This is a genomic window from Erwinia sp. BNK-24-b (assembly GCF_047456155.1).
Classification (GTDB): Bacteria; Pseudomonadota; Gammaproteobacteria; order Enterobacterales; family Enterobacteriaceae; genus Erwinia; species Erwinia phyllosphaerae.
Genome location: NZ_CP179901.1, coordinates 1,146,237 through 1,203,907 on the forward strand (window position 1 = coordinate 1,146,237; position 57,671 = coordinate 1,203,907).

General features: G+C 54.6%; 44 protein-coding genes, 1 tRNA gene and 3 pseudogenes (2 of these 48 cut by a window edge). 35 read left to right on the top strand and 13 right to left on the bottom strand.

The window, feature by feature from the left end; translation table 11 throughout:
* Together ACMGGR_RS05355 and ACMGGR_RS05360 are read right to left on the bottom strand one after the other, a co-directional pair.
* A protein-coding gene (locus ACMGGR_RS05355) for an MFS transporter (protein WP_246762101.1) crosses the window boundary here: on the bottom strand, positions 1-1,099 show its 5' portion. The gene continues 122 nt to the left of window position 1, outside the view; only the first 1,099 of its 1,221 coding nucleotides appear in the window; it begins with the start codon at positions 1,097-1,099; the stop codon falls past the left edge of the window.
* A 160-nt stretch (positions 1,100-1,259) separates the two neighbouring features.
* Positions 1,260-2,504, bottom strand: coding sequence for a mechanosensitive ion channel family protein (locus ACMGGR_RS05360; protein WP_246762100.1), 1,245 nt, complete (start codon positions 2,502-2,504; stop codon positions 1,260-1,262).
* Between the two features lie 289 nt (positions 2,505-2,793).
* On the opposite strand from ACMGGR_RS05360, the gene ACMGGR_RS05365 reads away from it, so the two are divergent.
* Positions 2,794-4,713: a methyl-accepting chemotaxis protein gene (locus tag ACMGGR_RS05365; protein WP_246762098.1), complete on the top strand. Its 1,920-nt coding sequence runs from the start codon at positions 2,794-2,796 to the stop codon at positions 4,711-4,713.
* Positions 4,714-4,764: 51 nt separating this feature from the next.
* Here ACMGGR_RS05365 and ACMGGR_RS05370 read toward each other — a convergent pair whose 3' ends face one another.
* The 3 genes from ACMGGR_RS05370 to ACMGGR_RS05380 form a co-directional block, all read right to left on the bottom strand.
* A complete protein-coding gene (locus ACMGGR_RS05370) occupies positions 4,765-6,372 on the bottom strand; it encodes an NAD-dependent malic enzyme (RefSeq protein WP_414148334.1) in 1,608 nt (535 codons plus the stop codon).
* A 288-nt stretch (positions 6,373-6,660) separates the two neighbouring features.
* Entirely contained in the window at positions 6,661-6,873 is a 213-nt protein-coding gene (locus ACMGGR_RS05375; RefSeq protein WP_246762094.1) for a hypothetical protein, read from the bottom strand.
* A 155-nt stretch (positions 6,874-7,028) separates the two neighbouring features.
* Entirely contained in the window at positions 7,029-7,352 is a 324-nt protein-coding gene (locus ACMGGR_RS05380) for a hypothetical protein (protein WP_246762093.1), read from the bottom strand.
* A 201-nt stretch (positions 7,353-7,553) separates the two neighbouring features.
* Here ACMGGR_RS05380 and ACMGGR_RS05385 point away from each other — a divergent pair, with 201 nt between their 5' ends.
* Entirely contained in the window at positions 7,554-7,781 is a 228-nt protein-coding gene (locus ACMGGR_RS05385; RefSeq protein ID WP_414148335.1) for a DUF333 domain-containing protein, read from the top strand.
* Between the two features lie 49 nt (positions 7,782-7,830).
* Here ACMGGR_RS05385 and ACMGGR_RS05390 read toward each other — a convergent pair whose 3' ends face one another.
* On the bottom strand, positions 7,831-7,968 hold the full coding sequence (locus ACMGGR_RS05390; protein ID WP_246762089.1) for a hypothetical protein: 138 nt from the start codon (positions 7,966-7,968) through the stop codon (positions 7,831-7,833).
* Between the two features lie 752 nt (positions 7,969-8,720).
* On the opposite strand from ACMGGR_RS05390, the gene ACMGGR_RS05395 reads away from it, so the two are divergent.
* The 3 genes from ACMGGR_RS05395 to ACMGGR_RS05405 are packed head-to-tail and all read left to right on the top strand — an operon-like array spanning position 8,721 to position 22,082.
* Positions 8,721-10,382 carry a ShlB/FhaC/HecB family hemolysin secretion/activation protein gene (locus ACMGGR_RS05395; RefSeq protein WP_414148336.1) on the top strand — a complete coding sequence of 554 codons (1,662 nt, stop codon included), beginning with the start codon at positions 8,721-8,723 and terminating at the stop codon, positions 10,380-10,382.
* 12 nt (positions 10,383-10,394) lie between these two features.
* Positions 10,395-21,683: a hemagglutinin repeat-containing protein gene (locus ACMGGR_RS05400; RefSeq protein WP_414148337.1), complete on the top strand. Its 11,289-nt coding sequence runs from the start codon at positions 10,395-10,397 to the stop codon at positions 21,681-21,683.
* On the top strand, positions 21,684-22,082 hold the full coding sequence (locus ACMGGR_RS05405; protein WP_414148338.1) for an SMI1/KNR4 family protein: 399 nt from the start codon (positions 21,684-21,686) through the stop codon (positions 22,080-22,082).
* Here the strand turns inward: ACMGGR_RS05405 and ACMGGR_RS05410 are convergent, their stop codons facing one another.
* Entirely contained in the window at positions 22,083-22,625 is a 543-nt protein-coding gene (locus ACMGGR_RS05410) for an RNA 2'-phosphotransferase (protein WP_414148339.1), read from the bottom strand.
* 158 nt (positions 22,626-22,783) lie between these two features.
* On the opposite strand from ACMGGR_RS05410, the pseudogene ACMGGR_RS05415 reads away from it, so the two are divergent.
* From ACMGGR_RS05415 to ACMGGR_RS05430, 4 genes and pseudogenes are all read left to right on the top strand, one after another.
* Positions 22,784-23,000, top strand: a pseudogene (locus ACMGGR_RS05415) (hemagglutination protein); the annotation flags it as partial.
* Between the two features lie 169 nt (positions 23,001-23,169).
* Positions 23,170-23,613 (top strand): hypothetical protein, encoded by a 444-nt coding sequence (locus tag ACMGGR_RS05420; protein ID WP_414148340.1) that lies wholly within the window; start codon positions 23,170-23,172, stop codon positions 23,611-23,613.
* A gap of 203 nt (positions 23,614-23,816) precedes the next feature.
* Complete coding sequence (locus tag ACMGGR_RS05425) at positions 23,817-23,996, top strand: hypothetical protein (RefSeq protein WP_414148341.1); 180 nt, start codon at positions 23,817-23,819, stop codon at positions 23,994-23,996.
* A gap of 220 nt (positions 23,997-24,216) precedes the next feature.
* Positions 24,217-25,082: pseudogene (locus tag ACMGGR_RS05430) on the top strand (IS630 family transposase); the annotation flags it as partial.
* Here ACMGGR_RS05430 and ACMGGR_RS05435 read toward each other — a convergent pair.
* The 3 genes and pseudogenes from ACMGGR_RS05435 to ACMGGR_RS05445 all read right to left on the bottom strand — a co-directional run.
* Positions 25,005-25,626, bottom strand: a pseudogene (locus tag ACMGGR_RS05435) (tyrosine-type recombinase/integrase); the annotation flags it as partial. The pseudogenes ACMGGR_RS05430 and ACMGGR_RS05435 sit on opposite strands and share 78 nt — an antisense overlap.
* 150 nt (positions 25,627-25,776) lie before the next feature.
* Positions 25,777-25,851: transfer RNA gene (locus ACMGGR_RS05440), tRNA-Arg, on the bottom strand.
* Between the two features lie 1,012 nt (positions 25,852-26,863).
* Positions 26,864-27,769, bottom strand: a complete 906-nt coding sequence (locus ACMGGR_RS05445) for a formate/nitrite transporter family protein (RefSeq protein WP_246758038.1) — start codon at positions 27,767-27,769, stop codon at positions 26,864-26,866.
* 247 nt (positions 27,770-28,016) lie between these two features.
* On the opposite strand from ACMGGR_RS05445, the gene ccmA reads away from it, so the two are divergent.
* From ccmA to mlaA, 10 genes are all read left to right on the top strand, one after another.
* On the top strand, positions 28,017-28,634 hold the full coding sequence (gene ccmA, locus ACMGGR_RS05450) for a cytochrome c biogenesis heme-transporting ATPase CcmA (RefSeq protein ID WP_246758037.1): 618 nt from the start codon (positions 28,017-28,019) through the stop codon (positions 28,632-28,634).
* On the top strand, positions 28,634-29,293 hold the full coding sequence (ccmB, locus tag ACMGGR_RS05455; RefSeq protein WP_414148342.1) for a heme exporter protein CcmB: 660 nt from the start codon (positions 28,634-28,636) through the stop codon (positions 29,291-29,293). Before ccmA ends, ccmB begins: the two co-directional genes overlap by 1 nt.
* A gap of 164 nt (positions 29,294-29,457) precedes the next feature.
* Entirely contained in the window at positions 29,458-30,198 is a 741-nt protein-coding gene (locus tag ACMGGR_RS05460) for a heme ABC transporter permease (RefSeq protein ID WP_246758035.1), read from the top strand.
* The gene (gene ccmD, locus ACMGGR_RS05465) at positions 30,195-30,410 is read left to right on the top strand and encodes a heme exporter protein CcmD (protein ID WP_246758034.1); all 216 of its coding nucleotides are present in this window, start codon (positions 30,195-30,197) and stop codon (positions 30,408-30,410) included. Before ACMGGR_RS05460 ends, ccmD begins: the two co-directional genes overlap by 4 nt.
* A complete protein-coding gene (gene ccmE / locus ACMGGR_RS05470) occupies positions 30,407-30,874 on the top strand; it encodes a cytochrome c maturation protein CcmE (RefSeq protein ID WP_246758033.1) in 468 nt (155 codons plus the stop codon). The genes ccmD and ccmE overlap by 4 nt, the downstream gene beginning before the upstream one ends.
* Positions 30,871-32,826, top strand: coding sequence for a heme lyase CcmF/NrfE family subunit (locus ACMGGR_RS05475; protein ID WP_414148343.1), 1,956 nt, complete (start codon positions 30,871-30,873; stop codon positions 32,824-32,826). Before ccmE ends, ACMGGR_RS05475 begins: the two co-directional genes overlap by 4 nt.
* Entirely contained in the window at positions 32,823-33,377 is a 555-nt protein-coding gene (locus tag ACMGGR_RS05480; protein ID WP_246758031.1) for a DsbE family thiol:disulfide interchange protein, read from the top strand. Before ACMGGR_RS05475 ends, ACMGGR_RS05480 begins: the two co-directional genes overlap by 4 nt.
* On the top strand, positions 33,374-33,826 hold the full coding sequence (locus tag ACMGGR_RS05485) for a cytochrome c-type biogenesis protein CcmH (protein ID WP_246758030.1): 453 nt from the start codon (positions 33,374-33,376) through the stop codon (positions 33,824-33,826). Before ACMGGR_RS05480 ends, ACMGGR_RS05485 begins: the two co-directional genes overlap by 4 nt.
* Complete coding sequence (gene ccmI / locus ACMGGR_RS05490) at positions 33,823-35,034, top strand: c-type cytochrome biogenesis protein CcmI (protein ID WP_414148344.1); 1,212 nt, start codon at positions 33,823-33,825, stop codon at positions 35,032-35,034. The genes ACMGGR_RS05485 and ccmI overlap by 4 nt, the downstream gene beginning before the upstream one ends.
* A gap of 28 nt (positions 35,035-35,062) precedes the next feature.
* The gene (gene mlaA, locus ACMGGR_RS05495) at positions 35,063-35,824 is read left to right on the top strand and encodes a phospholipid-binding lipoprotein MlaA (protein WP_246758028.1); all 762 of its coding nucleotides are present in this window, start codon (positions 35,063-35,065) and stop codon (positions 35,822-35,824) included.
* Between the two features lie 60 nt (positions 35,825-35,884).
* Here mlaA and fadL read toward each other — a convergent pair whose 3' ends face one another.
* Complete coding sequence (gene fadL, locus ACMGGR_RS05500) at positions 35,885-37,168, bottom strand: long-chain fatty acid transporter FadL (protein WP_246758027.1); 1,284 nt, start codon at positions 37,166-37,168, stop codon at positions 35,885-35,887.
* A gap of 363 nt (positions 37,169-37,531) precedes the next feature.
* Here fadL and ACMGGR_RS05505 point away from each other — a divergent pair, with 363 nt between their 5' ends.
* From ACMGGR_RS05505 to sixA, 4 genes are all read left to right on the top strand, one after another.
* Positions 37,532-37,828 carry a YfcZ/YiiS family protein gene (locus tag ACMGGR_RS05505; RefSeq protein WP_246758026.1) on the top strand — a complete coding sequence of 99 codons (297 nt, stop codon included), beginning with the start codon at positions 37,532-37,534 and terminating at the stop codon, positions 37,826-37,828.
* A 166-nt stretch (positions 37,829-37,994) separates the two neighbouring features.
* Positions 37,995-39,305, top strand: coding sequence for an acetyl-CoA C-acyltransferase FadI (gene fadI, locus ACMGGR_RS05510; protein ID WP_414148345.1), 1,311 nt, complete (start codon positions 37,995-37,997; stop codon positions 39,303-39,305).
* Positions 39,302-41,449 (top strand): fatty acid oxidation complex subunit alpha FadJ, encoded by a 2,148-nt coding sequence (gene fadJ / locus ACMGGR_RS05515; RefSeq protein ID WP_414148346.1) that lies wholly within the window; start codon positions 39,302-39,304, stop codon positions 41,447-41,449. Before fadI ends, fadJ begins: the two co-directional genes overlap by 4 nt.
* A 171-nt stretch (positions 41,450-41,620) precedes the next feature.
* Positions 41,621-42,103, top strand: a complete 483-nt coding sequence (sixA, locus tag ACMGGR_RS05520; RefSeq protein ID WP_246758023.1) for a phosphohistidine phosphatase SixA — start codon at positions 41,621-41,623, stop codon at positions 42,101-42,103.
* A gap of 29 nt (positions 42,104-42,132) precedes the next feature.
* Here sixA and smrB read toward each other — a convergent pair whose 3' ends face one another.
* Positions 42,133-42,684 carry an endonuclease SmrB gene (gene smrB, locus ACMGGR_RS05525; protein WP_246758022.1) on the bottom strand — a complete coding sequence of 184 codons (552 nt, stop codon included), beginning with the start codon at positions 42,682-42,684 and terminating at the stop codon, positions 42,133-42,135.
* Positions 42,685-42,857: 173 nt separating this feature from the next.
* On the opposite strand from smrB, the gene prmB reads away from it, so the two are divergent.
* The 6 genes from prmB to ACMGGR_RS05555 all read left to right on the top strand — a co-directional run bounded on the left by prmB (position 42,858) and on the right by ACMGGR_RS05555 (position 47,442).
* A complete protein-coding gene (gene prmB / locus ACMGGR_RS05530; protein ID WP_246758021.1) occupies positions 42,858-43,790 on the top strand; it encodes a 50S ribosomal protein L3 N(5)-glutamine methyltransferase in 933 nt (310 codons plus the stop codon).
* Between the two features lie 12 nt (positions 43,791-43,802).
* Positions 43,803-44,888: a chorismate synthase gene (aroC, locus tag ACMGGR_RS05535; RefSeq protein WP_246758020.1), complete on the top strand. Its 1,086-nt coding sequence runs from the start codon at positions 43,803-43,805 to the stop codon at positions 44,886-44,888.
* Between the two features lie 4 nt (positions 44,889-44,892).
* Positions 44,893-45,714 carry a penicillin-insensitive murein endopeptidase gene (gene mepA / locus ACMGGR_RS05540; protein WP_414148347.1) on the top strand — a complete coding sequence of 274 codons (822 nt, stop codon included), beginning with the start codon at positions 44,893-44,895 and terminating at the stop codon, positions 45,712-45,714.
* 8 nt (positions 45,715-45,722) lie between these two features.
* Positions 45,723-46,529, top strand: a complete 807-nt coding sequence (locus ACMGGR_RS05545; RefSeq protein WP_246758018.1) for a sulfite exporter TauE/SafE family protein — start codon at positions 45,723-45,725, stop codon at positions 46,527-46,529.
* Positions 46,530-46,599: 70 nt separating this feature from the next.
* Complete coding sequence (locus tag ACMGGR_RS05550) at positions 46,600-47,142, top strand: elongation factor P hydroxylase (RefSeq protein WP_414148348.1); 543 nt, start codon at positions 46,600-46,602, stop codon at positions 47,140-47,142.
* A gap of 18 nt (positions 47,143-47,160) precedes the next feature.
* Positions 47,161-47,442: a YfcL family protein gene (locus ACMGGR_RS05555; protein ID WP_246758016.1), complete on the top strand. Its 282-nt coding sequence runs from the start codon at positions 47,161-47,163 to the stop codon at positions 47,440-47,442.
* Positions 47,443-47,692: 250 nt separating this feature from the next.
* On the opposite strand, the gene mnmC is transcribed toward ACMGGR_RS05555, so the two are convergent.
* Entirely contained in the window at positions 47,693-49,702 is a 2,010-nt protein-coding gene (gene mnmC / locus ACMGGR_RS05560) for a bifunctional tRNA (5-methylaminomethyl-2-thiouridine)(34)-methyltransferase MnmD/FAD-dependent 5-carboxymethylaminomethyl-2-thiouridine(34) oxidoreductase MnmC (RefSeq protein WP_414148349.1), read from the bottom strand.
* Positions 49,703-49,859: 157 nt separating this feature from the next.
* On the opposite strand from mnmC, the gene fabB reads away from it, so the two are divergent.
* The 6 genes from fabB to ACMGGR_RS05590 all read left to right on the top strand — a co-directional run.
* On the top strand, positions 49,860-51,080 hold the full coding sequence (gene fabB, locus ACMGGR_RS05565) for a beta-ketoacyl-ACP synthase I (protein WP_246758014.1): 1,221 nt from the start codon (positions 49,860-49,862) through the stop codon (positions 51,078-51,080).
* A 327-nt stretch (positions 51,081-51,407) separates the two neighbouring features.
* Positions 51,408-52,583 carry an MFS transporter gene (locus tag ACMGGR_RS05570; RefSeq protein WP_414148350.1) on the top strand — a complete coding sequence of 392 codons (1,176 nt, stop codon included), beginning with the start codon at positions 51,408-51,410 and terminating at the stop codon, positions 52,581-52,583.
* A 115-nt stretch (positions 52,584-52,698) separates the two neighbouring features.
* Positions 52,699-53,646: a trehalose operon repressor TreR gene (gene treR / locus ACMGGR_RS05575; protein ID WP_246758012.1), complete on the top strand. Its 948-nt coding sequence runs from the start codon at positions 52,699-52,701 to the stop codon at positions 53,644-53,646.
* Positions 53,647-53,896: 250 nt separating this feature from the next.
* Entirely contained in the window at positions 53,897-55,312 is a 1,416-nt protein-coding gene (gene treB / locus ACMGGR_RS05580) for a PTS trehalose transporter subunit IIBC (protein ID WP_414148351.1), read from the top strand.
* A gap of 14 nt (positions 55,313-55,326) precedes the next feature.
* A complete protein-coding gene (gene treC / locus ACMGGR_RS05585; RefSeq protein WP_414148352.1) occupies positions 55,327-56,985 on the top strand; it encodes an alpha,alpha-phosphotrehalase in 1,659 nt (552 codons plus the stop codon).
* A gap of 26 nt (positions 56,986-57,011) precedes the next feature.
* Positions 57,012-57,671: the 5' portion of a maltoporin gene (locus ACMGGR_RS05590; RefSeq protein WP_414148353.1), read on the top strand. 639 nt of this gene lie beyond the right edge of the window; the window shows 660 of its 1,299 coding nt (coding positions 1-660); its start codon is at positions 57,012-57,014; the stop codon falls past the right edge of the window.

The window sequence follows — 57,671 nt, forward strand, 5'->3', positions numbered from 1 at the left end:
CGAAGCCGCCAAACAGCGAGGCGAACAGCGATCCCAGCACGCTGCCAATCCCAAAGCCCAGATAAATCAGCCCGTAGTTTTTGGTTAAATTGTTTAAGCCAAAGAAGTCGCTGACCAGCGAGGGGTAAACGGTGATGGTGCCGCCAAAGCTAAACGCCACGCAGGCCAGAGAAATAAAGAAGGTGTTCTCATTCATCTGCGTAAACAGCAGAATACTCATTCCCACCAGCGATACGACCTGCGCCAGCGTAATCACCCGGATACGCGCCAGCTTGTCGGAAAGTACGCCAAGCACCAGGCGTCCGCTCAGGTTAGCAATGGCGATGACCGTAACCGCGCTGGCCGCCGTCTGCGTTGACAGATGCACCAGGCCTTCACCAATATCTTTCGCCACGCCGATAACGTATAAACCGCTCATGCAGGCCGTTAAAAACATCACTGCCAGCATCCAGTACTGCGGCAGACGGACGGCTTCAGCCAGCGAAAAGTCACGCGCGCTGTGAGAACTGGCAGACATTTGCTGTTTTGGTGCGTCTTTCATCAGCAGGCCACCACAGATAATCATGGCCATCGCCAGACAGCCCCAGATTAAAAACGTGTTTTCCAGGCTGTTAACGCTCAGTAAATAGCTACAGATAAACTTAAAGCCCAGGCTACCCAGCCCATAAGCGCCGATAGCACAGGCTGAAATGACGCCTTTACGTTCCGGAAACCACTTCACACAGTTCGACAGCGTCATCAGATAACCCGCGCCGTCGGCCAGGCCTACCAGCAAGCCCGCGCTGAGATAAAGCATAAACAGATTATTGGCATGCGAGGTCAGGAAAAAACCGAACGCCAGCAGCACGCCAGCGCCGATAGTCACGTTGCGCACGCCAAAACGCTCCTGAAGCTTTCCGGCAAGGGAGGAAGCCACCGCCAGACCCAGGCTCAACAAACCGAAAGAGAAAGCGACCTGGCTTACCGGCGCGTCCAGCTTATGGGAAAGCTGACCGTTAAACAGGCTCCAGGTATAGACCGAACCCAGCGCGAACTGGGTAATAACGGTGCCGATTAGCGTTAACCAGCGAACGCGATGACTGACGGCTTGTGTGCTCATGGGAAACTCCCGCGGAGTAAGAGAAATTAAGCACATAGTAATGCGGGGTTTAACGCTGCGGGGATTCCCGGCATGAACTGCCGCCAGCGCGGAATGAAATGCCGCCAGAAGGGAATGAATCGCCGCCGCCTGTCGTTGTCGGCAGACGGCGGCAGGGAAATTAGCTTGCCGAATGAATGCGCAAATTGCGCAGATCGTTTCCGGTTGGCGTTTGATGAACACGTAAGCCAAACTCCGGCAGCACGGCAAAAATATGATCGAAAATATCGGACTGGATCCTTTCATACTCCAGCCAGACCGTGGTGTTGGTAAACACGTAAATCTCAATCGGCAAGCCTTCTGAACCCGGTGCCAGCTGGCGTACCATCAGCGTCATACCTTTATGGATATGGGGATGCGCCTTCAGCCACGCTTCCAGCCAGGCACGGAACGTCCCGATATTGGTCATCCGGCGGCCATTCAGCGGCGTACTGGTATCCAGCCCGGCGTTGTAAGCAGAAACTTCCTGGCTTTTGCTTTCCAGATAAGGCGTCAGTAGCTGGGCGCGTTTCAGACCTGCCATTTCCTCCCCGGAAAGAAAATGAATGCTGGTGGCATCAATATTAATGCTGCGTTTAATGCGGCGGCCGCCGGACTCCGACATGGCGCGCCAGTTCTTAAAAGAGTCAGAAATCAGGGCATAGGTAGGGATAGTCGTAATGGTGTTATCCCAGTTACGCACCTTAACCGTGGTCAGCGCGATATCCACGACCGAACCGTCCGCGCCATATTTTGGCATATCCAGCCAGTCGCCAAGCTTGAGCATATTGTTGGCGGAGAGCTGAATACCGGCCACCAGCCCTAAAATAGGATCTTTAAATACCAGCATCAGGACGGCGGTCATCGCGCCTAAACCGGTCAGCAGCACCAGCGGTGATTTACCAATCAGCACCGAAATAATCATCAGCGATACCAGCAGCGCGGCGATCAGCTTCAGGCTTTGAAAAATGCCTCGCAGCGGCATCTGGCGGGCGATGGCGCTCTCTTCGGACAAATCGAGGAAAATATCCAGCAGCGAGAAAAACATCAACAGCCCAAAGGCCATGACCCACACCTGGCTTAAGATCATCAGCACGCTGTAAATCGGCTCAATACCGGACAAAAACAGTTCCAGCTGGATCTGCAAAAAAACGCCCTGCATCAGTAAAGCAAAGCGGCTAAAGAGCTTGTTGTCGATCAGCGATTTAGGCCACTGACGGCTTGATTTTTCGGCCATGCGCCGTAATAGCGGCAGCAGCACGCGATGCAGCATACCGTGCGCCATCAGCGAAATAAGCAGGATAACGCCAAGCACAGCGGCCAGCGCAATCAGCGAAGCATAGGGCAGATCAAGCGCGTTGAGCTGCGTAAGAATTAAATGATACATAGGTTGAGTTCCCTTTAGTCAGGCTTCCAGAATTCTCCGGCAAAACGTGAAAATAAGGCGGAATGACTGAAAAACAGACGTTTCGCGGCGCGTCAGGGTAGCCCGACCGCAGCGGCAAAATCAAATCGGATTTTCCTTAGTCTTTTATGCTGGCGGCAGCGGCTCGCCGGTTCGCTGAGCGGCTCAGATTTTGCTGGCCGATGCCGATAAGCAAACTAAGCGATGATTAAATATCGTTCATAACCACTCAGGCTTAGTTCTGCCGCAGCGTCAACGTAAGGAATTTATTATGCCGGGGATACCAGTTCGTGTTGCAGGGAAACTGATTTTTGGCGGCGTTTCGATGCTGCTGTTAACCATGTTATTGGTCTATTTTGCTATTTCCCTGCGCGGGCAGCCGCGCGTGGTGGAGGCCAGTAACAGTTTGATCCAGCAAACCGGCGAAAATATCGTCGGCCAGCTTAACCAGCAGCTGCTGCGTATCGAAGGGGAAGTCGTTAGCATGGCGCGGCTGGCGGAAGTTCTGCCGCATCAGGAAGCGCTGTTTAAAAGCATTCTGCCGCAGGTTATCGACAGCAAAGGTGACAAAAGTATTGCAGGCGGCGGCGTCTGGCCGGAGCCTGGCGCTTTTACTGAAGGCACCGCGCGGCGCAGCTTTTTCTGGTCTCGCGGCGCAGACGGCACGTTGGCTTATTCCGACGGCTACAACGCGGCTGACAGCACGGGTTACCACAATGAAAGCTGGTATACCTCTGCCAGAGAAGCCCCGCGCAACAAATGCGACTGGTCAGAAGTTTACCAGGATCCCGTTTCGCTGGTGAACATGGTGACCTGTAGCGTGCCTTACGATCAGGGCGCAAAGTTTGGCGGCGTGGCGACGTTTGACGTGCTGCTGGATAACCTTTCCGGTTTTATGCAGAGCCACGGCAACCTGACCGGCGGCTACGCTTTTGCGCTGGATAGCGCAGGTAACGTGCTTTATTTTCCTGGAAATAAGGATAAAGCGCTGAAAAAATTCAGCGCGCTGGCAAGCGAACAGCCCTGGCTAACGCCCGTAGTACAAGGCATCACCTCCAGCCAGGCCAGCACGACGCTCAATAATATTCAGGATGGCGTCCTGCACACGCCGAGCCAGGTAACGCTGTTTAAAATGCCAGCTACCGGCTGGATAATTGGGCTGGTAACGCCGGAAGCGAAAGTTACCGCGCTGGCGGACAATATTGTGCAGGATATTTTTATGGTGCTGATCCCGGTACTGCTGGTGCTTATCGTTATGGTTTGGCTGTTTGCGCGCAGTATGGCCTCCCGACTGGAGTCTACCCGCGCCGCGCTGGACGAAATTGCCAACGGTGACGGCGATTTAACCCGCCGCTTAACCACCACAGGCAAAGACGAAATAGCCGATATCGCCGTCTCTTTTAACCAGTTCGTGGATAAGATTGCTGGCGTCATCACCAGCGTGCAGGCCAGCGGCGTTAACGTAGCCGCCAACGCCAGCTCGCTGGCGGAAAGCAACCAGGCATTCTCGGCGAAAATCAGCGATCAGGCTTCAGCGCTGGAACAAAGCGCGGCCGCGATGGAGCAGCTTAACGCCACCGTCCAGCTCAATGCAGAAAACACGCGTCTGGCCGACTCTTTCACCGAGCAAACGGCGCAGATCGCCCGCAGCAGCAGCGAGGTGATGAACCAGGTTATCGTGACGATGGCCTCGATCAAAGCCTCCTCCAGCCGCGTGGGTGAAATCCTTAGCGTGATCGACGGCATCGCTTTCCAGACCAATATCCTGGCGCTGAACGCGGCGGTTGAAGCGGCCAGAGCGGGCGAGCAGGGGCGTGGCTTTGCCGTGGTAGCGGCGGAAGTTCGCGCGCTGGCGCAGCGTAGCGCCGCAGCAGCTCACGAAATTAAAGAGTTGATTGGGCAGTCTGACAGTACGGTACTGGCCGGTAGCCGTCTGGTGGAAGGCGCAGGTGAAAAGCTGGAAGGCCTGGTCAATGACGTGCTGAAGGTGAAAGAAGTGGTCGGCGAAATTCGCGTCGCGGGTGATGAGCAAAGCAAAGGCATCAGCGAAGTCACACTGGCGGTGTCGCAGATGGAGCGCAGCATTCAGCAAAACCTGCTGCTGATCACCCAAACCGCGGAAAACACCGAGGCGCTGCGTGCAGAAGCTTCCCAGCTGGCACAGGATATTTCGGCGTTTAAAGTTTCGTAAGCAGCGGGCAGCAGGGATGCTGCCCGTCTTGCAACCGCTAAGCGTGTTTTTTCAGGATGAATAGCTCGGCTGATAAATCAGCCCCTGCATCCAGCTCTCAATATCTTTAGGTTGCTCTACACCAGCCAGATCGTGCTTAAACAAATAGCGCACAAGGCCGGTAGCAATGGCGACTTCTGTTTTAACAATATCGGCCTGGGAAGGGTACAGCTTGCCTTTCTCGCGGTCCGCTTTACTGACCTGCTGCGCGCAAAGGCGAGCCGCTTCTATAAAGAGTTTGTCATCAACCCGCGCGGGTCTGGCCGCGTAAATCGCCAGGCTGACCGCCGGGAAAATATAAAAGTTATTTGCCTGGCCGGGATAGCGCGTTTGGTCTTTGCTTTTAACTTCATCAAACTGTACGCCAGCGGCAAACAGCGCTTTGCCGTCGCTCCATTCGTAGGCCTGGCTGGCGGTACATTCCGCATTTTTGGTCGGATTAGACAGCGCAAAGATGATCGGCCGATCGTTAAGCTTGCTCATAGCCTTAACCACGCCCTCATCGAACAGGCCGCCCTGCGTGCTGACGCCAATCAGCATGGTAGGTTTTACACGCTCGACCACTTTTTGCAGATCGCTTTCTGGCTGCATGTCATGCGCATAGGCCCGTTGCGAATCATTCAGAACGTCACGATCTGCAACAATCAGGCCGTTTTTATCAAACAGGGTAATGGCACTTTGCGCCTTATGGCGATCTGCGCCTTCCTGCACCATTGCCTCTACCAGCATATTAGCGATGCCGGTACCTGCGGAACCTGCTCCGGCAAACACGACGCGCTGGTCGGAAAGCTTGCCGCCGGTGGTTTGCAGCGCGGTAATTAAACCGGCAAGCACCACGCTGGCCGTTCCCTGAATATCATCGTTATAAACCAGCGCCTGCTGCTGATAGCGTTGCAGATAACGAATCGCGTCATTACCTTCCCAGTCTTCAAAGTGGATGCAGCAGCCGGGGAAAACCTCCTGAACGGCGGCCACAAACTCATCCAGCAGCTCATCCAGCGCCTGCTGTTCCAGCTTCGCCTCCCGCAGACCGGTATAGAGCGGATCGTCTTTTAGCTTTTTGTTGCCGGTGCCAATATCCAGATGAATCGGCAGTAGTCCCTGCGGCGGCACTGCGGCACAGGCCGTATAAAGCTGGAGTTTACCTACGGGGATGGGCGCGCCGTTAGCGCCAATATCGCCCAGGCCCAGAATACGCCCACCCGAAGAGACGCAGATAAACTGCACCTCTTTTTGCGGCCAGTTACGCAAAACGTCTTTCAGGCGGCCTTTCATTTCGCGCGTTAAATACATGCCTTTTGGACGACGATAGATATGGCCATATTTCATGCAGGCATCGGCGATGGTCGGATCGTAAACCAGCGGAATAAAGGTGACAGGGTCGGACATCAGGGTAGCGAAAAATAGCGTTTCGTTGCGGTCCGCCAGCTCCTGCAGATAGATATATTTTTCGATGTCGTCCGGCTTATTATGCAGATGCTCCAGAACACGCTGCATTTGCGTTTCCAGTGAATCAATCACCGGCGGCAGTAAACCTTCCAGCTGCGCTTCTTCTCTTTCCTTTTTACTAAAGGCGGTATCTTTGTTGCGCGTGGCGGAATTTAATATCTCTGTGGTCATTACCTTCCCTTACTGGTCAAAATATAAATGGCAAAACCTGCTTAATAATGTCTAAGCCTGGTAGAAAGCGCGTGGGATTGCCGGGAAGGAAATGTAACAAAATCAAAGGAAAGGATCGGGAAAGCGACAGGGAAAGGGCTGGCGAAGGTAAGATGTATGGTTACAGCACGAGAAACAGGTCAGAGAGAAGCAGGCTATACAGGCGATGCGGCTCAGGTGCTGAGCCGCGATCGGTACTCTATCCCGAGCCTTGTATTGACAAGATAGCGGGCTGGCTTGCGTAGTGGACTATTTAATGTAGCTGCGGATAGCGTCCGCAATGGCTTTATTAGGGCCACGGTGGTCTTCGCGTTGTTCAGTATCATCCGCAACTTTCTGCAGATATTTGTTCAGCTTGCCGCCGGTCGGCACGTTACCGTAAGCAATCAGCATTTGAACAATCTGCCTTAACGCCAGCAGTTCTACGGTAAGTCTTTCAACAACAGGATCTTTTTCTGACATGGGAAACTCCGGTACGATTTTTCAGTCAATGCGCCAGGTTACGCAGGCGATGCAATAAGATTACGCGGGTAATGCGATAAGTTTACGCAGGCTGGCTGAATTTCAATCACTGGAATACCGTAAGAAAACGCCCTCAAATCCTTGCGGCGGGCAAATTACGAAAGATAAAGAACGGCGTCTGGCGCTCTGAGTAGTGCGTAGAGCTCCGCCGAGGCGTAACCGGAAACATCCAGCTGTTGTGAAGGTGAGCTGTAGCGCATCACGCTGATTCTTTTTAGCTGATGCCAGATCAGTATCGCAGAAACCGCCAGCGAACAGCTGGTCTCGCTTTGCATACAGAGCAGCGTGTAGTGCCACTCTTCGTCCAGCTCATTGGAAAAAAACTGCACGCTTTCCGGCGGCAGTAAGGCACGAAGATCGGGCAGCAAAAACTGACTAACGTTACGGGTAAGCCGTAAGGTAAAGGTTGCTGGTCGCATGGAGCATTCCTTGTCGTAATAGCCGGGCGAGTAATGGCCAGCCGGGACGGCAGTTGCCAGTATATTCCCAATCCTGGAAAATTCGTTTCTATTTTAGAGAACCGTTGTTGAAGTTCAATGCGTTAAGCTTTTGCGAGAGCGCTTTTAGTTTTCTTTACGGGACGGCCTGATGCAATCGGAGCCCTCTGAACCGGAGACCTTATGAACAAAATGACACTGGCTATTTGCATCTTAATGGCCACAGGCTGTGCGGTTAAAACGGATAAGCCTGCGAAGCTGGCAATGAAAAATCCGGCGTCGGTTTATTGTGTAGAGCAGGGCGGTAAAGTGGATATTATTGATACGGAAAAAGGGAAAAGCGGCTTTTGTACGCTTCCTTCCGGCGAGAGAGTAGAGGAGTGGACGTTATATCACAGGGATCATAAATAAGGCGGCCCTTGCGGTTTTGTTTCGGGCATCCATGCCCGTACGGCCTGATTTAATCAAAAGAACAGTAGCCTCCTTTATGATGAGAGCCGGTTCCGCCATGCGGATGCTGGCCTTTTGGACATGCAAAAACTGAAGCTGACATAATGCCTAAAGCTGATACCAAAAGGATTGCTATGACTTTTTTCATTTTTATTCCTGCGTGTAGTCTTGCCCGTGGGGAGAACCCCATGGTCAATATACACTTAAGTATGACAATGGGAATCCTGATAAAAGATCAGTGCTCCTGGTGACGATAAATACCGATCGGAACCAGCGGACGCGCATGCCTGTTGATTGTTTCCTCCGGGTATCACTATCCTCTTCAGAGCAGGTAATTATCTGCTTTTAAGAGCTTTAATCTGAAATGTATCGCAGAAATTTTATTGCGCTGGCACTTTCTGGCTATCAGCATATGTTCGGTATGGCCGTGACGTTTATTCATTGCCTGAGTATTGCGGAGTTATTTAATATTTATTGATTAATAGTTAACCTCTGAAATTAGCATGGCTCTTCATGGAAGGAGATATCGCAAATTAAAAGCCGGGATCTTTTTTAATATTTTTAAGGTGGAAGTACAAAACAGGAGAGAAGCCAGTGCTATCACAGAGAAAAAAACTGGCTCATAAGAGAGCATGGCGGGTGCCCCGGCTTAAAAAACGTAACGCTACTAATTTTCTTATTGAAATTTTCCGTTCTAACTTTTTCTTTAGCCTGAATAAAACCTTCTTAACTATGCGTTACCTTTAATTTGGCTTAAGGTTTTATTATATATCTGACTAACTCATTTTTCTGGAAAATCATCGTTTTTCGCTTCCACCAGGAACTTTCCGATTGTTAAGGTGGTATTCTGCTTTCCGAAATTTACACAATCCTTACAATCAATTTTATTTAAGTCTTAAAATGGCAAATTCATGGAAGCTGCTGGCGCTCTGCGTCGGAATAATAGCGGGCAACGCCGTCGCGGCACCCTTATCACCGGGCGACCGCGACTTTATTCAGAATCAACAGCAGGAGCGTCTGCAGCAGGACCAACAGCAACGTGACGCGTTATGGCATGCCGCCACGCCACAGAGCGCACCTGCTAAAGATTACGGACAATCTGCACAGTGCTTTCAGATAAACCGGATTACGGTTCGCCATGCCTCGCTGATGTCGGCGGAACAGCAGCGTGCTGTATCCGCACCCTATATTCATCGCTGCCTTAACTTAACGGAAATTAACGCGCTGGTACACAGCATTTCCGACTGGTATATGCAGCGCGGCTATATTACCAGCCGGGCATTTTTAACGGAGCAGGACCTGTCGCAGGGCGAACTGATCATTCCGGTGCTGGAAGGGAAATTAGAGGCAATTCGCCTGGAGGGAAAGCAGCCGCGTATATTGCACATGGTCTTTCCCGGACTGGAAGGAAAAATTCTCAACCTGCGCGATATTGAGCAGGGCATGGAGCAAATTAACCGCGTGCGCAGCACGCCGGTGCAGATTGATATTCAACCTTCAGTAAAGCCGGGTTATTCGGTAATAAACCTGACCGCGAAACCGGAATTCCCCCTTAGCGTCTCGCTGGGAATGGATAACAGCGGACAAAAAAGTACGGGCACCGGACAGGTCAACGGTTCACTGACCGGGAATAATCTGCTGGGTCTGGCCGACCGCTGGTTTGTCAGCGGCGGGCGCAGCAGCGCGTTCGACACGTGGCGCGATGCGAAAAATGTGCAGGCGGGCGTCAGCGTTCCCTGGGGCTATGGCCTGCTGGATTACAGCTATAGCCGCAGCACCTACCACAGCAGCTTCGTTAACAACGGCTTCACCTGGCTCAGCAACGGCGACAACGTCGCGCACCGTCTCAATGGCTCGTGGGTACTGTTTCGCAACGGCAACGTCAAAACCGGCGTGCAGCTTGGCCTGAACCATTATTCCAGCCACAACTACCTTAACAGCACGCTGTTACAGAGCAGCAGCCGCAAAATGACCAGCCTGCAGGCCGGCATTAACCATACGCAGAAAATCGCGGGCGGCGTGGCCACCTTAAGCCCAACGTTCAGTCGCGGCATGCCGTGGCTCGATGCAGAAAGCGACGCCGGCAAAAGTGGCGACCTGCCCAAAGCACAGTTTCGCAAATGGAGCGTCAGCGGCAGCTTTCAGCGCCCGCTGACCCGCTCGCTGTGGTGGCTGAGCAGCGTTTACGGCCAGTGGTCCCCGGACCGCCTGTACGGCAGCGAGCGCCTGACGCTGGGTGGCGAAAGTTCCGTACGCGGCTTTAAGGAGCAGTATCTGTCCGGCGACACCGGCGGCTATCTGCGCAACGAGCTTGATTACAGCCTGTTCACGCTCCCGGTAATGGGCGAGGTCAGCGCGGTGGCCGCTGTCGATGGCGGCTGGCTGAAAAGCGACGCGCTTAACCGTGATGCCACCGGCACCCTCTGGGGCAGCGCGGTCGGGCTGAATACCCGTAACCGTCATTTTTATACCTCCTATACCCTGGGTATTCCGCTTAGCTATCCCGGCCATTTCCAGCCGGATCACGTCAGCATTTACGCCCGCATCGGGCTGGTTTTCTAAAAGAGCAAAATTATGGACGATCGTCAGCCTGTTTCCTTTATCCGCCGCGCCCTGAGCTATGTCATCTGCTGCCTGGTGGCCGTACAGCCGATACTGCCAGCGGTTGCCGCTGAGATTACGCCGGTTACGCCCGGCACGAAGCTGGATGCGGCGGGTAACGGCGTGCCCGTGGTGAATATTGCCACGCCAAACCAGGCGGGCGTCTCGCACAACCAGTACCAGCAGTACAACGTGGGTAAGGAAGGGCTCATCCTGAATAATGCTACCGGGCGGCTGACGCAGACGCAGCTGGGTGGACTTATCCAGAATAACCCTAACCTGAAGGCGGGACAGGAAGCCCGGACCATCATCAATGAAGTTGTCGGCGCTAACCGGTCACAGCTGCAGGGCTATACCGAGGTAGGAGGCAACGCCGCTAACGTGATGGTTGCCAACCCGTACGGCATTACCTGTAACGGCTGCGGCTTTATTAACACGCCAGGCGTCACGCTGACCACCGGCAAACCGCAGCTGGATGCAAACGGCAATCTCGCCGCGCTGGAAGTCAGCAAAGGCTCGGTCATCGTTGAAGGACAGGGGCTGGACGGCAGCAGCGCGGATGCGGTATCGATTGTGGCACGCGCTACTGAAATTAACGCGGGCATTTATGCTAAAGACCTGTCGGTGACGACGGGCGCAAACCGTGTCGGCCAGGACGGTTCCGTCACGCCGATTGCGGGCGAAGGTGCAGCACCCGCGGTCTCGGTGGATACCGGCGCGCTGGGCGGTATGTACGCGAATCGCATTCATCTGGTGTCCAGCGAGAAGGGCGTTGGGGTTAACCTGGGAAATCTGAATGCGCGACAGGGTGATATGGTGCTGGATGCCGGCGGCAGGCTCACGCTGAATAACAGCCTGACCAGCGGCGCGGTCAACATCAAAGGTGAGGGCGTGACGCTGACCGGCGATCACAAAGCCGCCGGTGATATCACGGTGCAGTCTGACCAGGCCGTGGCGCTGCGTAACGGCGCGCTGGTCAGCGACGGCGCGCTGGCGGTCACCGCGAAAGATAACCTCAGCGTCAGTGGCGTCAGCATGACCGCGGGCCGGGATATCCGGATCAGCGGTGCCGATATGGCGCTGGACCAGTCCAGCAGCGGCAACGCGGGCGCGGATATTCAGCTTGGCGCAAAAAACCGGCTCGATAACGCCGGGCAACTGATGGCGGGCAATAACCTCGCTGTAACCGCGCAGCAGGCGCAGAACAGCGGCATGCTCGGTGCAAAAGTAGCGCAGACCCTGAATGCCGATGCGGTAGCCAACGGCGGCAGGCTGGTCGCTGACAGCCTGCAGATTAAAGCCCGTTCCATCACCAACCGCGGTGAGCTGCTTGGCGGCGCGCTGACAAGGGCAGAGGTCGATCGGCTGGACAATACCCGAGAGGGGTCGATCACGAGCGCTAACCGATTGTCCATCAGCGGCAATTATCTCAGCAATCAGGGGACTTTCTCCGCTCCTGATTTACAGCTTACCGGCACGCAGATCGACAACGGCGGCCTGTTACAGGGCAGCCGCAGCCTGGTGCTGAGCGGCAACCAGGTTAATAATCTCGCCGGCGGCACGCTGAGTTCTGATACCAGCTTTTCGCTTAACCTGCCGGAACTGAATAACAGTGGGCTGATTCACAGTGCCGCCGGGCTCACGCTGAGCGGCGACAGGCTGGTCAATGCCGGAGAGATTAATGCTGCCAGCCTGAGTGCCAGCCATAATCGCCTGAGCAATCTGCAAGGCGGGCTGCTGCTGACCGATACCACGTTACAGCTGCGCCTGCAGCAGCTTGATAATCAGGGGCAGATTGCGGCCGGCGATTTAACGGTCGACGCCGCACAGATGACTAATGGCGGGACGCTGCAGGGCAGTAACAGCCTCACAACTCGCGGTGCTGGTCTCGACAACAACGGCACGCTGCTCAGCGCGGGCCTGCTCGATCTGATCGCTACCGATCTCACTAACCACGGGCTGTTGCAGGGCCAGCGGCTGCAGGTTCAGGCGGATACATGGCAGAACAGCGGTAATGCGCTCAGCGAGAATGACGCGCAGCTGCGGGCCGGGCACCTGAATAACAGCGGCAATATATTGGGCCAGCAGGCGATCGCCCTGCAGAGCGATCGTACCGATAATCAGGGCCAGCTGATGGCCAGCGTGTTGAGGCTACAGGGTGACCTGAACAACAGCGGCCTGATTCAGGGCGCGGCATCGCTGGCACTGACCGATGGCGACGTCACCAACCAGAGCAGCGGCCAGTTGCTCAGCGGCAGCGAGCTGACCGTTTACGGCAACGCGCTGGATAACCAGGGCAGCATGCAGGCAGACAGCCTGACGCTGACGGCGCAGCGCTGGCAAAACTCTGGTTCTGTCTCCGCCGCATCGCTGCTTAACGCAGAGGTGAGTGATGAGCTGAACAACAGCGGCAGCTTGCTGAGTGAAAAGGCGATGGATTTACGGGCCGGTGCGCTGCTGAACAGCGGCACGCTGGCAGCCGATCGCCTCAGCCTGCACGCGCCGCAGCTGACCAACGGTGGTTTATTACAGGGTAACAGTACGCTTACTGTCGACAGCGCGCAGATTTTCAACCAAGCCGGCGGCAGCCTGCTCAGTGGCGGTTCGCTGATGCTGGCCCCGGAAAGTCTGAAGAACAACGGCCTGCTGCAGGTTGCCGATGCGCTGACGATTGACGGCCACGATTTTATCAACAATGGCCAGGTCAGCGCCGGTACGCTCTCTGCCCGACTCGGCGGTACGCTAACTAACGGTCAGGATGCACGCATCATTGCGCAGCAGCAGGCCGACCTGACCGCAGCAACGCTGGATAACCGTGGTACGCTGGCGGCCGTACAAATGACCGCTGCCGGCGACGTTCTGCAAAACCGCGGCCTGTTGCAGGGCGATGCGGCGTTGAGCGCACGCTTCGGGACGCTTGATAACCTTGCCAGCGGCACGCTGCTCAGTGGTGACGTGCTGACGTTACAGGGCAATAACGCCAGCAATGAAGGCAACTGGCAGGCGGCAAAGCTGGGCTTTGTGTTTGATACGCTGGCCAACCGCGGCACGCTCAGCAGCACCACGCTGGACGGCACCACGCACGGAGAGCTGAACAATAACGGTATTATGCTCAGCAGCGGCGACGCTAAACTGCACGCCGACAGCCTGACCAACGGCGGCAAAATCAGTGCAGACGGCCTGCTTCTGCGCGCTACCACGCTTGGCAACGGCGGCCTGCTGCAGGGCAGCGGATCGCTGGATGCGCAGGCGGACACGCTGGCTACCGCGGCGGGCAGCAAAACCCTGAGCGGCGGCACGCTGCTGCTCAATGCCGGGCAGCTGACCACGGCGGGCACTCTGCAAGGCGCGCAGGCGACGGTAAACGCCGATAGCTGGCAGCATCAGGGATCGCTGCTCGGCAACAGCGATCTGCAGGTGAATGTTAACGGCGAGCTGACTAACAATGGTGAACTGCTCAGCCACGGCGGCGCTCGCATGGGCGCGCAGACGCTAAACAATACGGGTTCGCTGCTGAGTGAACAGGCGATGGCTCTGACCGGTAACACGCTGAACAACAGCGGTAGTGTGCAGGGCAGCACCCTGATGATTACGCCCGCCACCGTTATCAATCAGGGCAGCCTGATCGGTTTACAGGCGCTGACATTGAGCGTGCTGCCCCAGGCTGCGGGCCGCATGATGCTGCGTGCGCTGGCCGCACCGGCCCGCACGCTGACCAATAATGGCGGCGGCTCGCTGTTAACGCAGGGTACGCTGACCGTTAGCAGCGATACGGTGACCAACAACGGTAGCTGGCAGGCGCAGCAGATCCTGCTGAATGCGCAGCGGCTGAACAATAACGGCGCTATTCAGAGTGCCGATGGCATGCAGCTCCTGCTTGGCGACCGGCTTGATTCCGGGGCGAGCAGTAAAATCTCCGCCGGGGGGGCCGCTGTGCTACAGGCGTCAAACCTCGCCGCGCAGGGTCAGTGGATCGCAAAAAATCTGACGCTGAACGGCGGCACGCTCAATAACAACGGCGAGATCGGCGGCGTTGACGCGCTGGTGGTCACCCTTACCGGCGCGTTGACCCAGCAGCAGGATAAAACCTTGCTGAGCGCGGGCAAGCTTACCCTGCGCTCGGCTTCGGTAAATAACGCAGGGCGTATACAGGGTGGCGCGCTGGAGATCGCCAGCGACGCGATTGACAACAACGGCCGCCTGCAGGGCGACAATAACCTGCTGGTCACTGCCAGCGGACGCCTGACCAACAGCGGTAGCGGATCCCTGCTGACGCAAAACACGCTGACGCTGACCACGCCGGAACTTTACAACTACGGGCTGATCCAGGGCGGCGGCACCAGCAACCTGCGCGCCACTGGCATTGCCAGTAATGCGGGTAGGCTGCTTTCCGGCGGCGAGCTGACGCTGACCACGCCACAGCTGGTTAACAGCGGGTGGCTGCAGGCGACGCAGCTGACCCTGAACGCCACCAACAGTAATAACGCGGGTACGCTGCTTGCCAACGGGCAGGGCACACTAACCGGTAACGACTTTACCAATCAGGGCACCACCCAGGGCGGCAAGCTGGCGGTAAATTATCAGCAGCTGACCAACCGCGGCACGCTGCTGGGCACTAATCAGCTTAATATCACCGCTTCGCAGGTGAACCAGCAGGCACCGGGCAGATTATTCAGCGGCGGCGACCTGCTGCTGCACAGCGATGGTTTTGAGCAAACCGGTCAGGTGGTGGCGCTCGGTGATGCCACGCTGGCACTGAACAACAGCTTTACCGGACGCGATGTGATTGCCGCCGGTAACCGTCTGAGCATCAGCAGCAACGGCACCCTTGATAATCAGGGCACGATGCAAGGCCAGGCGCTGACGCTCAGCGCGGGCGGCGATTTTACCAATAACGGGCAGCTCACCACCGGCTCCGGCGACAGCAGCCTGAGCGGCAACCGCATCGCCATGAACGGCAACGGTACCCTGCAGGGCGGCGGCAACGTTAACCTCAACAGCCGCAGCGATATCATTCTCGACGGTTTTACCGGCACCCGCGGCAGCCTGCTGCTCAGCGCGCCGGGCAGCATCGTTAATAACGCGCTGCTGTACGCGGGCAATAATCTCTATCTCTATGCCAACAGCATCCGTAATCAGCGCGCCGATATGCTGGCAGGTAACAGCCTGTGGATGCAGCGCGACGCAGCAGGCAATGCCAGCAGCGAGGTGATCAATACTTCCGGCACCGTCGAAACGCAGAACGGCGATATTACGGTTAATACAGAGCATTTGCTGAACACGCGTGATGGGCTTCAGGTTCAAGAGAGCACAAAGCAAATCAGTACTGTCTCGGGGGTAGGTAACGCTTCAATTGATGTGCCCCATACGCAAATGGCGGATGGAACCTGGGGTTATTACTCAAGAACAGGTATACATCAGACAGGTCCATGTAATGGTCATGGTGCCTGTAGTTACAAGAAAGTTACAAGCTACTACTATGCGCCTCTCGCCGATTACGTAACTCAAAAGTTTGCTACTTCGCAAACGGATGTCAGTGTCGTTGCGAATGGGAGCGCCGGGCGTATATCAGCCGGTAACAACCTGACTATCCATGCAGATTCACTCGACAACCAGGCCAGCAACATTCTTGCAAATCAAGATATTTCGCTCCTGGGTTCTCAGCTTAATAATCAGAGCTGGCAGGCAGGGAAAAAAGTTGAAAACCTGGTTTATAAGTACGCTTTAAAGAACAGTGAAAATGCACCCACTTTAGCAACTATATCTTCCAGCATTAAGGTGCCTACTAAACCTAAAGTCGATACGATTTATTTTGAACTAGTTGGTCATGAGTCAGATTTTACACCTGGCGAACTTTATCGTTCAGTGATTCAGGCTGGCGGCAACGTCAATGCCAGTTTCAGCGGTGATGTCAGCAATACCTCCACCACTGCGAATGCCGGGTGGACCGGCAATACCCTGACCGCACCTGCCGTCGCTGGATTAGCCGCGCTGAACCAGGCAGGTACGACGCAGCGCCAGACCCTGGAAGGCAGCAGTCAGGTCGCTGTAAACTCGCCTGCATGGCGGGAGCAGTTACAGAATGCGTTACAGCAGGTAAATGCTGGCGTGGCGCTGGATGGGACAAAACCGGGTGAAGCGCCTCTGACGAAACTGTCAGGTGCACAACAGGGCCTGGCTGCATTGGGTCATGCGGGTAATCTGGTAAAGGGCAATCTTACGCCCGCTTCATTGCCACACACTACTCCCACAAAAGTTGACACCAGCGCTTATCCACTGCCTTCCGGTGACAACGGTTATTTCATTACGTCCCGCGACAGCAAAAGCCCGTACCTGATCACCATTAACCCCAAACTTAACGGGCTGGGACAGCTCGATCAAAGCCTGTTCGGCGATCTCAACGCGCTGTTGAATAAACATCCTGGTAACGCGGCGCAGGAGACGCGCACGCAGTACACCGACGTAAACGCCTTCCTGGGTTCGTCCTATCTCATGGACCGGTTAAATCTGAAACCCGATCAGGACTATCGTTTTCTTGGCGATGCGGCATTTGATACCCGCTACGTCAGCAACGTGGTGCTTAACCAGACGGGCAGCCGCTACCTGAATGGCGTCGGTTCAGAGCTCGACCAGATGCGCTATCTGATGGACAACGCCGCTGCCGCGCAGCAGTCGCTGGGCCTGCAGTTTGGCGTCTCCCTCTCTGCCGACCAGCTGGCCGCGCTGGATAAAAGCATTCTCTGGTGGGAAGCGAGTACGGTAAACGGCGAAACGGTAATGGTGCCGAAGCTCTATCTCTCGCCGAAAGATGTCAGCCTGCAAAGCGGCAGCGTCATAGCCGGTAATAATGTTTCGCTGAAGGCGGGTAATCTTACCAACAGCGGCAGCAGTATCATCGCCAAAAACGATCTGGCACTGGACAGCGATAACCAGATCGGCAACCTGAGCGCAGGCCTGATGGAGGCCGGTGGCAATTTAAAGCTGAGCGCACTCGGCGATATCAACAACGTCGGGTCCACCATCAGTGGTAAAACCGTGGCGCTGGAAAGCGTAACCGGCGATATCAATAACCTCACCGCCACTCAACAACTGACGCTGAATGTGGGCAACGGCCGCGGCGGTAGCAAATCTTTCACCGACACTTTAAGCGGGCCGGTGGCTAATATTGCTGCGCTGGATTCCCTCAGCCTGGCGGCGGGTAACAATATCACTGTTACCGGCGCCAGCGTAAAAGCCGGCGGCGACCTGCTGATGAACGCATGGAACGATATTGCGGTCACCAGCAATCAGCTGACCAGCGGCAACGCGCAGTCCGGGTTTAAAACTGGCTGGCGTAAGATTGACGCCACCAGCACTACTACAACCACTAATCAGGGCAGTAACATCAGCGTGGGTGGCAATCTGGTCATGCAGGCGGGTCGCGATCTTGACGTCACCGCCAGCAATATCAGCGCAGGCAAAAATGCTGCGCTGGCCGCTGGTAACGATCTTAACCTGAACAGCGCCGCCACCGGGCAGAACGACGTGCAGGGCAAGCGGGAAAGCCATTCCAGCGGTGTTGATCGCACTACCCTGACCAGCGGCGGCGATCTGACGCTGGCGGCGGGCCGCGACGTAAACAGCCAGGCCGCAGGGCTGGTGGCTGACCGGGATGTGACGCTTGAAGCCGGACGCGACGTAAATCTTCAGGCCGCGCAGACCACCTCCGGCAGCAGCAATAAAGGAGGTAAAAAGACAGAAATCAACGAGTCCGTACGCCAGCAGGGAACCGAAATCGCCAGCGGCGGAAATACGGCAATCACAGCCGGAAGGGATGTCAACAGCCAGGCGGCGCAGGTGACGGCCACGCAGGATGTGGCGGTTAATGCGGGCCGTGACCTTAACCTGGGCACCGCGACCGAAAGCGATTACAGCTACAAAGAGGAAACCAAATCTAAAGGCGGTTTCCTGAAAAAAACCACCACGCACACCATTAAAGAAAGCAGCGACACGGCAGAAAAAGGCACCCTGCTGAGCGGTAACGGCGTGACGTTAAACGCGGGCAATAATCTGCTGGTCAAAGGTTCTTCGGTGGTCGGCGATAATGACGTCACGCTGAAAGCGGGTAACAACGTCGATATCGTGGCCGCGACCAACACGGATGCCAGCTGGCAGCTGAGCGAGAAAAAGAAAAGCGGGCTGATGAGCAGCGGCGGTATCGGCTTTACTATCGGCAGCAGCAGCACGCATCAGGAACTGAGGGAAAAGGGCACCACCCAGAGCCAGAGCGCCAGCACCGTAGGCAGCACCGGCGGTAACCTTACCGTGACGGCCGGTGGACAGGCGCATGTGGGCGGCTCCGACCTGATTGCAGGGAAAAACATGACGCTGACCGGCGACAGCGTGACCATCGATCCGGGCCATGACAAACGTACCAGCGACCAGTCTTTTGAGCAGAAGTCCAGCGGGTTGACGGTAGCGCTTTCCGGCGCAGTAGGCAGCGCCATTAACGGGGCGGTTTCTACCGCGCAGGCTGCCGCTAAACAAAGCGATGGTCGCCTGGCCGCGCTTCAGGCTACAAAGGCGACGCTCTCCGGCGTTCAGGCTTCGCAGGCCTTGCGTATGGACGCCGCTAAAGGCAAGGATCCGTCTAACAATAACACCATTGGTATTAGCGCAACTTACGGCTCTCAGTCTTCAAAATCGACCAGCCACAGCGAGCAGGATCACGCCAGCGGAAGCACGTTAAACGCAGGCAATAACCTGAGTATTGCTGCAACGGGCGCGAAAGCAGATGCGCAAAGCGGTGATATCACCCTTGCTGGCAGCCAGTTAAAGGCGGGGCAGGATATGACGCTGAATGCAGCGCGCGATATCACACTACTTTCTTCACAGGATACGGCGCTCACTACCGGTAAAAATGAGAGTAAAGGCGGCACGTTGGGACTCGGGGTTGGTGCCGGTTCAGGTGGCTGGGGGATCAGCGTTTCTGCCAGTATTAACAGCAGTAATGGCAGAGAGAAAGGGAATGGCGTCACGCAAAATGAAACCACGCTGGATGCAGGCCGTCAGCTAACGCTGAACAGTGGCCGCGACACCACGCTGAGCGGCGCGCAGGCGAGCGGCAGTAAAGTTGTGGCAGAGGTAGGCCGCAATCTTACCTTAAACAGCCTGCAGGACAGCAACAGCTACAACTCGCAACAAACCAGCGTCAGCGCGGGCGGCAGCTTTACCTTTGGCTCAATGAGCGGCTCGGCTTATCTAAGCGCCAACCGCGACAAAATGAAAAGCAATTACGATTCGGTTATTGAGCAAACCGGAATTTATGGCGGCCAGAACGGCTTCGACATTACCGTTGGCAACCATACGCAATTAAATGGCGCGGTTATTGGTTCCACGGCCACAGCGGATAAAAACCGTCTGGATACCGGCACGCTGGGTTTCAACGATATTGATAATCGTGCCGACTATAAAGTACAGCATCTGGGAGGCAGTTTCAGCACTGGTGCGCCAGTTGGCAGCCAGATGCTAAGTAATATGGCTTCCACTCTGCTTAGTGGTCTGGGCAGTAGCGGTCATGCAGAAGGCACGACAAGAGCTGCCGTTTCCGATGGAATGGTCACCGTACGCAATCAAAATGGCCAGCAGCAGGATATCAGTCAGCTCAGCCACGATGTCGCCGGTGCAAACGGCAGCATCAGCCCAATTTTTGACAAGGAAAAAGAGCAGAAGCGATTGCAGACCGCGCAGCTGGTAGGCGAAATCGCGGGGCAGGCTATGGATATTGCGCGCACTGAGGGTAGCATTCGTGCAACCAGTGCAGGCAAAGCCGAGCTGGCAAAGAAGGGAGTGCAGGAGCCGGGAGAAAAAGCTACAAAAGAAGACTGGAAAACTTACAATGATGCACTAGTCAATTCTGAAAGTTATCAAACTACGCAAAAACAGTTCGGTACCGGCAGCGCTATTCAGCAGGGTATGCAGGCAGCAACGGCGGCAGTACAGGGTTTACTGGCAGGCAATGTACAGGGTGCGATTGCAGGAGCGTCAGCCCCTTACCTGGCAGAGTTGATCCATAAAGAAACCACAACAACCGGGCCAGACGGCAAAGAGGTGGTTAACGAGCCTGCTAACCTGATAGCACACGCGGTGCTGGGCGCAGTGGTCGCGCAGGTTCAGGGAAATTCAGCGCTGGCAGGTGCAGCAGGCGCCACGACAGGTGAGTATATTGCACAGCAGCTTTATCCGGGAGTCAGCCGCGATAAACTGAATGAGACGCAGAAGCAATATATCAGCGAGCTGAGCACGCTGGCGGCTGGCCTTGCGGGCGGAATTGCCGGAGACAGTACGGCTGGCGCAATGGCGGGTGCACAGGCTGGAAAAAATGCTGTTGAGAATAATGCGCTGAGCGTGAAGCAAAACCAGGAACGTGCCAAAGAAATGACGGAGTGCCAGGGTAATGCCTGTAATGCTGTCGTTGATAAATATAAGAAATTAAATGCTGAGCAGCATGAAAGCGTTGTGAACTGTTCTGGTGCTCGGGTTTGTGTCGATAAAGCGAATGAAGTTGGCAAATTGCAGGCTGATTATGCTAACCGTACCAATGAGTTGCTGAAAAAAGCTCGTGACAATGGTGGCTTAAGCCCAGAAGAACAGAACGAACTTTCTATTCTTCAGGTGACTACAATCCAGCTTGAGGCAGACAGAAATGCAGCGATTCATAATGCATTGATGTCTGGTGATTCACCTGAAGCGAAGCAACTTGCGATGAGTTCGCTGGCTCAGGCGGCTGGAACGAGTGCCGCGGGAATAGCGGCTGGGGTAGGGAAAAAAGAAGTCAATGAGTCAATCACAGTTAAACCGACAGGAAATAATTTCTCATTTGATGCTAACGAAATTCGATTTTCGCAGAATACTGTTTCTTACAATAAGACTGATCGAGGTACAGGTGTGAAATACACTTACGATGATCTTGTTTCCAGTATGAAAAAAGATGGCTGGAAAGGTGATCCGGTTGATGTTGTAAAAATGCCGGATGGCAATATGACAAGCATGGATAATACCAGGATAAATGCAGCAAGAGATGCTGGCATTAAAGTAGAAGCTAGTGTCAGAAACTTCAGCGATTTGTTACCAAAAGATATGATTGACTCTGGTCGTTTTGGTTCTTCTACAACGTGGGGAGAGGCGATAACAGGAAGGATTAACAACCAAAGCGCGGGGTTTAGTAAAAATAACCCTTATGGATCATCCGAGTCACCAAGAATAACTGGCAAGGGTAAATAAATGATTGATAGATATATGGCTTATCAAAAATATTTATACTCAGGGTTTTCTTTTCCTGACAGCTTTATTAATTATATATCTCATTCAGAGTTAGAGGATATCGAGCCGTGGTGGCTGTTTTGCAGTTCCTCAAACTATGTTGACTTTTGGTGTGAGAAAGTCAGAGAGCTTTATCCTGACAGAAAATTAATTCCTTTTGCCAATTGGCGCTACTCAGATGATATTGTATGTTTTGATGGTGAAGATACATCAGGTGATCCAAAAGTTTACTATGTTCATGCTTTTGCGTCTGCTGGCTGGGAAGACAGAGGACACACTGATAACTTTACTGAATGGCTAAAAATAGCGCGTCTTGAATCAAATCGTAACAAAGCTGAGCGAGTTGAAGACGATATGTAATTATTCTTGAATAAACTGGTAAGGAATGGTTTCAGTTAACCAGACGCCATTTTCAGCCTGAAAAAATTTAAAGCCCTGTTCATACATATTCAGGGCTTTTATAATTAATATCATCGGTTTTCCATGACGTTGTCCTACCTGAATTGCCGTAACTTCATTAGGAGAAAGATGTACATACTGTCGTGACATAGGAAGCAGGCCTTTCTTCCTGATTTCAGATATAAAGCGCGCGGCTGTTCCATGATATAAAATATCAGGAGGGATGTTTTCTTTATAAGTTATCTTAACCTGTTGCGTTGAATGACCCTGAGCAGCACGAATATGCAAGCCATCAGTTGAAATAGTAAATCTTTTTTTATCACTATTGGTGACTATCGCTAGAATAATACTTTTTTCAAGTATGTAACCTTCTTTTTTTGCACAAAGAATTAGATCAGTTATAACTGCCCATCCATTTTGGTCAAGTGATAATCCAATAGCTTCTGGATGATGACGCAATACATAGCTTAAAAATCTACTTATATCAGTGTTTTTTTTACTCATATTGCTAATCTCAAAAAGTGGCCAACACACCGGTATTTTACTTTATTAGTTCATTCGTTACCATTTTATCGTTGTGGCTTTTGATTATTTCTACAAACTTCACGAAACTCTTTAGTTTAGATATCACAAAATCACACACTTTTTTGAGTGTCTAAACCTCTACAGGGGCGGAAGGCAGCTTCACCTTCGGCTCAATGACCGGCTCGATGAACGTGAACCTGAGTCGTGACCAGATGCACAGCACCTGGCAGAGCGTGGAGGAGTTTGCGGGCAAAGGCGGTTTTGACGTGAGCGTGGGCGGGTACACGCAGCGGGGCGGTCATCGGCTCGACGGCGACGGCGGACAGGAACCGGCTGGAGACGGGCACGCTGGGCTGCTGGCGGCCTGGCGGGAGACAGCACGGGCAGCGCCGTTGCCGGAGCACAGGCCGGGAAGAATGCGGTTGAGAATAATGCGCTGGCACTACCAGCCCCTGTTCCGGTGCCTGTACCCGGCGTTCCGGTTAGTCCGGGAGATAAGGTCACCAAGGACGCTAACGATAAAATGGCGTCTGCGCTGGATGACCTGTTTGATACCCTGGATAAGGCAACACAGTGCTCCTTTGGCCGGGCCTGTTCGACGGATGATACAGAACAGTCCGGTGGCCCGAATGTCAGTGCTAATCTGATTGATGCGGAGAAGGCTGAGCTGGGTGGAGCAGGATCGGGGACGCCGGGTGGCTGGGAGCCGCAAGATGAAGACAATGCTCGTAATAGTGAACAGAAAACAACTGTTGATGATCTGATGTCTTCATCGTCAAAAAGTCGGGAAACAACAGGTCGATCAAAGTTTTTTGAAAGATCAGGTGGTAGTGAGGCTGCTAATAAAGAATTTGATCTATTAAAACCTACTGAAATTAAAGATATTCCTGGTGGCAGGGTTGGTAAACTCCCTGATGGCCGAACTATAGTTGTCAGAGAAAGAAGTACAGATGGTAGACCAACGTAATAAATACAGTCTGGTAAGAATAGAATTCAATTTAGATATGATGAGTGATGCCATATGATTGAAAAAATTCTGAATATTGAATACGACGTATTTCGCTTTAAAAATAAGCAATTGATTGATTTTAAATATTCTTCTGGAACACTTTAGTTAACTTTATCATCAAGTTATAAAAATATTAATAATAAATTCCGAGTGGTATTTGAATGGATACACTCTTTTCGCATCGCATCGCATCGCATCGCATCGCAGATGAAGGTGATTTATTAAAGATGCAAGATGAGCTAGAAAGTAAGATGGTTGAAGGGGTCTACGTAGTAGAAAGATCTAACTATTTATCATGGTTAATGAGCAAAGCGCCAATATTCATGATGGCGACCTTATAAATCATTAATTAATAGTTACAGGTAATGATGTTATTGATGTTTTGTCTTCCGTTAGTCCAGCAATAATACCTTGTTGATAGAAACCCCAGTCCTCACGGCTGGGGTTTTACTTTATAACTAAATAGCTGCGCCAAATAATAGATCACCCGAAGGGAACTTAGCCCGGATTGTGCGATCTGATCAATCGCCAAACATCACAAACCACCAACCGGATTGAGCGATGCCGATCATAGTACCAATACCCCGTATCGAACGACGCCTGATGCAAAAAGCTATCCATAAAACACGCGATAAAAATCATGCCCGCAGGCTCACCGCGATGCTGATGCTTCATCGGGGCGAGATGTTGCCAGAACGCTCTGCTGCGCCCGTTCATCCGTTGGACGCTGGATTAACTGGTTCACACTGTCGGGTGTCGAAGGACTGAAATTCTTGCCCGCAGGACGCTCCCGGCGTTGGCCGTTTGAGCATATCTGCACATTGTTACGTGAGCTGATAAGACACGCTCCCGGCAATTTTGGCTACCAGCGTTCACGCCGGAGTACAGAATTACTGGCAATAAAAATCAACGAGATAACCAGATGTCAGTTGCATGCCGGAACCGTTCGTAGCTGGCTGCCGTTAGCCGGATTAGTCTGGTGCGGGGCCGCACCAACGTTGTGTATTTGCGATCCCCATAAGGATGAAAAGATAGCCGCAATCCAACAAGCACCGGGCGAATGCAGCACAGAACACCCGATCTTTTATGAGGATGAAGTGGATATCCATCTCAACCCAAAAATCAGCGCAGACTAGCAACTTCGCAGACAGCAAAAGCGAGTCGTCACGCCGGGTCAGAATGAAAAATACTGTCTTGCTGGGGCGTTACACAGCGGCACGGGAAAGGTCAGCTACGTTGGCGGTAACAGCAAAAGTTCGGTGCTGTTCATCACCTCGCTGAAACACCTTAAAGCCATGTACCGGTGGGTAAAAAACATCATGCTCATCGTGGATAACTACATTATCTACAAAAGCCGGGAGACGCAGCGCTGGCAGGAAAGGGTAGTTTTGTTTTCTGTATCCTTTCATTGCATCTGCCAGATCTGGTGCCGGGTTGTATTTAGCCCGCCCGGTTACAATGGCATACCCGAAAACTTCTCCACATCTGCGTCTCGCCTTATTGGCCCTCTCCAGTGCGCCGCGTTCTTCAAACCTGCGAATGACTTCCAGTATTTTCATTGGCTCGATTTCGTTTATTCTCAGGTGGCCAATCATTGACAAAATATCATCCCGGAACATCCGCGCCAGCTCATTAGCATATCCCAGCGACCAGACCTGTTTTTTGTGCTCATACCATTCCTGATAAATGGCACCGAAAGAGCTGTCTGCAATCGCCAGCTTTTTCGCTTTAACCGGTCCACTCCCACTGAAACATCCTTTCTCGCCAGCCAAGCTTTATCCCTGGCCTCCTGTAATGACACAGTGGATACTTCCCCACCGTCAGCCCTTTCTCTTCACCGTCTATTTTGTACCGCAGCTGCCAGACTTTTTTACCGGATGCCGGAACATAGAGGTACAGGCCATTGCTATTCAGCAGGCGATAGGGTTTATCTTTGGACCTGACCGCGCCGATCTGCTTAATGGTCAGCATGGGTAAAATTCCGGCGGGTAAAATTATTTACCCGTTTTTTACCCGCCGAAGTACGTGGCTGTCAACGGACTATTGCGAACTAATGGTTTACGGGGATATTGGTTTGAATGGGTTTTTGCGAACTACTACGGATGGGAGCGAACTGTAGAATGGTGTCCCCTGCAGGAATCGAACCTGCAACTAGCCCTTAGGAGGGGCTCGTTATATCCATTTAACTAAGGAGACATCGGCATGAACTTTTAAGCTGGCGCACATACTACCGCAAGTGCAGCCTGTCCTCAAGTATATCATTGTTTTTACGCGGCAAAGGCGTTCTGGCTGGCAAGTTTACCGCTTTAGTTGAATGCATATCGAGCATTATGCTTACAAATTAAACTATTTTAACGAGGGAAGCCTTGATTGATCCGCTTCTGTTAATTGCTTTAAGAGTAATGAGTTACGTCATGGCAGGTTTACTCATATGGGCACTCTTCGTATTCTTCGATATCTTTCTCACAGTGAATAATTTTTAAAAAGATAAAGCCAAATAATAGCCATGCTAATAAAATACAAATTATAAACATAATGCTCACAAAGTTTCAGGTCATATTTATCGGCATTTATGGTAGCAGATAATGATCTTGCTACAAGATTAGCGTGGGTTTTTTGTAGCATAAATATGTTATTTTAAATGGGTGCTTATTTTAATTAACTATAAGAAGCAATATTAATTTTATTCTCTTTAATGGAAATTACTATTTATTTAAAAGGGTGCTCTTGTTTTTTATTTAATGAGGGTCTTTTAAGGCTTTTTTTAGCAGGGTTGTTCTTTTTGGTAAAGGCGATTTATAGCGGTTACGGTTAAGAAAACGGATAAAAATTGTTTTCACTACAGTCGCAATAGTTGCGCTGGATCAAGATTCACCCTTCAGGACAGGACTAATGTAAAGAAAATTCAATGAAGGTTGCTGTTTTGTTCGGTTCACTCGGGAGGTCGCTATGTCTCTGAAACTGTCACTGGGTATTATCCTGCTGGTCTGGCTAGGCTATGTTGCGTTTGCCAGCACTTTCTATGTGCACACATTTGCACTGTTCAGCTAAGGCGAGGTGCCTGATTGACTTATGCGCTGTTCAGCCCGAACAGAACTTATTTTCAGCTGAAATAAATAACGGCAGCGAACCAGTCCGCTGCCGTTATGTGCCAATCCTGAGCCCGATACCGCAGTACTAACCGCCTGAAAAACTCAGGCAGTTCAGCTTAGCCTTCGTCCTTTTCTTTTTCATTCTTACGTCGCTTTTTTGCCTCAGCCTTGGCCTGCGCTTTTTGACGTGTGCTCATATCGTTACGGATTTGGGTATGGCTAATCACCGCAAAAATAAAAGTGCCGCCAATGATATTGCCCGCCAACGTGGGTAAGGCAAAGGGCCAGATAAACTCCTGCCAGCTGATAGCGCCGTTAAAGACCAGATAAAGAACCTCTACCGAGCCCACCACGATATGTGCCAGATCGCCCAACGCCACCAGCCAGGTCATCAGAATGATGATCCAGATTTTTGCCGCGCCGGCAGAAGGAAACATCCAGACCATCGTGGCAATAATCCAGCCGGACACTATCGCGTTGGCGAACATTTCACCAGGTGTATGCTCCATAACCTTATGGCTGATAGCCATAAAAGCTTGCCGGGTTGCCTCGTCAAAAATGGGCATATGGGTAAAGGCCAGCGAGGCCAGTGCCGTACCCGCCAGATTGCCAAGCAGTACCACACTCCACAGGCGTAGCAGCAGCAGGAAGTTGCTGCCGGTAGGTTTGTGCATCACCGGCAGGACGGCGGTGACGGTATTTTCCGTAAACAGCTGCTGACGAGCCATAATGACAATAATGAAACCAAAGGTATAACCCAGATTTTCAAACAAATAGGCGCCAGGCACGCCAGCCAGATGCGCCTGAAAAATGCCTTTCGCCATTAGCGAAGCGCCCATCGACAGTCCGGCGGCTATAGCCGAAAACAGCAGCGCCAGACTGTCGCGCTCCAGCTCTTTTTCGCCATCCTGGCGAATCTCTTCATGGATCGCAGCCGCGCGTGACGGCAGTGCCTCCTCGTTAACTTCTATCTCTTCTCCTTCATTTTCTTCGCTGTCGACTTCCACATTATCTTCTTTCATCGTACTGCTCCCGTTGCTGGCCTGAAATATCTCGTCTAAGCGTAGCGGGTTTTAGCGTTGCCAAAATGTAACTGCGTTTCAGAATAAGCGTAACAAGGCTTTAACGAAGCGCTGTTTTTCAGCCGAAAGCCGTCGAGACAGGGCATAATAGCGGCAACTTAAGCACTCAGTGACCAGCAGCAGGCTGCGATGAAGCGATCAGCTGTGGTACTATTTCACGCACTATTAACAAGCGTGATGTTCCCTGATGCTACAAGCCCAAAATCTGACCTGCGTACGCGATGAGCGCATGCTGTTTAGCGATCTCAGTTTTACCGTATCAGAAGGCGATATTGTCCAGATTGAAGGGGCAAACGGAGCGGGGAAAACCTCTTTGCTGCGTATTCTGGCCGGGCTAAGCCGGGCAGAGCAGGGCGATGTGCTGTGGCAGCGGCAACCCATCCGTAAGCAGCGAGAAAGCTGGCATCAGGCGCTGCTCTATCTTGGGCATCAGCCCGGGGTAAAAGCGGTCTTAACCGCTCGGGAAAATCTACGGTTTTTCCATGCAGCCGAGCCGGAAGAGGCTCTGTGGCAGGCCCTGGAAGAGGTTGATTTAGTTGGATACGAAGAGATTGCCGTGGCGCAGCTTTCTGCAGGGCAGCAGCGCCGCGTGGCCCTGGCCAGGCTCTGGTTAAGCCAGGCTCCGCTGTGGATCCTTGACGAACCGCTGACCGCAATTGATAAATCGGGCGTAGCAAAGCTGATGGCGCTTTTTAACCGTCATGCTGATAACGGTGGCGCGGTCATTCTGACCACTCACCAGGAGCTGCCGGATGCCGCTCGTAGCGTGCGTAAAATCCGGCTGACCGCAGCGGAGGCGGAGTAGTGTTCTGGCTTATTGTTAAACGCGAGCTGCGTGTGGCTTTCCGCAGCGGCGCGGAAATTGTTAATCCGCTATGGTTTTTCCTGATTGTGATTACGCTGTTTCCGCTTGGTATCGGCCCTGAACCTCAGCTGCTGGCGCGCATCGCGCCGGGTATCGTCTGGGTTGCGGCGCTGCTCTCTTCGCTTCTGGCGCTTGAAAGGCTGTTTCGTGATGATTTTATCGACGGCTCGCTCGAACAGCTGCTGCTGCTGCCGACGCCCCTGCCGATAACGGTGCTGGGTAAAGTAACCGCTCACTGGCTGGTGACCGGCTTGCCGCTGCTGCTGCTCTCTCCGCTGGCGGCGCTGCTGTTATCGCTCAATTGTGCCAGCTGGCGTGCAATGGCGCTCTCTTTGCTGTTAGGCACGCCAACGCTAAGTTTGCTGGGCGCAATCGGTGTCGGGTTGACGGTTGGTTTGCGTCGCGGCGGGGTATTATTGAGTTTACTGGTACTGCCTCTGGCGGTGCCGGTGCTGATTTTCGCTACGGCGGCCATTGACGCTGCCGGCATGGGGTTACCGATAAACGGACAGCTGGCTATCTTAGGCGCAATGCTGGTGGCCAGTGCGACGCTGGCACCTTTTGCCACCGCAGCTGCGTTGAGAGTGAGCGTACACTAACAAAAAAAGACAGGCCCAACGTTTCGCAGACTGCTGATTAATCCAGCCTCGCGGCCAGCATAAAATGCGCGCGAAGCGGCAGCACGACTAACATTTTCATGCTTTGGCGAATGGTTTACGCCAGCACTTTGTTAACAAGCGTTTTTATCTATGAGCAATTAATAATGTGGAAATGGTTACACCAGCTGGGTAAGCCGGACAGGCTTTACCGAATATGTGGACGTTTGCTGCCCTGGTTTGCACTTGCGGCAGTGGTGACGCTCTCGACAGGATGGATTTGGGGTTTTGGCTTTGCGCCCGCCGATTATCAGCAGGGCGACAGTTACCGCATTATCTATATTCACGTTCCCGCCGCAATGTGGTCGATGGGCATTTATGCCGCGATGGCGATTGCCGCCTTTACGGGCCTGGTCTGGCAGTGGAAAACCGCCGATTTAGCCGCGGCAGCGATGGCGCCCGTCGGCGCAACGTTCACTTTTATTGCGCTGGTCACGGGGTCTGCCTGGGGAAAACCGATGTGGGGAACCTGGTGGATCTGGGATGCGCGTCTGACTTCTGAACTGGTGTTACTGTTTCTCTATATGGGCGTCATCGCGCTTTATAATGCCTTTGATGACCGCCGCATGGCCGGCCGCGCTGCCGGTATTCTCATTCTGGTCGGCGTGGTTAACCTGCCGATTATTCACTATTCCGTGCAGTGGTGGAACACGCTCCACCAGGGATCTTCCGGCATGCTCCAGCAGGCTATTGCGCCTTCCATGCGCACGCCGCTACGCTGGGCGATAGGGGGCTTCTGGCTGCTGTTTATCTCTTTAACGCTGATGCGCCTGCGCAACCTGCTGCTGCTCAGCGAACGTCATCGTCCTTGGGCGCTTGAAGTGGCAACTAAAGGAGCGCGCAAATGACGGCTTTCTCTTCCTGGCAAGCTTTTTGGGCCATGGGCGGCTACGCCTTTTACGTCTGGCTGGCCGTGGCCTGTACCCTGATTGCGCTGGGCGTGCTGGTTCTTCATACCCTGGTGACGCGCCAGCGTCTGCTGGCCGATATCCGTCAGCGCCAGTCGCGTGAGCGCCGTATTAAAGCAGCAAAAGTGAAACAGCAAGGAGCACCGCAGTGAACGCCCGCCGTAAAAACCGTTTGATGGTAGTGATAGCGATTCTGGTTGGCCTTGGTCTGGCGACTTCGCTGGTGATGTACGCGCTACGTTCCAATATCGATCTTTTCTATACGCCGAGTGAAATTCTGCACGGTAAAGGCGAAGACTTGCAAAAGCCAACGCCTGGCCAGCGCCTGCGCGTCGGCGGTATGGTGATGCCCGGCAGCGTGAAGCGCGACCCCAACACGTTACAGGTTTCCTTCAAGCTCTATGACGCTAATGGCGTAGTAAGCGTTAGCTATCTGGGCATCCTGCCGGATCTGTTTCGCGAAGGGCAGGGCGTGGTGGCGCAGGGCGTGCTGCAGGAAGGCAACCTGATTGAAGCAAAAGAAGTACTGGCAAAGCATGACGAAAAATATACGCCGCCGGAAATTGAGGACGCGATGAAAAAAAATCATAAAATAGCGCAGGTAAACCAGCCATGATGCCGGAAATTGGCAGTTTTCTGCTCTGTCTTGGGGTAGCGCTGGCGCTGCTGCTCAGTGTTTATCCGCTGTGGGGCGCTTCCCGTCAGGATAGTCGCCTGATGGGGCTGGCTCGTCCCTTAAGCTATGCGCTGTTTGCCTGCATCCTGGCCGCTTTTGTCGTGCTGGTACATGCCTTTGTCGTGAATGATTTTAGTGTCGCCTATGTTGCCACTAACTCCAATACGCTGCTGCCGGTTTACTACCGGATCGCCGCGACCTGGGGCGCGCATGAAGGCTCGCTGCTGCTCTGGCTGCTGCTGCTCAGCACCTGGACGCTGGCGGTGGCGCTGTTCAGCCGCGGTATGCCGCTGGATTCCGTTGCCCGCGTGCTGTCGGTCATGGGGATGATTAACCTCGGTTTTCTGCTGTTTATTACCCTGACCTCCAACCCCTTTACCCGTACGCTGCCAGACTTTCCGATCGACGGCAGCGACCTGAACCCCATGCTGCAGGATATTGGCCTGATCTTCCATCCGCCGCTGCTTTATATGGGCTACGTAGGGTTTTCGGTCGCTTTTGCCTTTGCTATCGCCTCGCTGATGACCGGACGGCTTGATACGGCCTGGGCGCGCTGGTCGCGTCCGTGGACGACGGCAGCCTGGGTCTTTCTGACGATTGGCATCGTGCTGGGTTCGGCCTGGGCTTACTACGAGCTTGGCTGGGGCGGCTGGTGGTTCTGGGATCCGGTCGAAAACGCCTCGTTTATGCCGTGGCTGGCGGGAACGGCGCTGATCCACTCGCTGGCGGTTACCGAAAAACGCGGTACTTTTAAAGCCTGGACGGTGCTGCTGGCTATCACGGCTTTTTCACTCAGCCTGTTAGGCACGTTTTTAGTGCGTTCGGGCGTGCTGATTTCCGTTCACTCTTTTGCTTCCGATCCCGCTCGCGGCATGTTTATCCTGGCTTTCCTGGTTATCGTTATCGGCAGTTCGCTGCTGCTGTACGCTATCAAGGGCAGCAAAGTGCGCAGCCGCGTACAGAACGAACTCTGGTCGCGCGAATCTTTTCTGTTAGGCAACAATATCCTGCTGATTGCCGCGATGCTGGTAGTGCTGTTGGGCACGCTTCTGCCGCTGGTGCACAAGCAGCTGGACCTGGGCAGCATTTCGATTGGCGAGCCGTTCTTCAACACGCTATTTACCTGGCTGATGGCGCCTATGGCGCTGATGCTGGGCATCGGGCCGCTGGTGCGCTGGCGTCGTGATGAACCGCAAAAATTGTGGAAGCGGCTGGGGGTCGCGCTGGTCGGCACGCTGGTGCTTTCCATCGTGCTGCCGTGGCTGATGCAGGACCGCATTGAAGCAATGACGGTGGTAGGGCTGCTGATGTCCCTGTGGGTCATTTTCCTGACGCTGATGGAGCTGCACGAGCGCGCGACGCATCGCCATCGCTTCTTTGTCGGCCTGCGCCATCTGTCACGCAGCCACTGGGGAATGGTGCTGGGACATCTTGGCGTCGCCGTTACCGTTATCGGCATCGCTTTTAGCCAGAACTATAGCGTGGAGCGCGACGTGCGTATGCGTGCGGGCGATACGGTTGATATTCACAACTATCACTTCACCTTCCGCGATGTGCACAATTTGCAGGGCGCCAACTATAGCGGCGGCGTTGGCATTATCGACGTCACGCGCAACGGCAAGCACGAAGCGACGCTACACGCGGAGAAACGCTATTACAGCGTGGCGCACACCATGATGACCGAAGCAGCGATTGATGGCGGCTTCACGCGCGATCTTTACGCCGCGCTGGGCGAAGAGCTGGGCGATAACTCCTGGGCCGTGCGCATCTATTACAAACCTTTTGTTCGCTGGATCTGGTTCGGCGGCGTGTTTATGGCGGTTGGCGGCATCTTTTGCCTGCTCGATCCGCGCTATCGCTCGCGCAAAAAAGCGCAAAAGGAGGCGACATGAAAAAGACGCTTTATATTCCGCTGGTGCTTTTCCTGCTGCTGGCCGCCGCGCTGATGTGGCAGTTAACGCGCAACGCCAACGGCGACGATCCGAGCAGGCTGGAGTCGGCGCTGGTTGGCAAGCCCGTGCCGGTGTTTAAACTGGAATCGCTGGACCATCCGGGAAAAATGTATGACCAGTCGGTATTGCGCGACGGCAAGCCGATTTTGTTAAACGTTTGGGCTACCTGGTGCCCAACCTGTCATGCCGAGCACCAGTATCTTAATACGCTGGCGGAACAGGGGATCCGCGTGGTGGGGCTTAACTATAAGGACGATCGCGCCAAAGCGATCGGCTGGCTGAATTCGCTGGGCAATCCTTACGCGTTGAGTCTCTACGACGGCGACGGTATGCTGGGGCTGGATCTGGGCGTCTATGGCGCGCCTGAAACTTTTTTAATTGATGGCAAAGGGATTATTCGCTATCGCCACGCCGGAGATATGAATGACCGGGTATGGAACAGCGAAGTGAAGCCATTGTGGGATAAATACAGCAAGGATGCGGGAACATGAAACGGATTTTACTACTGATTGCACTGCTCTTTTCTTTCAGCGTACTGGCAGACAATATTGATACCTATAAATTTTCTTCGGTCGCTCAGGAACAGCAATACCGTCACCTGACGGAGTCGCTGCGTTGCCCAAAATGCCAGAACAACAGTATTGCCGATTCCAATGCGATGATCGCCGCAGATATGCGGCTGAAAGTTTATGAACTGCTGCAAAGCGGCCAGACGCCAGAACAGGTAAAAGCCTGGATGGTGGCGCGCTACGGCAATTTTGTAACCTATGAACCGCCGGTGATGGGGTCAACGCTGATCCTGTGGGCTGGCCCGATACTGTTTGTCGTCATCGGCACGCTGGTGATCGTCTTACGCAGCAGAAAACGCACCAGCGCAGAGCTGGATGCAGAAGAACAGGCGCGGCTTGATGCGCTGTTAAATAACAGGAAGCAACCATGAGTGTATTCTGGCTCACCGTTCTGGCTTTGCTGGTGGCAACCAGCGCGCTGCTGCTAATCGCCGGAAGCGGTAAACGCACTTCGCTGACCACAGACCGCGATACGCTGAATAAAAACTTTTACCATCAGCGTTTGCAGGAGCTGGCGGAAGACGAAGAGCAGGGCGTCGTTGCCGAGCGCCCGGAAATGATCCGCGAGCTACAGCAAACGCTGCTGCTGGATATTCCTCGCGAGGAGCAGCTGCGTGAGCGCGCCGTCAGCCGCTGGGTATTGCTGCCCGGCGTGCTGATTCTGGTGCTGGTTAGCCTGGGCTTCTATTTCAAAACCGGCGGCTTTTCGCAGGTTCTGGCATGGCAGCAGGTCAAAAACGAGCTTCCTGAACTGCGTGCGCAGCTGATGGATCCCAACGCCAAACCGCTCACGATAGAGCAGCTGTCGCGGCTTGGCCTGGGCATTCGTTCATCGCTGCAGGACGATCCGCGTAACGTTAATGACTGGCTGATGCTGGGACGTATCGGCATGGTATTGAACAATGCCTCTACCGCAACACAATCTTTCCGCCGCGCTATGCAGCTGGCGCCAGAAAATCCTGAGGTGAAGCTAAGCTATGCCGATGCGCTAACCCGTTCGCAGGATCCGCAGGATAATCGCCAGGCAACGGCGATGCTTAACGATATGGTGAAGGCCGACGGCAGCAACCTGCGCATCCTCAGCCTGTTGGCATTTAATGCTTTTAGCCAGCAGCGCTATGCAGAAGCCATAACGACCTGGCAAAAGATGTTACAATTGTTACCAGCCGACGATCCGCGCGTAACGATGATCCAGCGCAGCATCGAGCAGGCTAAAACCGAATCGGGCGGGCAAAGCAGTCATCTGACGCTGGCTATTAGCCTGGCCGCCGGGGCAGAAAAAGCGCTGCCTACAGGTGGTATGCTCTATATTTCCGTCACTGACGGCGTTTCAAAAGTACCGGTAGCGGTAAAACGAGTGCCGCTGAGCCATTTTCCGCTCTCGCTGACGCTTGACGACAGCAACGCTATGATGCCGCAACGTTTGCTTTCGGCGCAGCATCAGGTTCAGGTGCGCGCCCGCATTTCGCGTGACGGCAGCGCCAACCCGCAGAGCGGCGACTGGTTCGGCGTCAGCGCGGTCGCGCCTTTCGATGGTAAGGCGCAGCTGGCCGTTGAGATTAACCAACAGCAGCCGTAGCCGGCTTTTATTTAACAGGGAGAAAGAGATGAACTACCGCGTGATGGGCGTTGCGCTGGCCAGCGTACTGCTTTTCGGCTGCGCCAGTTCGCAGACGGCGGACGAACCTCAGGGAAGGTCCGATCCGCTGGAAGGCTTCAACCGTTCAATGTTTAATTTTAATTACAACGTGCTGGATCCTTATGTCGTTCGCCCTGTTGCCGTTGCCTGGCGTGATTATGTGCCGATGCCCGCGCGTAGCGGACTAAGCAATTTTCTGGGGAACCTTAGCGAACCGTCCACCATGGTGAACTACTTCATTGAAGGGAAGCCTTATAAAGCGATGATCCACTTTAACCGCTTTTTCCTGAACACCATTCTGGGGATGGGCGGCTTTATCGACGTGGCCGGCATGGCTAATCCGGCGCTGGCAAAAGAGGAGCCGCGTCGTTTCGGCAGCACGCTGGGTAACTATGGCGTGGGTTATGGTACTTACGTCACGCTTCCGGGCTACGGCAGCTTTACGCCGCGTGAAGACGTTGGCGGCATGGTGGACGATCTCTACGCACCGCTCAGCTGGCTAACCTGGTGGATGACCGCCGGTAAGTGGGCGCTGGAAGGCGTGGAAACCCGCGCCCAGCTGCTGGATTCCGACGCTATCCTGAAAAACTCGAAAGATCCTTACGCCTTTGTGCGTGCGGCCTACTTCCAGCGGCATGATTTCCTTGCCAGCGATGGCAAGCTGCTTCCCCAGGAAAACCCGAACGCCGCCGCGATTCAGGGCGATCTTGACGACATCGACGCGAATTAAGCCGTTAATAAAAAACACCGCCCCGGCGGTGTTTTTTTATGGTCTTAGAATAGCTTACCGTCAGAACTTATAGTTAAAGTTCGCGCCGTAAAGCCAGGCTTTGCCGGTTGAATGGAAAGTATAAGGGCCTTCTTCAATAGTCACGTGCTGACCATGCATATAAGAGAGGCCAACATCCACCGAGGCGTCCTGATTAAAGGCGTAAGAGGCACCGGTGCTTAGCCACAGGCGGTCCTGGTCAGGGATGGAAATCGAGCGTTTATCGGCCGGAACCGGGCTGTCATCAAAGGCGATACCGGCGCGGAAGGTCCAGTTATCGTCATAGAAATAAGAGGTGCCCAGCGCGATACGGTAAGCATCTTTATAGCTTTCGTCTTTGTAAAACAGCGTCTGGCCGCTGCTGCCGGTCGCTTTCAGCTGTTGGAACTGGCTCCAGCTGGTATAGGTCATGCTGTAGTGCACGGCCCACTGCGGCGCGACTTTATGATAGCCGGAGATTTCCCACATTTCAGGCAGATCCAGCGTCAGCGCGCCCGGAATAGTTGAACCGCCGGTGCCGTACGGTAATCCCAGGTTAAGCGCCTGATTCAGCGGGTTGATATAGCCCGGAATACTGCTCTTATAATCGCCGTCAAAATCAACTTTCACTTCTGAACGATAGGTAAAGCCGAAGCGGTTATTCTTATCCACTTCATACAAAATGCCGGCGTTCCAGCCGTAGCCCCACTCATCGCCTTTCAGATGGGCAATTTGCGTGTCGGCAGGAAAGCCCAGCGCGCTGCCCGCTTCGCCTGCATAGCGCTCAATTTTCGCGCGCGCGTAGACGGCGTCAAAACCCAGGCCAAAGCTAAAGTTCTGGTTAAGCCGATATGCCGTACTTAAGTTAAAATTAACGGTCTGCAAATCTGTTTTACCGGCATAGGGCCCGGCAGTGTAGTCATCACTAAATTCCGTCGCCAGCCCATAATTGGAGGTAGCAGAAGCGCCAAGCCACCACTGGTCGTTAAGCGGCTGTACATAATGAATATTAGGCACCCACTGGGTCGGCGCGATGTTATTGGCATTCAGGCTCTGGCCCGTGCTGCTGGTGCCGTCAATATTCACGCCGGGATCGATAAACACGGCACCGACGGAAAACATAGGGCGATCCATCAATGCCATGGTAGCCGGATTGCGGCTGGCTGATGCGGCGGTATCGCCCATCGCGCCTTCGCCGGAATAGGCACGGCCCAGGCCAGCGGCGGAAAATTCATTAAGTTGAAAGCCGGCTGCGAAAGCGTGAGAAGAAACAATGGCCACTGCGACTGCGAGGGAAGACTTCGCAAACAGGTTTTTATGGTTCATGACCACAACCTCTTTATCTGATTTTTATTAAGGCCGTTACCTTGGCAACGGCTCACAAAGGGCTGAAAGACGGCTAACTAATCAGACCAGTGGCCCCAGTATAGGTCCGTCCCGCACTGATGTTGCAATATTGTTTAATAAATATTTCTGAATTGATCTACAAAAAGCGATCTGCTTAACAAAAACCTGACGGTAACGGCAGCGCGCAGTGAGTCTAGCCTGTTTTAGATCAAATTTAACGCCGATTTTCGTTAGTTAAGCGCGCTTATTCACTCAATTGCCAGACAGGGAAAAAAGGCAGCGGTAAAATAAGCCGTCTGATTTTAAGCCAGCGCATAACGCTGAAGCCAACCGGAGAATCTTATGACCCACGCCATAAATAAATGTAGCGCCAGCGAAACCGCGGCCTGCTGCTGTGTTGATGTTGGCACCATTATGGATAACACCGACTGTACGGCTTCCTGGAGCCGGGTATATGAAAATCGCCAGCAGGCGGAAGCCGGTTTACAGCAGCTGAGCGACAAAGCCCGCCAGGTCGAATCAGAGCCGTGCGACATCAGCGCGCGCTTTGAAACATTGCCGGAAGGGGTGCGGCTTGACGCTGATTTTACCTTTAGCTGTCAGGCAGAAACGATGATCTTTCAGCTGGGTTTGCGCTAGCCTGCTGCTGTGCAATGAGTGGGTTAAGGCCCGCTCATTGTTCCCCAAACCGTGGTTCCCCTCGCACTTTTCCCGCCTCTTTTTAGGCAAAATGTAAAAATATGGTTAACAATAAGCAGGTCTGACCTCTTTTGGCAGTGATGCCGCCGATTTTTACAGGTGATCAATGAAAGCGCTCCCTTTGCCAGCGCGTCAGGGCCAACGCATAGCGATAACGCATGGTTTACGCACGCCTTTCGCTCGTCAGGCTACGGCGTTGCAAACTCTTCCCGCCGTCGAACTCGGCCGGATGGTGGTCAATGAACTGCTGATACGCAGCGAGATACCGCCTGAAGTCATAGAACAGCTGGTGTTTGGTCAGGTTGTGCAAACACCAGAAGCGCCGAATATCGCGCGCGAAATCGTGCTGGGCAGCGCTTTAAGCGTGCACACCGACGCCTATAGCGTCAGCCGCGCCTGCGCCACCAGCTTTCAGGCCGTCGCCAACGTCGCCGAAAGCCTGCTGGCGGGCACGATTCAGGCCGGCATCGCTGGCGGTGCCGACTCCTGCTCCATTCTGCCCATTGGCGTCAGTAAAAATTTGAGCCGCGTGCTGGTGGATCTTAATAAAGCTAAAAAGTGGCCGCAAAAGCTCAGATTATTTAGCCAGCTTCGCCCGCGCGACCTGCTGCCCGTGCCGCCTGCCGTGGCGGAGTATTCAACCGGCTTACGAATGGGCGATACGGCGGAGCAGATGGCAAAAAGCCATCATATTACCCGCGAGCAGCAGGATGCGCTGGCGCACCGTTCGCATCTGCGTGCCGCTAAAGCCTGGGAGGAGGGCAAACTGACGCGGGAAGTGATGACCGCTTATGCGCCGCCGTGGCGTAATCCGCTCCAGCAGGATAACAACGTTCGCCTGCATTCCAGCCTGAAAGATTACAGCAGGCTGCGTCCCGCTTTTGACCGCCAACACGGTACCGTCACCGCCGCCAACAGTACGCCGCTGACCGATGGTGCGGCTGCCGTTATCCTGATGACCGAAGCCAGAGCCAAAGAGCTGGGCATCGTGCCGCTTGGCTATCTGCGCAGCTACGCTTTTACCGCTATTGATGTCTGGCAGGACATGCTGCTTGGCCCGGCATGGGCATCGCCGCTGGCGCTCGATCGTGCGGGCATTACCTTACAGGATTTGACGCTTATCGATATGCATGAAGCTTTTGCAGCCCAGACGCTGGCAAACCTGAAAATGTTTGCCGATGAGAAGTTTGCCCGCGAGGTGCTGAACCGGCCACGCGCGCTGGGCGAAGTAGATGACGAGAAATTTAACGTGCTGGGCGGTTCTATCGCTTATGGCCATCCTTTTGCTGCTACCGGTGCCCGCATGATTACTCAAACGCTCCATGAACTGCGCCGTCGCGGCGGCGGTCTGGGGCTGGTCACCGCCTGCGCGGCGGGGGGATTAGGCGCGGCTATGGTTCTGGAGGTGGAAGAGTGACGGCATTTACCTTCAGCCTGCGGCCAGACAACGTAGGCGTTATTACCCTGGACGTGCCGGGCGAAAAAGTGAATACGCTGAAGGCGGAATTTGTCGAAGAGATCCGCAAAATTCTCGTCGAGGCCCGTAGTCATACACAACTGCTTGGGCTGGTGTTGATTTCCGGCAAGCCGGACTCTTTTATCGCCGGTGCGGATATTACGATGATTGCCGCCTGCCGCTCGGCCGAAGAGGCGGCAGCGCTGGCGCGCCAGGGACAGAAAGTGATGGCGGAGATTGCCGCGTTGCCGATTCCCGTTATCGCCGCCATACATGGAGCCTGCCTGGGCGGCGGACTGGAGCTGGCGCTGGCCTGCCATCAGCGCATCTGCTCGCTGGACGACAAAACCCGCCTCGGCCTGCCGGAAGTGCAGCTGGGGCTATTGCCAGGCTCAGGCGGCACGCAGCGGCTGCCTCGTCTGATTGGTGCTTCACGCGCGCTGGATATGATCCTGACCGGCAAAACGCTACGTGCAAAGCAGGCCGTAAAGCTTGGTCTGGTGGAAGCGGCCGTGCCGGAAACCATTTTGCTGGAAACGGCAGTGAAAATGGTGCTGAAAGGCCGGCGACCGCGTAAAACGCTGCCGCTGGGTGAACGTCTGCTTAACGGGCGCGCCGGAAGATCGCTGTTATTTAAGCTGGCGACCAGACGGGCAGAGGCAAAAACCCACGGCAACTATCCCGCTGTCCGTAAGATCCTTTCGGTAATACATATCGGTTTGCAGCAGGGACGCAGCGCGGGCTATGCCGCAGAGGCGAAAGCCTTTGGCGAACTGGCGATGTCGCCGGAATCCGTGGCGCTGCGCGGCATCTTTTTTGCTACCACCGAAATGAAGAAAGATCGCGGCGCAGAAGCCGAACCGCGTCGGCTAAGCTCTGTAGGCGTACTGGGAGGCGGGTTGATGGGCGGCGGTATCGCTTACGTGACCGCCAGCCGCGCCGGATTGCCGGTGCGTATTAAAGATATCAGGCCGGAGGGGATTAACCATGCGATGAAATACAGCTGGGATCTCCTTAACAGGAAGGTCGTGCGCCGTCATATCACCACAGCGGAACGGCAGCGTAAAATGGCCCTGATTAGCGGCAGCCTGGACTATCAGGGCTTCCGCCGGCGCGACGTTGTCATTGAGGCGGTATTTGAAGATCTTTTCCTCAAGCAAAAGATGGTGGCAGAAGTTGAAGCCAACTGCCTTCCCGAGACGATTTTCGCTTCCAACACCTCTTCTCTGCCGATTAGCGATATCGCAGCGCATGCCTGTCGGCCAGAAAATATTATCGGCCTGCATTTTTTCAGCCCGGTCGATAAAATGCCGCTGGTGGAAGTCATTCCTCATGCAAAAACCAGCGCGCAAACTATCGCCACGACGGTTGAGCTGGCAAAAAAACAGGATAAAACGCCGATTGTGGTGGCCGACCGCGCCGGATTCTACGTTAACCGTATTCTGACACCTTACATTAACGAAGCGCTACGCTGCCTGCTGGAAGGCGAGCCGATAGAGAATATCGACGGCGCGCTGGTTGGCTTTGGCTTTCCGGTTGGGCCGGTGCAGCTGCTGGATGAGGTTGGCATCGATACGGGCGCGCATATTATTCCCGTGCTGGAACAAGCCTGGGGCGAACGCTTTAAAGCGCCCGCCGCGCTGGATGCTATCCTGAACGACAACCGTAAAGGACGTAAAAACGAACGGGGCTTTTACCTTTACCGCAAAAAATCAGGGGGTAAAAAGCAGCCAGATGCTACGATCTATAAACTCCTGAACGTTCACCCAAAAGCGCAGCGAAGCGCAGAAATTATCGCTCAGCGCTGTGTGATGATGCTGCTGAACGAAGCGGCGAGAACTTTCGATGAAGGAGTTATTCGTTGCGCGCGCGACGGCGATATTGGCGCGGTATTTGGCATAGGCTTTCCCCCGTTTTTGGGCGGCCCGTTCCGCTATATGGATGCACTGGGCGCAGGGAAAATGGTGGCGCAGCTAGAGCAGCTGGCCCACGTCTGCGGCCCGCGTTTTTTACCCTGCGAACGCTTACAAAAAATGGCGGAAACAGGAGAAACCTTTTACAAATCGGTAGCTAAAGTGGATAACCATCCTGATTCAACGGGTTAGATTGGCAGTAAGTAAAACGGCTATTTAATGTCCGGTCAACGGTCGGTTATTTAGTAAACAATCGGTTGACTTGTCTTCCGGCATTAAGGTACAACACAGCGTTCATTCACAGAGTGAAGAGTCGGAGAAGCTCGTTTTTCCGGCGTTTATCGTTAATAACAGCGGTGCAATATGCAAGTTTTCATTATGCGTCACGGCGATGCGGCACTGGATGCAGCCAGTGATGCGGTACGACCTTTGACCCATTGCGGCTGCGATGAGTCACGCCAGATGGCTGGCTGGCTGAATGGCCAGACGGTAGATATCGAAAGGGTATTGGTCAGTCCTTATTTGCGGGCTGAACAGACGCTGACCACGGTGCGAGAAGCGCTGATCCTGCCTGCGGAGCAGGAAGTGTTGCCGGAGCTAACGCCGGGTGGCGATCCTGGCCTGGTTGCCTGTTATTTGCAGGCGCTGGCGAAGGAAGGGGTGAAATCCGTGCTGGTGATCTCCCATCTGCCTCTGGTGGGGTATCTGGTGTCGGAACTCTGTCCGCAGGAAGCGCCGCCGATGTTTGCCACCTCCGCCATTGCCAGCGTTACGCTGGACAGTGAAAGCGGCTGCGGCAAGCTACAGTGGCAGATCAGTCCTTCACGTCTCGCGAAAGCCATGTAGTGCGCCCGGGCCGGTTTTTCCGGCCTCGTCTATGGCAGCTCAGGCGGCTGCCACTCTTCTACCTCAATCAGCACCAGCAGCGCGGCATCGCCGCCGAATAGCTTTGGTGCCTGATGGAAAGCCATCACCACGGGATGCTGTGCCAGCCACAGCGGCGTCTGCTGCTTTAAAATGTGCTTGCCGTGACCGTGCATCACGCTGGCGCAAAAAATATGCTCGCGCCGACAGGCCGCGATCAGCGCGCCCAGCTCCTCTTTCGCCTGCTTTTGCGTCAGGCCGTGCAAATCCAGAAAAATTTCCGGCGTATAGTCGCCTCGTCTGAGTTTTTTCAGCTCGTAGTGGCTGACGTCGCTTCTGACGTAGCGTACCGGGCCATCCTCTGCCAGCAGCGGCTGAAACTCATCGGAAAAATAGTGGCTGTTGTCCATCTGCTCTGACAGCAGGCGTTTTTGCGGCACCTGCGACAGCTTTTTTCTGATCGGCTTATGGACGATAGTGTCCTGATTCAGCTGGCGCGTGCCGCTCATCAATCCGCGAAACAGCGCTTCATCTTCGGCGCTCAGGGGCTGTTTTTTACTCATCTGATCCTCAGGCGGCGCGAAACGGCCGGAATTTTTAACAATATTTATGCCAGTTTACCCGGTCTGTTCCCTGCAAATAAACAAATGTCAGCTTTTTCATGCCTGCGCGCTGGATTCTCGTCAGCTTCATGGCAAACTAGCTGCCGAGTTGAGTTTGGCCTGTGGAGGGCACTTTGGACAAAATTTTCGTTGATGAGGCAGTCAGTGAGCTGCACACCATCCAGGATATGCTTCGCTGGTCGGTCAGCCGTTTTGCGGCCGCCGACATCTGGTACGGTCACGGCACCGATAACCCCTGGGACGAAGCCGTTCAGCTGGTGCTGCCGACGCTGTACCTGCCGCTGGATATTCCGGAAGATATGCGCAACGCGCGTCTGACCTCCAGCGAGCGCCATCGCATTGTTGAGCGTGTGATCCGCCGTATCAACGAACGCCTTCCCGTTGCCTATATGACCAATAAAGCCTGGTTCTGCGGCCATGAATTTTACGTGGACGAGCGCGTGCTGGTGCCGCGCTCGCCCGTTGGTGAACTGATTAACGAACGCTTTGCCGGTTTAATCCCGCACGAGCCAAAACATATTCTGGATATGTGCACCGGCAGCGGCTGCATCGCTATCGCCTGCGCTTACGCCTTCCCGGAAGCGGAAGTTGACGCGGTGGATATCTCTACGGATGCGCTGGCCGTTGCCGAACAGAACATTGCCGCGCACGGTATGGAGCACAACGTGACGCCAATCCGCGCCGACCTGTTCCGCGAGCTGCCGGCAACGCCTTACGATCTTATCGTCACCAACCCGCCTTACGTTGATGAAGAGGATATGGGCGACCTGCCTGACGAATATCACCACGAGCCCGAGCTGGGTCTGGCTGCTGGCCGTGATGGCCTGAAGCTGGCGCGCCGCATTCTGGCCTGCGCGCCGGACTACCTGAGCGAAGAGGGCGTGCTGGTGTGCGAAGTAGGCAACAGCATGGTGCACATGATGGAACAGTATCCTGACGTACCTTTTACCTGGCTGGAGTTCGATAACGGCGGCGACGGCGTATTTATGCTGACTCGTCAGCAGATCGTCGACGCGCAGCACCACTTTTCGATTTATAAAGACTAACCAGGAGTTTTGATGGCTGGTAATACTATTGGACAACTGTTTCGCGTCACCACCTTTGGCGAATCGCACGGGCTGGCGTTAGGCTGCATCGTTGACGGCGTGCCGCCGGGCATTCCGCTGACGGAGGCTGATTTGCAGCACGATCTGGATCGCCGCCGCCCGGGCACGTCGCGCTACACCACCCAGCGCCGCGAACCGGATCAGGTAAAAATTCTTTCCGGCGTATTTGAAGGCGTAACGACCGGCACCAGCATTGGTTTGCTGATTGAAAACACCGACCAGCGTTCACAGGATTACGGTGCCATCAAAGATGTGTTCCGCCCTGGCCACGCTGACTACACCTATGAGCAAAAATATGGCCTGCGCGACTATCGTGGTGGCGGCCGTTCTTCCGCGCGCGAAACCGCCATGCGCGTGGCCGCTGGTGCCATCGCCAAGAAGTATCTGGCGTTGAAGCACGGCGTAAAAATTCGCGGCTATCTGGCGCAGATTGGCGACGTGGCCTGCGAACTGAAAGACTGGGATCAGGTTGAGCAGAACCCATTTTTCTGTCCCGATCCCGCAAAAATTGAGGCGCTGGACGAACTGATGCGCGCGCTGAAAAAAGAGGGCGACTCCATCGGCGCGAAGGTTTCCGTCATGGCGGAAAACGTGCCGGTTGGCCTGGGCGAGCCGGTTTTCGATCGCCTGGACGCCGATCTGGCGCATGCGTTAATGAGCATCAATGCGGTGAAAGGCGTGGAAATTGGCGATGGCTTTGCCGTCGTCAACCAGCGCGGCAGTGAACACCGTGATGAAATTCGCGCGGATGGTTTTCAGAGCAACCACGCGGGCGGCATTCTGGGCGGCATCAGCAGCGGCCAGCCGATTCTGGCCACGCTGGCGATGAAGCCAACCTCCAGCATCACCGTGCCGGGCAAAACCATTACCCGTACGGGCGAAGAGACGGAAATGATCACCAAAGGCCGTCACGATCCTTGCGTGGGGATCCGCGCAGTGCCGATCGCGGAAGCGATGATGGCGATCGTTTTAATGGATCATTTACTGCGTCATCGCGGTCAGAACGCGGACGTCAATACGGCTATTCCTCGCTGGTAACGCTATGAAAAAGACGCTGTTCGCATTTTGCGGCCTGCTGCTCAGCTTTTCCTCGCTGGCCGCAACGCCCTGGCAATCCATCCGGCAGCCGGTTAGCGGCGCGCCACAGTCGATCGGTTCTTTCGCCAACGGCTGTATTGTTGGCGCACATGAGCTGCCGCTTAACGATGCCGCTTATCAGGTGATGCGCCAGGATCAGCGTCGTTTTTACGGCCATCCCGATCTCATCCTCTTTATCCAGCGTCTCAGCACTCAGGTACATAATTTACAGCAGGGCGAAGTACTGATTGGCGATATGGGCATGGCGGCGGGCGGGCGCTTCAGTAGCGGCCACGCCAGCCATCAAACCGGGCTGGATGTGGATATCTGGCTGCAGTTGCCAAAAACGCGCTGGAGCTCGCAAATGCTGTTAAAGCCGCAGCCGCTGGATCTGGTGGCCGCGGACGGTAAAAGCGTGGTGGCGCGTCACTGGCAGCCGGAAATCGACAGCCTGATTAAGCTGGCGGCGAAAGATGATGACGTCACGCGCATCTTCGTCAATCCGGCGATTAAAAAGCAGCTTTGCGCCGACGCCGGTAGCGATCGCGACTGGTTACGTAAAGTGCGTCCCTGGTTTGGTCATCGCGCGCATATGCATGTTCGCCTGCGCTGTCCTGCTAACAGCATGGAGTGTCAGGATCAGCCTGCGCCACCGCCGGGTGACGGCTGCGGCGCAGAGCTGCAAAGCTGGTTTGCGCCGCCGAAACCTTCCGGCGCGCCGGTTAAACGTGAGCCGCCGCCGCTGCCGCCTTCCTGCCAGGCGCTGCTGGATAAACATCTGCTTTAGGGACAAGAATGGACCACTGGTTTGCTGTTAGCCCGCTTCTGCTTGGGGTGCTATTTTGCGTTGCCGTGCTGGCCGCGTTTATCGACTCCATCGCCGGGGGCGGCGGCCTGTTGACCGTTCCCGCGCTGCTGGCTGCCGGGCTTTCTCCGGCGCAGGTGCTGGCCACGAATAAGCTACAGTCGGTAGGGGGCTCGTTCTCCGCCAGCCTCTATTTTATTCGCCGCAAAGCAGTGGATTTAAAAGCGCAGCGGCTGAATATTGCGATGGCTTTTATCGGCTCGATTACGGGGGCGATAGCTATCCAGCATATCCAGCCCGGCGTGCTGCGTCAGATCCTGCCGCTGCTGATCATCTCCATTGGCCTCTACTTTCTGCTGATGCCAAAGATTGGCGAAGAGGACAGGCATCGCCGCCTGTACGGCCTGCCGTTTGCGCTGGTCGCTGGCGGCTGCGTCGGTTTTTATGACGGCTTTTTTGGCCCGGGGGCCGGTTCATTTTACGCGCTGGCCTTTGTGACGCTGTGCGGTTTTAACCTGGCGAAATCAACCGCGCATGCCAAGGTACTGAACTTCACCTCAAACCTCGGCGGCCTGCTGTTTTTTATTTTTGGCGGCAAAGTGGTGTGGGGCACGGGCCTGGTTATGCTGATTGGCGCTATCTGCGGCGCACGGCTGGGCGCGCGGCTGGTGCTTAGCCGGGGACAAAAGCTGATTCGTCCGATGGTGGTTACGGTTTCCATCGTGATGAGCGCAAAATTGCTGTATGACAGCCACGGCGCGGAGATCGCCGCGTGGTTTCGCCATCTGCTGGGCTGAGCGGCATAAAGGCTGCTCTTTAGGGAACCTGACGCGCCGTACGGCGTAATATTTTTGCAGAAGATAAACAATGAGTGCTCACGATTACACGCAGCTAATTGAGATTTTCGACCGCTGCTTTTTTGCCGATTTTCAGACGCGCCTGGTCAAGGGAGACGATGAACCGATCTACCTGCCCGCCGATGGCGAAGTGCCTTATCACCGCATCGTCTTCGCCCATGGCTATTACGCCAGCGCGCTGCATGAAATTTCCCACTGGTGCATCGCTGGCGCAGAGCGGCGCAAGCTGGTGGATTTTGGCTACTGGTACTGTCCGGACGGACGGGACGCCATGACGCAAGGCCAGTTTGAAGCGGTGGAGGTCAGGCCGCAGGCGCTGGAATGGATGTTTTGTATGGCGGCGGGCTTTCCCTTCAACGTAAGTTGTGACAATCTCAATGGCGACTTCGAGCCGGATCGCATTGCGTTCCAGCGCAAGGTACACGCGCAGGTCATGGCTCATCTGGAAAAGGGAATTCCGCCACGGCCAGCCCGTTTTATCGCTGAACTGGGCCGTTATTATTCAACACCGCCGCTGACCGCAGCGCAGTTTCCCTGGCCGGACGATCTCTGACCAGCAAAAGAGGATTTTATGATTGACGAATTTGAAGCGCGCATTCTGGCCCTGATCGATAACATGGTAGAGAGCGCCAGCGACGATGAACTTTTTGCCAGCGGCTATTTGCGCGGGCACCTGACGCTGGCCGTGGCGGAAATTGAACAGAAAGGCGAGCACACGCCGGAAGCGCTGCAAATCCAGGTATTAAACAGTCTGGAAACGGCCATTCACGCCGGTGAGCTTTCGCCACGCGATCAGGCGCTGGTGCTGGGCATGTGGGACAACCTTTTTATGACGGCGCGCCATCCTTCCTGATTAAGTGCGGGCTACGGGCTACGGGCTACGGGCTACGGGCTACAGGCTACAGGCTACAGGCTACAGGCTACAGGCTACAGGCTACAGGCTACAGGCTACAGGCTACAGGCTGAAGCGGGTAGACTAAGCTGTTAGCGGTTTGAATGGGCGCATCGCAGGGTGCGCCCATTTTCATTACCGGCAATTTAATTACAACATACTAAAAGCGGCAGGGAAGATATCTGGCGGACAGCTATCGTCAACCGGCCGGTTAGTCCGTTTTTTTTACCGCCTTACCCTTCAACAGCTTTCTTACCCAGTAGCGATTAGGGTGCGTGGCCGCCAGCGTTTCCCTGTCCAGCGGAACGGGTTCGCCACACAGCTGCGCCGCCAGCGCTTCTGCCGCCAGCGGGCCGCTGCATAATCCTCGGGAGCCTAGCGCCCCCAGCACAAAAAGGCCGTTGTGGAGCGGCGCATCTTTTGCATTGGCTTTGTTCTGCGACAGGGTTGCGTACTGCTCCAGCGTCTGCTGGTAGTCCGGCAGCGGCCCAATCATCGGCAGATGGTCGCGCGTGGCACAGCGTACGCCGCTACGGGCGCTTCCTTCACTGACGTCTACTTCCCGCGGCCAGTCGGCATCGGGCAGACAGCGGATCAGCCGCTCGCGGTTTTCCTGCTGATCTTCTTCGCGATAGGCCGTATTGCTGTCGGCACGATGGTAGCTGGCGCCAATGCAGTGATGCTGGTTTTGCGGATTAACCGGCGTCAGGTAGCCGTCATAGCAAAGCACCTGTTTAAGCTGGCTCAGCGCTGGCGTCGTGGGGATATGGCTGACCTGGCCGCTAACGGCGTACGCGGGTAGCTTTTCACTTTGCGCAAAGTCCGTCAGCGCATGGCCGGTCGCCAGCACCACGTTGCGGTGAGTTTGCGCCGGTTTCTCAACAAAATTCAGCTGCCAGCCCGCTTCTGTGGCAGTCAGTTCCGTTAGCTTATGCTGCCAGTGAACGACCAGCCCTTGCCGCTGCGCCAGCGCAAATAATGCGGGTGTTAGCTGCGCGGGAGAGAGCCAGCCGCCAGCCGGATAAGTTATCCCTGCGCAGCCGGTTTCTACGCCGCACAGTGCTTCCGCTTCCTGAACCTCTACGGCATAAGCAATCTCGTCCGGCAGGTTCATCGTCAGCATTTTAGCGATTTTTTCCGCGCTTTTTTCATCCCAGCCAAGCTGCATAACGCCGCACCAGTCACGATCGAAACTGACCGGCAAGCTGTCATAGACGCGGCGGGCAAAGGTAAAAGCGGCAGGGAAAAAGCGGCCCAGCGCCGGATCGTGATGGTTCAATAGCGGATAAAGCGCGCCCTGACGATTGCCGGATGCGCCCTGAGCCGACTCGGCGTCTGCGCTGTAAAGCGTCACTTTTTTACCGCGCCGCAGAAGGGCGAGCGCCAGCAGCGCGCTGGCGATACCGCCACCGATTAATGCAATATCCTCACCTTGCGCTGGCGGACGGCAATACCATGGCGCGGCGGCGGGTGTAGCGATTGCCTGCTCAAGCACTCCGCAAAGCATGTGGCGTTTAGGGCCAAAACCTTTGCGCTTGCTGACGGTAAATCCCGCTTCCTGTAGACCACGACGGACAAATCCTGCGCAGGTAAACGTCGCCAGCGTGCCGCCCTGACGTGCCGTTTTTGCCATACAGGCAAACAGTTCTGGCGTCCACATATCGGGATTCTTAGACGGGGCAAACCCATCCAGAAACCACGCGTCAACCTGCTGGTTAAGGCTGTCGTCAAAGGTATGGATCAGCTGGTTGATATCGCCGAACCACAGGTCGAGGGTGACACGCCCATTGTCCAGCAGCAGGCGATGGCAGCCGGGCAGGGCGGCGGGCCACTGCTCGCGCAGCGCGACGGCGTAGTCGGCGAGTTCTGGCCAGCGCTGCTGCGCGCTGGCCAGATCTTCCTTGCTGAGCGGATACTTTTCACAGCTGATAAAGTGCAGGCGTTGCAGGCTGGCCTGCGGCTGTTCGGCGCGGAACCGGTCGAAGGTCTGCCAGAGCGTCAAAAAATTCAGGCCGGTGCCAAAACCGGTTTCCGCCGCGATAAACAGCGCCCGGGAATGCTGTGCAAAACGCTCGGGCAGCCGGTTGCCGCCCAGGAAGACGTAACGCGTTTCTTCCAGGCCATTTTCATTGGAAAAATAGACGTCGCCGAAGGTTCGGGATACAGGTGTACCCTGTTCGTTCCAGCTTAGTTTTGCATGCTCAATCGGGGCGTTGTTCAAGGCAAAAGCTCTATTATCTTACGGTGTTGCGATTGTAACCGCCGGGGTGCGACCACGCAAATTTACAAAAGTTAAAAGCAGATCGGACTTGTTCGGCTTACAACTGTACGCTAAAGTGCGTGTCGAATCCTAATATAAGTAGTTAACGAGGTATTGAATGAAACGTGCAGTGATTACTGGCCTGGGTATCGTTTCCAGCATTGGTAATAACCAACAGGAAGTCCTTGCGTCTCTGCGTGAAGGCCGTTCCGGCATTACCTTCTCTCAGGAGCTGAAAGATTCCGGCATGCGTAGTCACGTTTGGGGCAACGTCAAGCTCTCTAAAGACGAGATCGCCGGTCTGATCGACCGTAAATCCCTGCGTTTCATGAGCGATGCGTCCATTTATGCCTATATTTCCATGCTGGAAGCGGTAAAAGATTCCGGTTTGACCGTTGAACAGTACCAGAACAACCCGCGTGTGGGTCTGGTTGCCGGTTCCGGCGGCGGTTCGCCGTACAACCAGGCGGCAAGCGTTGACGGCATGCGTGCTAAAGGTCTGCGCGGCGTGGGTCCTTATATGGTGACCAAGGCAATGGCTTCCGGCGTTTCTGCCTGCCTCGCGACCCCGTTTAAAATTCACGGCGTAAACTACTCCATCAGCTCCGCCTGTGCGACTTCTGCACACTGTATCGGCAACGCCGTTGAGCAGATCCAGCTGGGCAAACAGGACGTAGTCTTTGCGGGCGGCGGCGAAGAGCTGTGCTGGGAAATGTCCTGCGAGTTCGATGCAATGGGCGCACTCTCTACCAAATATAACGAAACGCCAGAAAAAGCGTCTCGCACCTACGACACCAGCCGCGACGGTTTCGTCATCGCTGGCGGCGGCGGCATGGTAGTGGTGGAAGAGCTGGAGCACGCGCTGGCGCGCGGTGCACATATCTATGCGGAAGTTGTTGGCTATGGCGCAACCTCTGACGGCGCGGACATGGTTGCCCCATCAGGCGAAGGCGCAATGCGCTGTATGCGTCTGGCGATGCAGGGTGTGGATACGCCAATCGACTACCTGAACACGCACGGCACCTCTACGCCGGTTGGTGATGTGAAAGAGCTGGGCGCGATCCGCGAAGTATTCAGCGACAACACGCCAGCGATGTCCGCTACCAAAGCCATGACCGGTCACTCTCTGGGTGCGGCGGGCGTGCAGGAAGCTATCTACTCGCTGCTGATGCTGGAGCACGGTTTTATCGCGCCAAGCATCAACATTGACGAGCTGGACGCGGCGGCGGAAGGTCTGAACATCGTGACCAAACCAACCGAGCAGAAGCTGACTACCGTAATGTCTAACAGCTTTGGCTTTGGCGGCACCAACGCCACGCTGGTGATGCGCAAGCTGTAACGGCTCGGCTTTACGCTGTAAAAAAGGATGCTCCGCAAGGGCATCCTTTTTTATCTCTCCGCTTTTTACTCCGCTAAAAACAGTGTTTTCCTGCATAAATAGTGTCTCGGTTTTAATCAGTTATACTGCCTGTCTGGAGCTATTACGCGCCTTACTGCTTGACAACCGGAAAGTTTTTCGTCACGCTGCGGCTATCTTTTCCCCAATATCTTAACGATGTTGCGTAAGCGTTTAACGTAAATCAACGCACCCGGCCTGTCGCTATAGCGGCAGCTTTTTGGGTGTGTCTGACGCCACGCCCTTCATCTTTAAGGAGCAGCGGGATTAATGTCTTCCCTTACTCATGAAAGTTCTTCTCGATCGACCGTCTCTCTGGCCTCGATCTCCTTTGCCGTTTTCTTAACTTATCTGACCGCTGGCCTGGCGTTGCCGGTGATCCCGCTGTTCGTCCATCAGCAGCTGGGGCTGAACAACGTAATGGTTGGCGTCGCGGTGGGCATCCAGTTCTTCGCGACCTTGCTGACGCGTGGCTATGCCGGCAGGCTGGCCGACCAGCGCGGGGCGAAACGCTCGGTGCTACAGGGGATGGTAGCCTGTACGCTGGTTGGCGTCGCTTATGTACTGGCGGCGATATTACCGGTGCCGGTGATGGCAAAGTTTGCGCTGCTGGTGGCGGGGCGACTGCTGCTCGGCTTTGGCGAAAGCCAGCTGTTGACGGGCAATCTTACCTGGGGAATGGGGCTGGTCGGGCCAAAACGTTCGGGCCAGGTGATGTCGTGGAACGGCATGGCGATTTATGGCGCGCTGGCTGTCGGTGCGCCTCTTGGCCTATGGCTGCATACCCGCTGGGGTTTTGAGGCGATGGGCATTGCCACGGTGGTGCTGCCTGTTTTCGCGCTGCTGTTTAACTTTTGGGTTAAACCCGTGCCGACGCACGACGGCGAACGGCCTTCACTGTGGAAAGTGGTGGGGCAGATACTTTCACCCGGTTTTGCGCTCGCGCTTCAGGGAACGGGTTTTGCCGTTATCGGCACTTTTACCACGCTCTATTTTGCCAGTCAGCACTGGGGCAATGCGGGCTTCGCGCTGACCGCCTTCGGCATGGCTTTTGTCCTGATGCGTATTCTGTTTGGCTGGATGCCGGATCGGCTGGGCGGCGTGCGCGTGGCGCTGATTTCGCTGGCGATCGAGGCGCTCGGCTTACTGCTGCTAGGCCTGGCGACCAACGGCGGGATGGCGCTGGCCGGTGCGGCATTAACCGGCTGCGGCTGTTCGCTGGTCTTTCCCGCGCTGGGTGTCGAAGTGGTCAAACGGGTTGCGCCACAGGTACGCGGCACGGCGCTCGGTGGCTTTTCGGCTTTTCAGGATATCGCCTACGGTGCCAGCGGCCCGCTAACCGGCATTCTGGCAACGTCGCTGGGCTACGGCTCCGTCTATCTGGCTGGCGCTGTCTGCGCGGCGCTGGGCATTGCCGTCACGCTTAACTTCGCCCGTACGCAATAGCCTGTGGGCTACTAGCAGGTCGGCTGTGTAGCAATGGCCGACCTTTCAGCACGGCTGATTATTGCCGTTAAATACGCTAGTCTGGCAGCCTGTCTTATTAACTCTCAACAGATGTATGAATAATCGCCTGACCATTAAGGATATTGCTCGTCTGAGCGGCGTAGGGAAATCTACCGTTTCACGCGTGCTCAATGCAGAAAGCGGCGTCAGCCAAAAAACGCGTGAAAAAGTTGAAGCGATAATTCGCCAGCAGAGTTTTACTCCATCCAGATCGGCCCGTGCCATGCGTGAACAAAGCGACAAGGTAATAGGTATTATCGTGTCGCGCCTCGACTCTCCGGCTGAAAATCAGGCGGTCAGGGAAATGCTGCCGCTGTTTTATCAGCAGGGTTTCGATCCCATCGTGATGGAAAGCCAGTTCGATCCGCAACTGGTACAAGGGCAGTTACAGATGCTGGCCCAGCGTCATGTGGATGGCGTCATCCTGTTTGGCTTCAGCGGGCTGAGCGCAGAAATGTTCAGTAAGTGGCAGGATAAAATGGTGATTATGGTGCGCCAGTACGCCGGTTTTTCCTCGGTCTGCTATGACGATAGGGGCGCGGTCAACCTGTTGATGGACCATCTTTATCAGCATGGGCATCGGCATATCAGCTATCTCGGCGTGGATCAGCGCGACGCCACCACCGGAGCCTCGCGCTATCAGGCTTATCTTGCTGGCTGTCAGCGCCTGCAGCTCAGCCCGCTTAGCGAGCTGGGCGAGCTGACATATCAGTACGGCTTTGAGCGTGCCGCCAGCGTTCTGGGGCCAGAAACTACCGCGCTTATCTGTGCCTCAGACAGCATTGCGCTGGGTGCTAACAAATATTTGCAGCAGCCTCAGTTCGGTCACGTGCAGGTTTGCGCTATCGGTAATACCCAGCTGGCTAAATTTTTATTCCCTGAGACCCTGTCGGTAGAGTTTGGCTACGGTGAAGCAGGTCTACTGGCGGCCACACAGCTGCTTGCTCAGCTAAACGGCGAATCCGGTATTCAGCACGCTGTTGTTGCCTGCAAAATTTCCTGAATCCACCTGCCGGTAAAACCACGGGTTTTGTGATCTTCGTTTCAGAATGGGAACGTTCCCTTTCCTGGCGGGAATATTAATAGTTACACTCGGCAAACTAAAAAAACGCGCTATTTTGCGGACGCGGAGCGGTAAATAGTGTGAGTGTAAAGTTAAAGGATTATTAAATTATCAGGACTTCATGTTATTTAAATGGGCTTTCATTTCTCCTGGTATTTTCATATTAATATAAATTAATAAAGGGACTTTTATGGAAAATATAAAAGAGCAGGATATCGATCGCCTGATCGAACTGGTAGGTGGTCGCGAAAATATTGCTGCCGTCAGCCACTGTATTACCCGATTACGTTTTGTGCTTGCCGATCCTGAACTTGCTCAACCGAAAACTATCGAAGCGTTATCTGCGGTTAAAGGCTGTTTTACCAATGCCGGCCAGTTCCAGGTTGTAATCGGAACAGAGGTGGAAAGTTATTATCAGGCGCTACAGGCTAAAATCGGTTCTGGTTCGGTGGATAAAGAACAGTTAAAAATGGCCGCGCGACAGAATATGAAAGCACATGAGCGTGCGCTTTCTCATCTCGCTGAAATTTTCTTCCCCCTGTTACCCGCGTTAATCTGCGGCGGTTTAATCTTAGGCTTCCGCAATATTATCGGCGACCTGCCTTTTCCCAACGGGCAGACGCTGGCGCAACAGCATCCAGCCTGGCAAAATATCTATGACTTCCTGTGGCTGCCGGGCGAAGCGATATTTATGTTTTTGCCGGTAGCCGTTTGCTGGTCAACGGTAAAAAAGATGGGCGGTACGCCAGTGCTGGGTCTGGTTCTGGGTATCACCCTGGTTTCACCACAGCTGATGAATTCCTATCTGCTTGGGCAGCAAACGCCGGCTTTCTGGGATTTCGGCTGGTTTGTGATTGAAAAGGTAGGCTACCAGGCGCAGGTGATCCCGTCAGTGCTGGCCGGTATGGCGCTGGCCTGGATTGAGCTCCGCTTGAAAAAATGGGTGCCGGAGTATCTCTGGCTGGTCGTGGTGCCGATTTTCACCATTTTGCTGGGCGTATTTCTTGCGCATGCGCTTATCGGGCCTTTTGGCAGGCTGATTGGCGACGGCGTGGCGTGGGGCGTCACCGCGTTAATGACCGGCAGCTTTGCGCCGATTGGCGCTGCGCTGTTTGGTTTTCTTTATGCGCCGCTGGTGATTACCGGCATACACCAGACCACGCTGGCGATTGATTTGCAGATGATTAACAGCTCGGGCGGCACGCCACTGTGGCCGCTGATTGCGCTATCGAATATCGCTCAGGCTTCCGCCGTGGTGGGCATTATTATTATTAGCCGTAAAGTTAACGAAAGAGAAATATCCGTTCCTGCCGCTATTTCCGCTTATTTAGGCGTAACGGAACCTGCCATGTACGGCATTAACCTGAAATATCGCTTTCCCATGCTATGCGCCATGATCGGCTCTTCTGTCGCCGGACTGCTTTGCGGATTAAACGGCGTGCTGGCTAACAGTATTGGCGTCGGCGGCCTGCCGGGAATTTTATCTATTCAGCCTCAGTTCTGGCTGGTATTTCTGACGGCGATGCTGGTGGCAATTATTGTCCCTCTATTATTAACGCTGTTGCTTTACCGCTATAAGGCCAGGCGTGGCGAAATTTCGGCATAATTAAAGGATTATTTATGAGTAAGACAGTTGCCTGGTGGCAGAACGGCGTTATTTATCAAATTTACCCAAAAAGTTTTCAGGACAGCAGCGGCAACGGCTACGGCGATTTAAACGGCGTTATTTCCCGACTGGATTATTTGCATTTGCTGGGCGTGGATGCCGTCTGGTTAACGCCTGTGTATATTTCGCCGCAGGTTGATAACGGTTATGACGTGGCCGACTACTGCGCTATCGATCCTCTTTACGGCACCATGGAGGATTTTGAGCGGCTGGTAGCCGAAGCGCACCGGCGCAATATCCGTATCGTGATGGATATGGTGTTCAACCACACCTCGACGCAGCATCCCTGGTTTGTGGCCGCGAAGGATGCGGATAGCCCATATCGGCCATTTTATATCTGGCGGGACGGTAAGGATGGCCAGCCGCCGAACAGCTGGCGTTCTAAATTTGGCGGTTCAGCCTGGCAATGGCATCAGGCCAGCGGGCAATATTATCTGCATCTGTATGCTGTTGAGCAGGCCGATCTTAACTGGGAACATCCGCCGGTACGGGATGAACTGAAGCAAATCTGTCGGTTTTGGGCGGCAAAAGGCGTTGATGGACTTCGTCTGGACGTGATTAACCTGGTTGCCAAGCATCCGGCACTGCCTGAAGACAGGGAGGGCGATGGACGGTGCTTCTATACCGATGGCTCGCTGATTCACGACTATCTGCGGGAAATGAGCCGTGAGGTATTTCAGCCGCTCGGACTGATGACGGTAGGCGAAATGTCCTCTACCACGCTGGCAAACTGTCAGCAATATGCGGCCAGTGATGGCAGCGAGCTTTCCATGACCTTTAATTTTCATCATCTGAAGGTCGACTATCCCGGCGGCGACAAGTGGTCGCTGGCCGCGCCCGATTTTATTGAGCTTAAGCGCATTTTCAACCACTGGCAGCGCGGTATGCATGGACGGGCCTGGAACGCGCTGTTCTGGTGCAACCACGATCAGCCGCGCATCGTTTCTCGCTTCGGGGATGACGGCAGGTTACGCGTTCCTGCGGCAAAAATGCTGGCAATGGTGCTGCACGGTATGCAGGGCACGCCCTATATCTATCAGGGTGAAGAGATTGGGATGACTAATCCGGGCTTCAGCCATATCGGGCAGTACCGTGATGTCGAAAGCCTGACTATGTATGCCGAACTGCGCGCCGAAGGCCGCAGCGAAGCCGATTTACTCTCCGTACTGGCCAGCAAATCACGTGATAACAGCCGTACGCCAATGCAGTGGAGCGCAGAAGCTAACGCAGGCTTCACTACCGGCCAGCCCTGGCTGAGCTGCGCGCAAAACTACTTAACGGTAAATGTGGAAGACGCGGTTGCCGATCCTGATTCAGTTTTTCATACCTATCGCCAGCTTATCGCCCTGCGCAAACAGCTCCCGCTGCTGACGTCTGGCGATTATAACGATCTTGCGCCGCTGCATCCGGCGCTGTGGAGCTACCTGCGATGCTGGAACGGACAGCGGCTTCTGGTAGTGGCCAATTTGCGCCGCGAGCCGCTTCACTGGCAAAACACTGATATTGCCGTCGCCGGCTGGCGCAGGGTAATCAGTAATTATGACGACGCGCCCCATCAGCCGCAGCCCTGCATTCTGCGGCCCTTTGAGGCGATATGGTGGCTACAGGAATAACGCGTTCTATCAATTAAGGGAATAATATGATGAAAGACAAGACACTTGCAGGAAAAACGCTTCTCGCCGCACTGATTACCGCCGCAATGTCTTTACCGGCAACGGCGGTGGATTTTCACGGCTATGCCCGTTCCGGTATCGGCTGGACCGGCAGCGGCGGCGAACAGCAATGCTTTAAGGCCACCGGCGCGCAAACCAAATATCGACTGGGCAACGAATGCGAAACCTACGCGGAATTAAAACTGGGCCAGGAGGCATGGAAGGAGGGCAATAAAAGCTTCTATTTCGACACTACACTGGCCTATGCCGTTTCTCAGCGCGCCGATTTTGAAGCGGTATCGCCGGGTTTTCGCGAAGTGAACATCACGGGCGTCAATCTGATCGACGCGCTGCCCGGCTCGACGATTTGGGCCGGTAAGCGTTTCTATCAGCGCCACGATGTATTTATGACCGACTTCTTTTACTGGGATATTTCCGGGCCGGGAGCCGGGCTGGAAAATGTCGATCTGGGTTTTGGCAAGCTTTCACTGGCGGTCACCCGCAACAGCGAGTCGGGCGGTTCGCAGGGTTATATTGATTCTCAGCAGGATGAGCGTCCAACCGTCAATGATGTTTTCGACGTGCGCCTTGCTGGCCTGCAAACCAATTCCGGCGGCAGCGTAGAGCTGGGGTTCGATTATGGCCGC

Bases quoted from the DNA above. Each gene is read 5' to 3' on its own strand.
- fadL (WP_246758027.1), bottom strand. From the start codon at position 37,168: ATGAACCATAAAAACCTGTTTGCGAAGTCTTCCCTCGCAGTCGCAGTG.
- mlaA (WP_246758028.1), top strand. From the start codon at position 35,063: ATGAACTACCGCGTGATGGGCGTTGCGCTGGCCAGCGTACTGCTTTTC.
- ACMGGR_RS05550 (WP_414148348.1), top strand. From the start codon at position 46,600: ATGAGTGCTCACGATTACACGCAGCTAATTGAGATTTTCGACCGCTGC.
- ccmD (WP_246758034.1), top strand. From the start codon at position 30,195: ATGACGGCTTTCTCTTCCTGGCAAGCTTTTTGGGCCATGGGCGGCTAC.
- treC (WP_414148352.1), top strand. From the start codon at position 55,327: ATGAGTAAGACAGTTGCCTGGTGGCAGAACGGCGTTATTTATCAAATT.
- sixA (WP_246758023.1), top strand. From the start codon at position 41,621: ATGCAAGTTTTCATTATGCGTCACGGCGATGCGGCACTGGATGCAGCC.
- ACMGGR_RS05370 (WP_414148334.1), bottom strand. From the start codon at position 6,372: ATGACCACAGAGATATTAAATTCCGCCACGCGCAACAAAGATACCGCC.
- ACMGGR_RS05480 (WP_246758031.1), top strand. From the start codon at position 32,823: ATGAAAAAGACGCTTTATATTCCGCTGGTGCTTTTCCTGCTGCTGGCC.
- ccmA (WP_246758037.1), top strand. From the start codon at position 28,017: ATGCTACAAGCCCAAAATCTGACCTGCGTACGCGATGAGCGCATGCTG.
- ACMGGR_RS05405 (WP_414148338.1), top strand. From the start codon at position 21,684: ATGATTGATAGATATATGGCTTATCAAAAATATTTATACTCAGGGTTT.
- ACMGGR_RS05360 (WP_246762100.1), bottom strand. From the start codon at position 2,504: ATGTATCATTTAATTCTTACGCAGCTCAACGCGCTTGATCTGCCCTAT.
- ACMGGR_RS05425 (WP_414148341.1), top strand. From the start codon at position 23,817: ATGGATACACTCTTTTCGCATCGCATCGCATCGCATCGCATCGCAGAT.
- ACMGGR_RS05395 (WP_414148336.1), top strand. From the start codon at position 8,721: ATGGCAAATTCATGGAAGCTGCTGGCGCTCTGCGTCGGAATAATAGCG.
- ACMGGR_RS05400 (WP_414148337.1), top strand. From the start codon at position 10,395: ATGGACGATCGTCAGCCTGTTTCCTTTATCCGCCGCGCCCTGAGCTAT.
- aroC (WP_246758020.1), top strand. From the start codon at position 43,803: ATGGCTGGTAATACTATTGGACAACTGTTTCGCGTCACCACCTTTGGC.
- ACMGGR_RS05375 (WP_246762094.1), bottom strand. From the start codon at position 6,873: ATGTCAGAAAAAGATCCTGTTGTTGAAAGACTTACCGTAGAACTGCTG.
- mepA (WP_414148347.1), top strand. From the start codon at position 44,893: ATGAAAAAGACGCTGTTCGCATTTTGCGGCCTGCTGCTCAGCTTTTCC.
- fabB (WP_246758014.1), top strand. From the start codon at position 49,860: ATGAAACGTGCAGTGATTACTGGCCTGGGTATCGTTTCCAGCATTGGT.
- ACMGGR_RS05545 (WP_246758018.1), top strand. From the start codon at position 45,723: ATGGACCACTGGTTTGCTGTTAGCCCGCTTCTGCTTGGGGTGCTATTT.
- fadI (WP_414148345.1), top strand. From the start codon at position 37,995: ATGAAAGCGCTCCCTTTGCCAGCGCGTCAGGGCCAACGCATAGCGATA.
- ACMGGR_RS05385 (WP_414148335.1), top strand. From the start codon at position 7,554: ATGAACAAAATGACACTGGCTATTTGCATCTTAATGGCCACAGGCTGT.
- smrB (WP_246758022.1), bottom strand. From the start codon at position 42,684: ATGAGTAAAAAACAGCCCCTGAGCGCCGAAGATGAAGCGCTGTTTCGC.
- treR (WP_246758012.1), top strand. From the start codon at position 52,699: ATGAATAATCGCCTGACCATTAAGGATATTGCTCGTCTGAGCGGCGTA.
- ACMGGR_RS05410 (WP_414148339.1), bottom strand. From the start codon at position 22,625: ATGAGTAAAAAAAACACTGATATAAGTAGATTTTTAAGCTATGTATTG.
- treB (WP_414148351.1), top strand. From the start codon at position 53,897: ATGGAAAATATAAAAGAGCAGGATATCGATCGCCTGATCGAACTGGTA.
- ACMGGR_RS05475 (WP_414148343.1), top strand. From the start codon at position 30,871: ATGATGCCGGAAATTGGCAGTTTTCTGCTCTGTCTTGGGGTAGCGCTG.
- ACMGGR_RS05390 (WP_246762089.1), bottom strand. From the start codon at position 7,968: ATGAAAAAAGTCATAGCAATCCTTTTGGTATCAGCTTTAGGCATTATG.
- ccmI (WP_414148344.1), top strand. From the start codon at position 33,823: ATGAGTGTATTCTGGCTCACCGTTCTGGCTTTGCTGGTGGCAACCAGC.
- ACMGGR_RS05555 (WP_246758016.1), top strand. From the start codon at position 47,161: ATGATTGACGAATTTGAAGCGCGCATTCTGGCCCTGATCGATAACATG.
- ACMGGR_RS05445 (WP_246758038.1), bottom strand. From the start codon at position 27,769: ATGAAAGAAGATAATGTGGAAGTCGACAGCGAAGAAAATGAAGGAGAA.
- ACMGGR_RS05460 (WP_246758035.1), top strand. From the start codon at position 29,458: ATGTGGAAATGGTTACACCAGCTGGGTAAGCCGGACAGGCTTTACCGA.
- ACMGGR_RS05570 (WP_414148350.1), top strand. From the start codon at position 51,408: ATGTCTTCCCTTACTCATGAAAGTTCTTCTCGATCGACCGTCTCTCTG.
- ACMGGR_RS05380 (WP_246762093.1), bottom strand. From the start codon at position 7,352: ATGCGACCAGCAACCTTTACCTTACGGCTTACCCGTAACGTTAGTCAG.
- ACMGGR_RS05365 (WP_246762098.1), top strand. From the start codon at position 2,794: ATGCCGGGGATACCAGTTCGTGTTGCAGGGAAACTGATTTTTGGCGGC.
- ACMGGR_RS05485 (WP_246758030.1), top strand. From the start codon at position 33,374: ATGAAACGGATTTTACTACTGATTGCACTGCTCTTTTCTTTCAGCGTA.
- ACMGGR_RS05420 (WP_414148340.1), top strand. From the start codon at position 23,170: ATGGCGTCTGCGCTGGATGACCTGTTTGATACCCTGGATAAGGCAACA.
- ACMGGR_RS05505 (WP_246758026.1), top strand. From the start codon at position 37,532: ATGACCCACGCCATAAATAAATGTAGCGCCAGCGAAACCGCGGCCTGC.